Below are 56,705 nucleotides of genomic sequence, written 5' to 3'. Positions count from 1 at the left end.
GACAATCGCCCGGCGATTCTGCTTGCGCTGAACCTGCTCGCCGCCGAATCGAGCGACAGCGAAATGAATGAAGCGGCCGCGTAATAGCACGCGGCCGTGCGCCCGCGGCGCCTCGGCACCCTCTCACGACGTCCCGTACGCGGCACGGCCGGCCCGCGCGCCACATACGATGCGCCTTTTTTTGTGAGCGCGCACCGCCTAGGATAAAAAAGCTGTCGCCGCACGCCGTCTTGCTTCCGAAGTCCTGGTTGCCTTTCCCCGCATTCCATTCCAGACGAGGTGGTCGTGATGAACCGCTTATCGAGCGTCGTGACTGCAATCCAAGCGCATTACGACGTGGTTGTGGTGGGTTCCGGCTATGGCGGCGGAATCGCCGCAAGCCGTATGGCGCGCGCCGGGCGGCGCGTGTGCGTGCTCGAACGCGGGCGCGAGTTCATGGCCGGCGAATTTCCCCGCACGCCGTTTCAGGGCGCCGAAGAAGTGCAATACAACACGGCGCTGGCGCATATCGGCTCGCCGCTGGCGTTGCTCGAGGTGCATGTGAACGACGATGTGAACGCCGTAGTCGGTTGCGGTCTCGGCGGCACCTCGCTGATCAACGCGAACGTCGCGCTCGAAGCCGACCCGCGCCTGTGGGACGACCCGCGCTGGCCGGCCGCATTGCGCGCCGACAAGGCTGGACGCGACAAAGGGTACGCGTCCGCGCGAGCGATGCTGCAACCGTCGCCGGTGCCGCAGAGCTATCCGACGCTGCCGAAATTGCAGGCACTCGAAAGATCGGCGCAGGCGCTCGGCATGGAAGACCAGTTCTCGCGTCCGGAGATCACCGTCACCTTCGAGGACCGCACGAATGCCGCGGGCGTCGAGCAGAAGGCTTGCGTCGGCTGCGGCGACTGCAATTCCGGCTGCAATTACGACGCCAAGAATTCGACGCATATGAACTATCTGCCCGACGCCGTCGCGCACGGCGCGCAGATTTTCACGGGGACCGCCGTCCATTCGGTGTTGCGCGACGCGGCCACGGGGAAATGGATCGTGGGTTACCAGTTGGTGAGCCTCGGCCGCGAAAGCTTCGGCGCGCCGGATCTGTTCGTGAGCGCCGATATCGTCATCGTATCGGCCGGCACGGTCGGTTCGACCGCCTTGCTGCTGCGCTCGCGCAAGCAGGGCTTGAGCGTCTCCAACATGCTCGGCAAACACTTCACCGGCAATGGCGACGTGCTCGCCTTCGCCTACAACACCGAGCCGGTGATCAACGGCGTCGGCTGGGGCGCGCATGAAAAAGGCGAGATTCCTCCGGTCGGGCCGACGATTACCGGCCTCATCGATCATCGCAAGACTCCCAACGTCAGAGACGGCTACGTGATCGAAGAAGGCTCGCTCGCCGGTCCGGTGGGCGCGGCGCTGGTCGGCCTGCTCGGCGCCGCCGCGCCGCTTGAAGGCGTGGATGTCGCGCCACGTTCTTTCGAGGAACATTTTGCTTACGACGCCCGCGTGGTGACCAGTTTTCTGCGCGGCCCGTATCACGGCGCGCTGCATCACACGCAAAGCTACCTCGTCATGGCGCATGACGACGAAAGCGGCGAGATCGACGTGGACGGCAGGGGCCAGCCGCGCATCGTATGGGAGAACGCCGGCAAGCAGCCGATCTTCCAGGCGGTCGAAGAGGTCCTCAAGCAGGCGACCGTGCCGCTCGGCGGCAAATACATGCGCAATCCGATTTCCACCGATATTCTCGGCAACCGCACCGTCACCGTGCATCCGCTCGGCGGCTGCGGCATGGGCGAAGATGCGGAGCATGGCGTGGTCGATCACATGGGCCGTGTGTTCAGCGGCGCCACGGGCAACGCGGTACACGACGGCCTGTACGTGATGGACGGCGCCGTCATGCCGATGTCGCTCGGCGTCAATCCGCTGCTGACGATTTCCGCGCTGGCCGAACGCAATTGCGAGTTGCTGCTCGCCACGCATCCGCTAAACGCCGCGCCGGCGGAAAGCGCGGCCGCAACGCCGAACCTGCCGCCTCCGCCGACGCCGCAGGCCGCGTCCTCGTCGTTGACGCCTTCGTCGCCGCAGAAGATCGGCCTGCATTTCACCGAAACGATGGTCGGCACCTACACGCCGAACGTTGCAGGCGAAGCGGCCACGAGCCCGATGGAATTCACGCTGACCGTCGAATCGGAAGACCTCGCCGATATGATCAGCAATCCGCAGCATCTGGCGCAAACGGCCGGCACGCTGACCTGCCCCGCGCTCTCGGCGCAGCCGATGACGATCTCCAACGGCACCTTCAACCTGTTCGTGGTCAACGAGTCGGACGTGGACGAGCGCAACATGAATTACCGCATGACGCTCAACGCCACCGAAGGCAAAACGTACTTCCTGAGCGGCAAGAAGATCATCACGCGCACTTCGCCGATCAATCTGTGGGAGCAGACCAACACGCTGTATGCGGAAGTCCGCGAGTCGGCGCAAGCCGATGCGCCGCTGCTCGGCAAGGCGACGCTGATCATCACGCCGGAAAACTTCCTCAAGCAGCAGCGCACGCTCGAAGTGACCCACGCGCCCGATCTGAAGACGCGTCTCGAATGGACCCTGAAGTTCGGCAAGTTTTTCGCGGGCGTGCTGTTCACCGAATATGGCGGCGTGGCCGCACCCTTGCAATATTTCGATCCGAAAGCGGAGCCGCGCGTGAAGCGCGCGTTGCGCGCGCCGGCGCCGCAAATCGTCTTCTTCGATACGCCCGACGGCACGAGGCTCAGGCTCACGCGCTATCACGACCCCGCGCGCAAAGCGGCGCGTCCGGTGCTGCTGATTCACGGCTCGGGCGTATCGAGCCGCATCTACTCCACCGACCTGATCGCGACCAACATGGTCGAGTATCTGTTCGCCGCGGGCTACGACGTGTGGCTCGTGGATCTGCGCGTCAGCATCGAAATGCCGAGCGTGTTCGTGCCGACCAACGTCGACAAGGTGGCGCGCGAGGACATTCCGTCCGCGGTCGCCAGGATCCGCGAATTGACCGGCGTGCCGGAGATTCAGGCGCTCGGACACTGCATGGGCGGCGTGGCGCTGACCATGTCGCTGCTGTATGGACTCGAGGGCGTGCGCTCGGTGTTCATTTCACAGGTGTCGGCGCATCCGGTGCCGGGCACGCTGGAGAAGATCAAGGCCGGCCTGCATATTCCCGACTTCATGGAACATCTCGGCCTGCTGGACGTCACCGCCTATACGGAACACAAGTCGTGGCCGCAGAACCTGCTCGACGAAGCGCTGAAGTTCTACCCGCTCAATCACAAGGAAGGTTGCGGCAATCCGATCTGCCATCGCGCGACCTTCCTGTATGGCCTGCTGTATGAACACGAGCAGTTGAACCAGACGCTTCACTCGAACCTGCAGGAAATTCTCGGCGTGCACGACGTCGGCGTATTCAAGCATCTGGCCGCGATGGTGAGAGCAGGCAAAGTGGTCGATGCCGAAGGCAAAGATGTCTACCTGACCGGTGCGGACGGCATGAAAGGACTGGAAGGCATGCGCCGGCCGATCGGGTTCATCCACGGCGATAAAAACGAAACCTATCTGCCGATCAGCACGCAACTCACCTACGACATGCTGGTCAAGCACTTCCCCGAGCAGCCCTATGAGCGGACGATCATTCCCGGCTATGGACACATCGATTGCATCTTCGGGAAGAATGCCGCTGTTGATGTCTATCCGGTGATCGTGAAGTATCTGGACGCGCATTGACGTAGCGCGTCCGCGGCATCGGGAGGGCGCGCGCAAGCCGCGGTCAGATCGACCGGGCTGGATTCCGTCGCCGCGCATTGAAGCTCGTGGCGGCGTAGCGCGCTCAGAACAGCTTGCCCGGATTCAGAATGCCGTGCGGGTCCAACGCATGTTTGATCGCGGCCATCGCCGCCAACTCGGCCGATGAGCGCGAGATCGGCAAGAATTCGCGCTTGAGCAGACCAATGCCGTGTTCCGCCGACACCGAACCGTGCAGCGGTCCGAGCATGTCATAGACAAACGCGTACACCGCATGATGATCGACGCCGGGAATCGAATGGCCATCCACGGTGACATGCAGGTTCGAATCGCCGATATGCCCGAAGAAATACGACGCGTTGCCCGGCCAGCGCTGATCGAGCGCTGCACGGCAATGGTCCACGAAGATGCCTATCTCGCCGATCGGCAGGCTCACGTCGAAGTTGATCGCGTCGAGCCGCATCGGAAACTCCGCGGTGCATTCGCGAATCGCCCATAGCGCGCGCACGTCGGCCACCGACTGCGCGATCACGGCGTCGCGGATCGCGCCCGCGTCGAGCGCTTCGGTTAGCGCGGCGGAGAAACGCTCGCCGTCGTCGGCCGCGTCGAAGCTCGCGTGTTCGATCAGTGCATAGAGCGGATGCGCGTCGGCGAACGGCGAACGCGTGCAGGTCAACTTCACGCCGAAGTCGTAGAAGTCCGGCCACATGATTTCGAACGCGCCGATATCGTTGCCGAAGCGCGTCGTCAAACGGCGCAGCAGATTCACGGCGGCGTCGTAGCCGTCGAGCGCGACCAGCGCGGTATGACGCGCGGCGCGCTGCGGATGCAGCCGCAACACCGCGCGCGTGATCACGCCGAGCGTACCCTCCGAGCCGATGAACCAATGCTTCAGGTCATAGCCGGTATTGTTCTTGACCATCTTGCCGAGCGACGTGAGCACGTCGCCATTGGCCAGCACGACTTCGAGACCGAGCACCTGATCGCGCGCGGTGCCCGATTGGATCACACGGTTGCCGCCCGCATTGGTCGCGAGATTGCCGCCGATCTGGCAAGACCCGCGCGCGCCGAGATCGAGCGCGAGTTCGAAGCCGGCCTCAGCGGCGGCTTCCTGGGCGGATTGCAACGTGGTGCCCGCGCGCACGGTCAGCGTGGCCGATGCACTATCCACTTCCTCGATACCGGCTAGCCGTTCGAGCGACAACGCAATATCCGTGGCGCGCGCAATCGCGCCGCCCGCGAGGCCGGTCATGCCGCCTTGCGGCACCACCGGCTGATGCGCCGCGTGGCAGATAGCGAGCGCGCGCGAGACCTCTTCCGTGGTGCGCGGCAGCAGCAAGGCGGCGGGTCGCGTCGGTTCGTGACGCGTCCAGTCGGTCATGGCACGTTCGCCGATCTGCTCGCCCACGCGTACGCTGTCTTCACCGAGTGCGGCGCGCAATGCGTCGAGTGTCGCCGAAAGCGGTGCGACTTGATTCGCCGTGCTGTTGTCTGTCATGCAGTGGTTCCTTGCGCGCCTTCAGCGGCGCGTTTCTTCCGATAGCCCATCGAGTCGTTGATACGCCCGAGGATATAGTCGCCCGCGGCGACCGGCTGATACTTGAGATCGGCGTCACTCGTACCAAGATCACGCGGATCGACTAGCGCGCCGTAGGTAGGATCATAAAACGTCGCGATCGAATAGCGCTCGCGTCCCGACGCATTGATCACGCGATGCAAGGTGGAGCGGAAGCGGTCGTTGGTCCAGCGCGCGAGCAGATCGCCGACGTTGACCACGAAGCTGCCCTCCACCGGCGGCGCCTCCACCCACGTATCGTTGGCGATTTCGCGCACCTGCAGGCCGCCCACCTGATCCTGCCACAACAGCGTGATGCAGCCGTAGTCGGTATGCGGCGCGACGCCAAACTGATCGTCGTCCGATTGGGGCGGCTGCGGCGGATAGTAGACCATCTGCGTGCGCTGCATCCGCTTCGTGTAGCGCGGCGCGAAGAAGTGTTCGTCGACGCCGAGGCTCACCGCCACCGCGCGCAATAGATCGGCGCCGCATGCGGCCACCGCCTCGTAATAGCCATACAGCGCGGGACGCAACTCCGGCATGAAGTCCGGCCAGTTGTTCGGCCCGCGCAGCGCCTGGCCGGCGAGCACGTCGGGGTCGTCCTCTGGCAATTCGAGGCCGATGCTGAAGAACTCCTTGTAGTCGGGACGCTTGGCCTGATACATGGTCGCGTCGCCGAGCGCGTTGAAACCGCGATGCCGCTGATTGACCGCCGCGCGCCGCTTGGTCTCCACCGGAAACGCGAAGAAGCGTCGCGCGGCTTGCGCGGCGGCATCGATCGAATCTTGCGGCACGCCGTGATTGACGATGTAGAAGAAGCCGATCGTCGTGCACGCTTCGCGGATTTCCTGCGCCACGCGCTGCAACGCCTGCGGGTCGCCCGCGCGAACTCCGGCGAGATCGATGATCGGAATGCGGGTCACGGGCATTGAGCTGCTCCTGAAGATGCCGCTTGATCGGCCGAATCGGCTGATGAAAGCGGCGGTTCAATCGTCGGCGGGAAGAGGCATTCCCGCCTCGTGCATTGCAGTTGTATATACCGCCAAAAGCACACCCGCAAGTTGCTTCGCAGCGCTTCGCATAAGGGCTTTTCTCTACTCGCGTGTTTATTTATTTCGCGCGAAAACTGCGGTATATACTGCCTCGCATGACTCGCGCCGAGTTCGCACCGGACTCGTTTTCATGCACCACTTTCGCGCGACACCGCTTTGCCAACCGGAGAATCTCATGAGCATCCTTGCAGGCTGGAAGTGTCGTATGGTCATGCTGGCGTTGTGCGCGGCAAGCGTCACCGCCCACGCGGAAGACCAGCTCGCCAAAGTGAAGAAAGCCGGCGAACTGGTGGTCGGCACCGAGATGCAGTTCGCGCCCTTCGACTTCCTCGAAAACGGTCAGCAGGCCGGCTTCAACAAGGACCTGTTTGCCGAAGTCGGCAAGGAAATGGGCGTGAAGGTGCGCTTTATCGACTTGCCGTGGCCGAGCGTGCTGCCCGGTCTTGAAGCCGGCAAGTTCGACATGGTGGGCGGGCCGCTGACCGTCACCAAGGCGCGCATGGAGCGCTACACGTACACGCTGCCCGTCGCGGACGCCACCGACGCGCTGCTCAAACGCGCGAACGATTCGTCCGTCAAGCAATCGTCGGATATCGTGGGCAAGACGGTCGGCGCGGGCAAGGGCTCAGCGCAACTCGACCAGTTGAAGGCCTATGTGGCCACGCTGCCGAAGCCGCCTGAAATCCGCGAATACGTCGACAACAATCAGGCCTACGCCGACCTCGCTGCCGGCCGCATCGCGGCGGTCGCGAACTCCATGACCAACATAGCGTACGTGGCCAAGCAGCGCCCGGAAACCTTCGCCGTGGTGCAGCCGCCATTCGGCGCGAAGGTGTACTTCGCCTACTGCCTGCGTAAAGAAGCGGACAGCAAGCCGCTCGCCGATGCCTTTAACGCCGCGCTCGTGAAAATGCATAACGACGGACGTCTCGCCACGTTGCAGAAAAAATGGTTCGGCGTCGCGATGGACGCGCCGACCACCATGCCCACGCCGAACTATTGATCGGCGCTCCGATCTCGATGCACATGTCCTGATGCACGCGATGCGGCCATTGCAACGGCCCGCATCGCCTCCCCGTTCCAGCGAGTGCGACGCTTATGTTCAGCACGACCGTTTTCCTCCAGGGCTTGCCGCTGCTGCTGCATGCGGCGCTCGCTACCATCGGCATTTCGCTGGCGGGTCTCCTGATCGGCTTTTTCGTCGCGATCGGCGTGTGCGCGGCGCGGCTCTCGCCGAACCACGCGGCGCGCATGTTCGGCGGCGCCTATGTGTTCTTCTTTCGCGGCGTGCCGATGCTGGTGCAACTGCTGCTCGTGTATTACCTGTTGCCGTTCGCGGGCATCAACGTGTCGCCGATCGTGGCGGCGCTTAGTGCCGTGTCGCTGTGTTCAGCCTCATATATCGCCGAGATTCTGCGCGGCGGTTTTCTCAGCGTTCCGCCGGGGCATCTCGAAGCCGCGCGCATGCTCGGGCTTTCGCCGTTCGACATGCTGCGCCGCATTCTCGTGCCGCAAGCGTTCCGGTTGACACTGCCCTCGCTCGTCAATGAAATGGTGCTGCTCATCAAGGCTTCGTCGCTGATCTCGGTGGTGGGCGTGGCCGAGTTGACGCGCACCGCGCAGAACATTGCGGCCAGCACCTATCGGCCGCTCGAAGCGTACGTCGCGGCCGGGCTGATCTACTTCGTGATCTGCGGCGCGCTCGCGCTCGTCGCGCACGCCGCCGAATACCGCTTGCAGCACGCCTGAGTTCGACATCGACACCACGCCATGCAAAAGCTCGATCCCACCGTCATCACCCACAACCTGCAGCCGATCGCCGCGGGCCTCGCCACGACGCTCGGCACGTGGGCCGCGGGTGTCGCGATCGGCATCCTGATCGGCTTTCTGATTGCGGTGCTGCAACTCTTTTGCGGACGCTGGGTGCGCGGCGTGTTGCGCTTTTATATCGAACTGTTTCGCGGCACGCCGTTTCTCGTGCAACTCTTTCTGCTGTACTACGGCGGCCCGTCTTTCGGCCTCACGCTCGAACCGATGACCGCCGGCGTGCTCGGCCTGGGCCTTTATGGCAGCGCGTATTTCGCCGAAGCCTTTCGCTCCGGTTTTCAATCCGTGCCGCCGGGTCATCTCGAAGCGGCTTCGTGTCTCGGCCTCACGCGCTGGCAAGCGGTGTTGCGCATTCAGGTGCCGCAAATGCTCGTCCTGATCGTGCCCGCGCTGACCAATCTGATCATCGTATTGAGCAAGGAAACAGCTGTGTTGTCGATTGTCACCGTACCCGAGCTCACGTTCGTGCTGACTGGCATCGGCTCGGCCACTTTTGCTTTCGTCGAAACGCTGCTGGTACTGTGCGTGTGCTATCTGGCGCTGGTCGAACTGACTTCGCGCGCGGGCATGTGGGCCGAAACCCGCATCGCACGCTTCATGGCATGAACGGAAAGAGGACTCTCTTATGAACGCTATCGCCGACATGCCCTCCTCCGCGTCCTCCGCTACGGTCGGGTCATCCTCCGGCGCGCCGCTGGTCGAAGTGCGCGATCTGCGCAAACGCTTCGGCGAAGTCGAGGTGCTGCGCGGCGTCGATCTCGAGATCGCGCGCTCGGAAGTGGTGTGCATCATCGGGCCATCGGGCTCGGGCAAGAGCACGTTGCTGCGTTGCCTCGCCGCGCTCGAAACCTACGATCAGGGCGATGTGCGCATCGAAGGCGAACTGCTCGGCTACAGCGAGCGCAACGGCAAACGCGTGCGCGCGTCGCAAAGCGAAATCAACCGCGTGCGGCGCAACGTCGGCATGGTGTTTCAGCAGTTCAATCTATGGCCGCATATGACGGCGCTCGGCAACGTGATGGAATCGCTGCTGCGCGTGCGGCATCTGTCACGCGACGAAGCGCGCCGCCGCGCCAACGCGATGCTCGAAACCGTCGGCCTCGCGCACAAGGGCGACGCCTATCCGGCCAAGCTCTCGGGCGGCCAGCAGCAGCGCGTGGCGATTGCGCGAGCGCTCGCCATGGAACCGCACATCATGCTGTTCGACGAGCCGACTTCGGCGCTCGATCCTGAACTGGTCGGCGAAGTGCTGCAAGTGATGAAGCAGCTCGCGCGCGACGGCATGACGATGGCGGTCGTCACACACGAAATGGGCTTCGCCGCGCAGGTCGCGGACAAAGTCATGTTCATCGATCAAGGCCGGATCGCCGTGCAAGGCAAACCACGCGATGTCTTTCACGACGCGGGACAGCCACGCTTGCGGCAGTTCCTGCAAAACTACTTCGACCGCAACGCGTTCTGGACGCGCGGTCCCGACGACGCACAGCCGCTATGAGCACGCGCCGCCGGCTTCTTCCTGCCTCACGCGGACACTGACGCAAGGGCCGCCAATGTCCTCCACCGTCCGCAGCCGCGCTCACGACAAGCCGCTTTCCGCATCGGCGCTGAAAGCCGCGCGCGCCGTGGCCGACGCGCCGGCCGCGCGCTACGAACAGGTCAAGAGCCATATCCGGCAGATCATCGAATCGGGCGAACGCCGCGCGGGCGACCGTCTGCCGTCGGAACTCGATCTGGTCGCGACACTTGGCGTATCGCGCATGACGGTCAATCGCGCGCTGCGTGAACTGGCCGAAGAAGGACTCGTGACGCGCGTCTCGGGCGTCGGCACGTTCGTCGCGCAAAGCAAGCCGCAATCCACGCTGCTGATGATCGCCCATATCGGCGACGAGATCCGCTCACGGGGCCATGAATATCGCTGCGATACGGTTCTCTCGCAACGCGAAACGGCGTCGGTGATGGTGTCGAACGCGCTAGGACTCGCGCCGGGCGCTTCGGTGTTTCATGTGATTTGCGTGCATCGCGAGAACGGCTTGCCGGTGCAGCTCGAGGATCGCTATGTGAATCCGGCCATCGCGCCGGATTTTCTGCTGCAGGATTTTTCGGCGATGCGGCCGTCGGAATATCTGTTCGAGATCGTGCCGGCGCACGACGTCGAGCACGTGGTCGACGCCGGCCTGCCTACGCGCACCGAAGCGGAACTGCTTGAAATTCGCGCGGAGGAACCCTGCCTCACGCTGATGCGCCGCACGTGGACGAGCGGCGTGGCGGTCACGTTCGCGCGGTTCGTGCACCCTGGGTCGCGCTACCGGCTAGGTTGCCGCTTCTCACCGGAATCGTCGCAACGCCAGGGTTGAAAACGCGCGGGTGTTGAACCGCGCTACACGTTCCCCGCAAGATGGAAGCGCGACGCCGGATGCCACAACTGCACCGACGTCGCCACATCGTCGCCCACCCACGTGCGGCGCCAGAGTTGCAGGCACGGCTCGCCGATATCCATCAGCAGATGCCGGCGCACATAGGCGTCGGGCTTCTGCGCATAGATGCGAAACTCGGCGCGCTGAATCGGCGCGAGCCGCACCATGTAGTGATTCGGCGTTTCGATCGTGAAATCCTGGTTCAGATAATCGGGGAACACCTTCGGGTTGACGTAGCGGTCCTCGTACTGGATCGGCTCGCCCTCCTCGCTGTGCACGATGCACGAATGAAAGGCCGGGCCGCTGGCGATACCGAGCGCTTCGAGCGCCTGCGGGTCGTCGCTCGGCTCGAGCGTCAGCACGCGTGCCGAATGGCGATGGCCGCGCGCGGCGATTTCGTCGGCGATATTGCGGATTTCCAGCACCGTCGATTCATAACGCTGCGGCGCGACGAACGTGCCGGAACCTTGCACGCGCGTGAGCACGCGCTCGGTGGTCAATTCGCGCAGCGCACGCGACACGGTCATGCGCGCGACGCCGAATTCCTTGACCAGTTCCGTTTCGGACGGGATCAACCCGCCGGGCTTCCAGTCGCCTTCGGTGATGCGCCTGATCACGTAGCGTTTGATCTGCTCATACGCAGGCATGGCTTTCGCCGGTGTCTCCTGGCTGCGATCAGGGCGGTCCTGCATCTCCGCGGTTCGCGTGCTTGTAGTTGTGTTCACTCCGACCTCGTGGGTGATACGCCGGTTGTACCTGGTTGGTACACCTTGGCCGGCTTGCCGGCGGATAGCCCGCTCACCGGCGGCGTCTGCGTCATGCCATGTGCGCGGCAGCCTGCGCGTCGTTGACAGCGATGCCTGCGGCTGCGCGCACGTGGCCCGCGGCCGCCAGATTCGCGAGCGTGGCAGGCGCCGCCAGGGCCGCGCCGTCGGCGGACGTGAGCGGCCGAGGGCCAATCTTACCAGGGTTCGGCAACGGCGGCGGCGCCTCGTCGGCGATCATACGAAAGGCGATGCTCATGTCGTCCGCAAGTGGACGGTCGTCGCGATAGGTCGGCACGACGCGGCGCACGCGTTGCCACAGCGCGCCGGTGTGCGGCGCGCGTGGCGCGTCGATACTTTGCAGGTCGTAGGCTTGCGCCGCCGCCAGCAATTCGATCGCGACGATGCGTCCGGCGTTGTCGATGATTTCCAGCGCCTTCAGCGCGGCGGGCGTCGCGTGGCACAGGTGATCTTCCTGCAAGGCCGAGGTGATGCCGCCGTCGAGACTTGCGGGCAGCGCGAGCCGCCGGTTCTGCGCGACCAGCGAGGCCGCCGTGTACTGCGCGATCATGAAGCCGGAACAGGTACCGCCCGGCTCGGCGAGAAACGCCGGCAGGCCGCTCACCAGCGGATTGACGAGACGGTCGAGGCGCCGCTCGGCCATCGCGGCGACTTGCGCGATCGCGGTAGCGAGGCTGTCCATGGCCAGCGCGATCGAGGCGCCCACCGCGTGCGCCTGCGAATACACGCGCGGCTCTTCCGGCGTGCCGGCGACGATCGGGTTGTCGGTAATCGATGCGAGTTCGCGATTGACCACGTCGGCAGTCGCGGTGAGCACGTCGCGCGCGGCGCCGTGAACGTGCGGAATGGTCCGCATGCTCAGCGGGTCCTGCGTGCGTTGACCGACCACCGCAGCGAGAATGCCGCTGTCGGCCAGCGCGGCGCGCATGCGCCCGCCGACCAGATTCAGGCCCGGCGAGATACGCAAGGCCAGCGAATCTTCGTCGAAAGCCGCAAGCTGGCCGCGCAGATTCTCGAAGCTCATCGAGGCGACCATATCGGTCCAGTCGAGCAGGCGTTCGGCACGCGCGAGAGCCAACGCGGCAAGGCCTGTGACGCACGGCGTGCCGTTGACGAGACTCAGCCCTTCCTTGGCTTCGAGCACGAGCGGTTCGAGCCCGAGGCGTTGCAGCGCGTCGCGTCCTGTGAGCCGCTCGCCGCGCAAGCGCGCATAGCCTTCACCGATACAGACGAGCGCGATATGCGCCATATGACTCAGATAACCGACCGAACCGAACGCCGGCACTTCCGGCAGGCAATCCGCGTTGAGCAGCGCCACCAGCTGATCCGCGACTTCGAGGCGAATCCCCGAGTGTCCGTGCGCGAAGTTGTTGACGGCCGCGGCCATGACCGCGCGCGTTTCGGCGGCGCCGAGCGGCGCGCCGACGCCGACCGCGTGGCTCATCAGAATGTTGCGCGACAACGTGCGCTGCTCGCCCGGCGAGACGATGACGTCGCACAACGCGCCGACGCCAGTATTCACGCCATAGGCGCGAATCCCGCGCTCGACGATCTGTTCGACGAGTACACGCGCCGCGGCGATGCGCGCACGGGCGTCGGCGGAAAGCTCGAGCGGCTCACCGGCGGCAACCGCTGCCACCTGAGCCCAGTCGAGAGGAGGATTGGAACGGATCACGGCCATATGAACGCTCTGCTAGGTGAATTACCTGGTGATGCTGATTAGTTGGTGGTGCGATCCTGGTGGCTCGACACGAATTGCCGGAAACGGTCCGACTTGCATTCGACGAACACTTCGTCGGGCGTGCCGTCGGCTTCCACTTGCCCTTGATGCAGGAACATCACGCGATTCGATACATGGCGCGCGAAACCCATTTCGTGCGTGACCACCAGCATGGTGCGGCCCTCTTCGGCCAACGAGCGCATCACGCGCAGCACTTCGCCCACCAGTTCGGGATCGAGCGCCGAGGTCGGCTCGTCGAACAGCATCACTTTCGGATGCATGGCCAATGCGCGCGCAATCGCCACGCGTTGTTGCTGGCCACCCGACAGATGCGCCGGATAGTGGCCGCGCTTTTCCGCGAGACCGACTTTCGCCAGCAGCGCTTCCGCCTCTTCCAGCGATTCGGCGCGGCTGCGCTTTTGCACGCGCATCGGCCCTTCGATCAGATTTTCCAGCACCGTCATGTGCGACCAGAGATTGAAGTTCTGGAACACCATGCCGAGTTGCGAGCGCACCCGGTCCACCTGGCGGCGGTCGCTCGGTTGCAGTTTGCCGTCGCCGCGGCGCTTCATTTTCAGCTCTTCGCCGGCGAGCGAGACCGAGCCGTCATCAGGCGTTTCGAGCAGGTTCAGGCAGCGCAGGAACGTGCTCTTGCCCGAACCGCTCGCGCCGAGAATCGAGATCACGTCGCCTTGATGGGCGTCGAGCGAAATGCCTTTGAGCACATGGTGATCGCCGAACGATTTGTGAATGTTCTTGACCGACAGTGCAACGGGTGCCGTAGCGTTCATGGGATTCTCCAGATTCATCCAGGATGGGCGGCCGTTCAAGGCGCGGCGCGGCGTGCTTCGGTGGTGGTCGAAACCGGGCGGTTCGCCGCGGCCTGCGGACGCGCCGCGCGCAGATGGTGCGACAGACGCGTTTCGAGCATGCCGAGCAGCCGCACGATGACGAAATTCAGGAATAGATAGATCAGCGCGGCGCAGATGAAGACTTCCGTCGTGCGATAGGTTTGCTGAATGATCTGCTGCGCGACGCCGGTCACTTCCCACACGGTGACGAGACTCGCGAGCGCCGTCGATTTGACGAGCAGCACCGCTTCAGTCGAATACGCCGGCAAACACTGGCGCAAGGCGATCGGGCCGATCACGCGGCGCAGCAGCGCGAAACCCGACAGGCCGATCGAATAACCGGCTTCGATCTGACCGACCGGCACGGCCATCAAGCCGCCGCGAATGATCTCGGCGGTATAGCCGGCCGTGCACAGCGCGAGCGACAACACCGCGCACATGTAGGGCTCGCGCAGCACCGGCCACAGGAAGCTCTCGCGGATCACGCCGAACTGGCCCATGCCGTAGTACACGAGGAACATCTGGATCAGCAGCGGCGAGCCGCGGAACACGAGGATATAAGCGCGCGCGAAGCGATTCGGCAGCCAGTGCGGCGACACGCGCATCGTGACGATGACGAGCGAAAGCAGGCCGCCGAGAATCAGCGAGCAGAAGAACAGGCCGAGCGTGGTCGGCACGGCCGCGAGCAGTTGCTTGAGCGTGTCGAACAGAAAGTCGAAGTCGAAATGCATGATGGCCGCCCTCGTCAGTTACGCGCGAAGTTGCGCTTGAAGGACCGGCCCACGTGCGCTTCGGCACGGTTGAAGACGCGGTTCGAGATGCTGGTCATGAGCAGATAGAGCGCGCCGCCCACGACGAAGAACGTGAAGTACTGATGCGTGGAACCCGCCGCCACCTGGCTCGTGCGCAGCAATTCGGCGAGCCCCGTCACGGAGATCAGCGCCGAGTCCTTCAGGCTCAGTTGCCAGACGTTACCGATGCCGGGCAACGCGAAACGCAGCACTTGCGGAATCAGGATGCGGCGTGCCATGGTCAGCGTCGGCATGCCGATCGAGCGCGCGGCTTCGAGTTCGCCGCGCGACACCGCCAGCACCGCCGAGCGGTACACCTCGGCCTGGTAGGCGCCTGAAATCATGCCCACGGCCAGCGCGCCGACCACGAACGGCGGCACGCCGACGAAGCCTTCCGCGCCGAACAGCTGGCCGACGGTCGTAACCAGCGTCGAGCCGCCGAAATAGAACAGATAGATGACGAGCAGTTCAGGCACGCCGCGAAACACGGTGGTGTAGATATCGCCGATCACGCGCAGCGTACGAAAACGCGACAGCTTGGCGGCCGCCACCAGCGCGCCGAACACGGCGCCGACCGCGAGCGCCGCGAGCGTGAGCGCCACCGTCATCAACGCCGCGAGCAGCAATACGCCGCCCCAGCCTTCCGGCCCGAAGCCGAGCATCTGTATCAGAGCCATTTCCTACCTCTTATCCGTTACGGCGGATCGAACCGGCCGGCGCGTGCGGCTCTTTCGCCATGCGCACCTGCCGTTGCCTCTCGACGTGTTGACGAATCAAGGCGTGACGTCGGTCTTGAACCACTTGGCGGAGAGCTTCTTGACGGTGCCGTCGGCGAGCGCGGCGCTGATCGCGGTGTCGAACTTCGCTTTCAGGTCGGCGTCCTGCTTGCGGAACGCGAGGCCTTCGCCCGGGCCCCAGATCGGGCCGCCGATCTTCGGGCCGGCCATCACGATCGACGCGGTTTCTTTCTTGTCGATGTTGGCGGCGTAGTAGGTCACGTCGTCGAACGAGGCGTCGATGCGGCCGTTGGCCAGATCCAGATCGCGCTCGGGCGAGGTCTTGTAGACGCGGATCGTGGCGATGTCCTTGAAGCCGTCATTGATGAACTTGGTATAGACCGTGCCCGACTGGATGCCGATGGTCTTGCCCTTGAGCTGCTTGCGCAAAGCGTCGACGGTCGGCTGGTCGGCCTTCGGGTCGCCGGACAGCTTGACGACACCGGCGCCCGGCGCGGCCTTGGGCAGCACTTTCGCATCGGTCACGGCGAACGTGGCGGGCGTGGCGGCGTACGGCTTCGAGAAGGCGATGATCTTTTCACGCTCCGGCGTGATCGAGATCGCGTCCATCAGGACGTCGAACTTGCCTGCTTGCAAACCGGGAATCATGCCGTCCCAGTCTTGCGCCACGAGATTGCATTGCAGCTTGATGCGCTCGCACAGGTTGGCGACCAGTTCGGGTTCGAAGCCGCCCAGCTTGCCGCCCGGCAAGGTCAGATTCCACGGCGCGTAGCCGCCTTCGAGCGCGATCGTCACCGTCTTCCAGTCTTTGGCCTGCACCGGTGCCGCGAAAATCGCCGCAGCGCCGAGAACGGCGCCGATCAATGTTTTTGCTGCCGTCGTGCGCTTCACTTTCACGTCGAAACTCCTTTGATTGAGGACACCATCGAACCGGATGTTTAATCGCTGCTTAATTTGTATAGACAAGTCTGCATGAGTCAAAAAGCGGTCGCAAGAGAATTTGCGAGAAATTGGCGGAATCATCGGGTAAGCCCCTAGTCGATGCAGCGCAGCGCGGCTTTGCGGGGAGTTCTTAATGCGTGAAGGAGGCATGGAGCGCCTCGCAGCTCGGGCGAGCGCAATCTATTTTGTCTAGACAGGTTGATGCAAGCTGAGCAAAAGAGCCGCGGCGCGGATGCCGGGGTGATGCGCCTACCAGATGAACGGCACGAAGCGATAACGCACGCGCGCCATGTAGCACGAACGGCGACAGTCGCTCGGCGAGCAGGCCGGGATCGTGACGCGCCAGCCACAACCCGATCCACAGGCTCAGCACGCCCAGCTCGATCACATACCACGCGGCCGGCCATGCGAAAGTGCCCGCCGCGCCGAACAGCAGCGCGCTCATGCCCACCAGCCAGACCACCGTTTGGAAGATGAGGCGCGCGACCATGGCCGTTGATTGCTACGCGGTTCGAGCCGGCGTGCGCACGCGGTCGAATATCCCGGCGATGTCGAGCTCGCCGGTGTCGATGCCGAACTGATCGCGCAGACATGCCGCGAGTTCGCCGGCGCTTTTGAGTTGCCGTTCGCTGATGAGCCGGCCGTCGGCCGCGCGCTCGCTCAGTTGATCGTTGAGCAGCGCGAGCCGCGCATCGGGCAACACGCGGCACACGATCAGCGTGCTCGCAAAAATCGCTTCCGGCGAGGTCGACGTGTACCAGTTCGAGGTTTCGTAATCGATCCACTCGACCGGATGCAGATCGAAGCGATAGACCCGCGCCCAGCTTTCGTCGCGCGCCTGCACTTCGAGATAGAGCGCCTCGCGCGATGCGTCGGCGAGACGGAACGTGCCGAGTTCCGTGGGCTGCGCGAGACCCGCGGTCAGGCGCAGCGGCGCGGTCAGCGTCACGCTGCCGAAGCCGACGTCCGCGATCCAGGCTTCGTTGTCGATGTCGAGGCGCAACACCATGTGCGTGCGCGGCGGCGCAGGCGCGTCCGATTCCCGGCCCCACAGCACGCGCCCGAGCAGCGGCGTGACCGTGAAGCCCAACTGCGTCAGCACGTCGGCGAACAGCGCGTTCTGTTCGAAACAGTAGCCGCCGCGGTGTTCGGTGACGAGTTTGCGCTCGACCGATTCGAGGTCCAGTTTCACCGGACGCCGCGTGAGCGGGTTCAGGTTCTCGAACGGAATCGCGCGCGGGTGCAAGCGGTGAAGCGCCTGAAGCACTTCCAGCGTTGCCGCGCGCGGCCCGTCGTAGCCAATGCGGGCGAAGTAGTTATCCAGATTCACTGTGTGAGACATCGGCAGGGTTCCGGTATGGGTATCGGTTTGGGCGCTAGTCGCTTGTGGATGCGTGCGACCGTGCGGTTTTGGAAATCGATCATAGCCGCTTTTGCGGTCAGCTCGCAGCGGCGGCCTTGAACGGTTTTCGTAGTTGCCGTTCGACGCCGGTAGCCCACTGCGTTTCGTCACATCCCCTCTTTCTGAATTCGCGTTTTGGCTAACTCGCCGGTTCGATCAGACTACATACATACGTTTTCATTACATTCACATTCGCCGCAAATTACGTGCAAATGCCGTTTAGTAGCACTCCGTAAAGAACAAAGTTATATGTCAGTAATATTGATGCGAATCGTTCTCATTTGTGTTGACTCACCAAATTCGCATGCGTACGATCTCGCCATCTGCCGTATCGGCGTCGCGAACCGATATGGCAAATCGCGGGCAGGCGGCGACGCGCCGCGATGGTTTCAATCAGTCGATACAACACCAATAAGGATTTCGATGAAGTTCGCCCATTTCAACGGACCTCGCGCAGAAGCGCGTCCGTTTCGCGATTCCGCGCCGCGCGCCGATCTCACGCGCCGTTCGCGTTTGCCCTCGGTGCGGCGTGTCGCGCTCTGCACGGCGTTCGCCTGGGCGTCGCTGACAGCCGGCGCCGCCATGGCCGAAGCCAATCCCGACGCCGCGCCGGAAGCGCCCGAGGCCGACCTGAACATTCAGGCGACCCAGACGAACCAGTGGACCGGTTTCTGGAATCGACAGCAGATGCTCGGCGACATCGGCGGCCTGCGCCCCTGGCTCGGCAAATACGGTGTGACCTTCACGCTCACCGAGACCAGCGAAGTGCTCGCGAATCTGCGCGGCGGTCTCGCGAAAGGCGCCGACTACGACGGCCTGACGACCGCCACCGTGCAATTGGACACGCAAAAAGCGTTCGGCCTGCCGGGCGGCCTGTTCAACGTCAGCGCGTTGCAGATCCATGGCGCGAATCTCAGCGCCAACAAGCTCGGCACGCTGAACACGGCGAGCGGCATCGAAGCGGACGACACCACCCGTCTGTGGGAATTGTGGTACCAGCAGTCGTTCCTGAACAAACGCATCGACGTGAAGGTCGGTCAGCAAAGTATCGACCAGGAATTCATCACGAGCCAATACTCGGCGCTGTTCGTCAACACGATGTTCGGCTGGCCCGCACTGCCTTCGTACGACATGCCGTCAGGCGGTCCGGCGTATCCGCTGTCCGATCTCGGCGTGCGCGTGCGCGGCCAGATCACGCCTTCGTTGACCGCGTTGGCCGGCGTGTTCGACGGCGATCCGCTCGGCAACAACCCGGACAACAGGAGCGGCACCAACTTCAATCTGCACAACGGCACGCTGTTCATCGGCGAGTTGCAGTACGCGATCAACCAGCCGGCCGACGGCGAGATGGTCGGCGCGGGCGGCGGCGGTTTGCCCGGCACCTACAAGCTCGGCGTCTGGTACAACAACGGTAGCTTCGCGGATCAGCGCTACGACAACACCGGCTTGTCGCTCGCGAATCCGGCGACGAGCGGCACCGCCCAGAATCATCACGGCGACTACAGCATCTACGCCGTGGCCGACCAGATGATCTGGCGCCCCGACCCGGACGAGCCGCGCAGCATCGGTGTGTTCGCCCGCGTGATGGGCGCGCCCGGCGACCGCAACCTGGTGAGCCTCGCCGCCAACCTCGGCGTAGTGATGAAGGCGCCGTTCGCCGGCCGCGACAACGACAGCGTGGGCCTCGCGCTCACCTACATCAAGGTCGGCAATCATGTGAACGGCCTCGATGCGGATACCCGCGCATTCACCAACGGCCCGTACGGCGTGCGCACCAGTGAAACCGCGCTCGAAGCGACCTATCAGTACCAGGTCAATCCGTGGTGGCAACTGCAAGCCGACGCGCAATACACGTTCAACGCCGGCGCCGGCCAGAATCCGAACGATCCGACGCAGCCGCTGCGCAACACGTTCGTCATCGGCGTGCGGACCAACATCAACTTCTGATGCCTTTCGCGCCCAACTCACACGCTACCGACCAAATCGAATCCCATGCTTTCGATCATGACCGCAATTACCGCTTTGTGCGCAGGCACGGAGGCTCAATCGTGAACAATCCCTCGCGCAAGTTTTCGCCGCGCGCCGCGCGGGCCCTGATCGCCGCCGCTGTCAGCGCGGCGGCCTTCATGACGGCCGGCAGCGCGCTGGCCGAGCCGCAAGGTTTCCTCGAAACCGTCAAGCACCACACCACGCTGATCAACACCGTGCCGGGCAACGGCGACCAGAATCCTTACGCGGTGGTAGTCGCGCCGGTCACGGCGGGCACCGTCAAGCAAGGCGACGTGCTGGTCGGCAACTTCAATAACTCGACCAATCTGCAGGGCACCGGCAGCACGATCATCAACTATCACCCGGACACCAGGGAAATGACGCTGTTCGCGACGGTGCCGCGCGATCTGAAGGAATGCCCGGGCGGTATCGGCCTGTCGACGGCGATGACCATGCTCAAGTCGGGCTACGTGATCGTCGGCAGCACGCCGAGCAACGACGGCACCACCGGCACCAAGGGCGCCGGCTGCCTGATCGTGATCGATCCGCAAGGCAAGGTCGCCTCGACCATCAGCAGCCCGAACATCAACGATCCGTGGGGCAACATGGCGGTCGTCGACAACGGCACGAGCGCGACGCTGTTCGTCAGCATGGCCGGCTTCGGCGTGGGCGGCGCGGACGGCAATCCGCCGGTGTTCAAGCAGGCCACCGTGCTGCGTCTGGACCTCGACGTGCCGGCCGGCAAGCCGCCGGTCGTGAAGAAGGAAACGGTGGTGGGCAGCGGCTTCGGCGCGCAGGCGGACAAGGGCGTGTTCCTTGTCGGCCCGACCGGACTCGCGCTCTCGGCCGATCAGAAACTGCTGTACGTGTCCGACGCGATCGGCAACCGCATCACCGAAATCGACGAACCGATGACGCGCGACACGAGCGCGGGCGTCGGCCGTCAACTGACCGCCGACGGCCTGCTGCACCGGCCGCTCGCGATGGTGACCGCGCCCAACGGCCACCTGCTCGTGACCAACGCGCTGAACGGCCAGATCGTCGAAATCGATCCGGCCAGCGGCAAGCAGATCTACGCGCGCTGGATCGACACGGACAAGGCGCAATCGCCGCCGGGCAACGGCGATCTGTTCGGCCTCGCAATGACGCCTGAAGGCGACGGTTTCTACTACGTGCAGGACGACGTGAACACGCTGGTGCTCGCGAAATAAATTGAATGCTTCAAAGCCGAATGAAGGTGAAGTAACCATGGCAAACGATCAACCCCCGTGCCCCTCGCGGCGCGGGTTTCTCAAGGCGGGCGGCGCTGCCGTCGCGGCCGGCGCGAGCCTCGGCGCGAGTCTGGGAGCGTCCCAGAACGCGCTCGGCAAAACGCAGCCGCATGCCCTCGCCGATCCGCAGATGGCCGTCGAGCCGTTCTATGGCGTGCATCAGGGCGGCATCGTCACGCCGCAGCAAAGTCACACCTACGTCGCCGCGCTCGATCTCACCACCGAGAAGCGCGACGACGTGATCGCGCTGCTGCGCGCCTGGACCGACGCGGCCGCGCGACTCACGCAAGGCGGCACGGCCGCGCCGCTGCCGACCGGCGATGCGGACCAGAATAAAGCCGCGCCCGATTCCGGCGACGTACTCGGTCTCGGCCCCAACGGACTGACGATCACGTTCGGCTTCGGGCCCGGCCTTTTCACGCACGAAGGCAAGGATCGCTACGGTCTCGCCGCGCGCCGCCCCGCCGCGCTCGTCGATCTGCCGCGCTTTAACGGCGACCAGTTGATCAAGGAAAAGACCGGCGGCGACCTGTACATCCAGGCTTGCGCGAACGACGCACAAGTCGCTTTTCACGCGGTGCGTCAACTGTCGCGCATGGCGTACGGCACGGCGGCGATGCGCTGGGGCCAGGCCGGTTTCCTGTCGGGTCCGCGCGGTCAGACGCCGCGCAATCTGATGGGCTTCAAGGACGGCACCAACAATCCGTCCACCGCGAAACAGCCGTTGATGAACCAGTTCGTGTGGGCCGGCGCCAGCGCCGACGCGCCGTGGATGGAAGGCGGCACCTACACCGTCGTGCGGCGTATCCGCATCACGCTGGAACACTGGGACAACACCGAACTGGACTTCCAGGAACAGGTGTTCGGGCGCCACAAATACAGCGGCGCGCCGATCGGCAAGAAGAACGAGTTCGACGCCGTCGACCTGAAGGAAGAGGACAAGGACGGCAATCCGGTGATTCCGGAGAACTCGCACGTGCGTCTGTCGAATCAGGCGAGCAACAACGGCGCGCAGATTCTGCGCCGTTCGTACTCGTACAACGACGGCACCAACTTCTACATCGAGCGCTGGCCGCCATGGCGCCAGGAAACCGAGTACGACGCGGGACTCATCTTCATTGCGCATCAGAGCGACCCGCGTACCGGCTTCATTCCGATCAACGACAGGCTCGCGAAGTTCGACATGATGAACCAGTTCACGACGCACGTCGGCAGCGCGATTTTTGCCGTGCCGCCGGGCGCGAAGCCGGGTTCGTATATCGGCGCGGGATTGTTCGAGACGTAAAGCACACGCAGTCGACAACAACACAGATCAACTACAACATCACAACGGACTTCTGGATCATGGCTTACAACTCGTTTGGCACTCGTCTGCGGATTCTTGGCAGCGCGGCCGCGCTTACGCTGACCGCGTTCGCGACGGTGCCGTCCGCGGCCGAGGCCGCGTCGATCACGCTGTATAACGCGCAGCACGAGCAGGTCGTCAATCTGCTCGCCAAGGACTTCGAAAAGCAATCGGGCATCTCGGTGAAGATCCGCAACGGCGAAGGCCCGGCGATGGCCGCGCAGATCGTCGCCGAAGGCGCCGCCACGCCCGCCGACGTGTACTTCACAGAAAACTCGCCGGAGCTGATGCTGCTCGAAGAGAAAGGCCTGCTGAACAAGGTGGACGCCTCGACGCTCGCCACCGTGCCGGCCCGCTTCAGTTCGCCCACCGGCGCATGGGTCGCGGTGACTGCGCGTGAAAACGTGCTCGCCTACAACACCACCAAGGTCCAGGCATCGCAACTGCCGCAATCGCTGTTCGATCTCGCCAAACCGGAATGGAAAGGCAAGATCGGCATTGCCCCGAGCGACGGCGACTTCCTGCCGCTCGTCTCCGCGGTGCTCGCGCTGAAGGGCGAAGCGCAAACGGTGCAATGGCTCAAGGGCCTGAAAGCCAACGCGCAGATTTTCGACGACGACGAAGGCGTAGTCGCCGCCGTGAACCGCGGCGGTGTCGCGACCGGTCTGATCAACAACTACTACTGGGCGCGTCTACATGCCGAACTCGGCGACGGCAAAACCCGCAGCGCGATCTATCACTTCGGCAACGGCGACGCCGGCGCGGCCGTGAACGTGTCGGGCGCAGCGGTGCTGAAGTCCGCTCACAACACGGACGGCGCGCAGAAGTTTCTCGCGTACCTGGTCAGCGACCGCGCACAGGAATTGATGGCGAAGAGCCACGTGATGTTCGAGTATCCGCTGCATGCAGGCGTCGCACCGGACCCGATCCTCAAGCCGTTCGCCGAACTGAGCCCGCCGCCGCTGACGATCCAGCAACTCGGCGACGATAGCCAGGCCGGCAAGCTGCTGCGCCAGGCAGGCCTGCTGTAATGAGCGAAGCATTGTCAGCCGGGCCACCGGCTGTCTCCACGCTCCCGGCGCGCGCCCGTTCGCGCGCGCCGCGCGGGCTGTTCGCGGCAGCGGCACTCAGCGCATTGCTGGTGTTGCTGCCGATTGCGTTTACGTTCTGGCGCGCCGCGAGCTTCGGCGTCGGCGAGGCGGTCGATCTGATCTTCCGGCCGCTGGTCGGCGAACTGCTGATCAACACGTTGACGATCACTGTCTCGACCACGCTGGTCTCGGCCGTGATCGGCACGGCCGCCGCGTGGTTCGTCGAACGCACGCATTTGCCCGGACGCCGCGCGTGGGCCGTGTTGAGCGCAGCGCCGCTCGCCATGCCGGCTTTCATTTCAAGCTATGCTTGGGTCTCGCTAAGCCAGGATTTGCAGGACTTCAACGGCGCATTGCTCGTGCTGACCTGCGCGTATTTTCCGCTCGTCTATCTGCCGGTTGCCGCCGCGTTGCGCGGCATGGATCCGGCGCTCGAAGAAAGCGCGCGCGCACTCGGTTGCAACCGGTGGACCACGTTCATTCGCGTGGTGCTGCCGCAACTGCGCCCCGCGTTGCTCGGCGGCATGCTGCTAGTCGCGCTCGGTGTGCTATCCGAGTTCGGCGCATTTACGCTGCTGCGTTTTCACACGTTCACCACGCAGATTTACGCGGAATTCCGCACCAGTTTCGATGGCGGCGGCGCTTCGCTGCTCGCGTGCCTGCTGATCGTGATCTGCCTGATCGTGCTGGCATTCGAGTTTCGCGTGCGCGGCGCGGCGCGTTATGAACGCGTCGATCGCGGCACACGTCGCGCGGTCTTGCGCTACGACCTCGGCGTATGGCGCTGGATCGTCGTCGCCGGCTTTGCGTTGCTGTCGATCACCACGCTCGGTGTGCCGCTCGGCATGATCGGCTATTGGCTCACACAGCCTGGCGCTGCAGCCGTCACACCGGCCGATGTGTCGCCCGAACTGCTGTTCAATGCCACGATTTCGTCGCTCGGTTTCGGCCTTGCCGCGGCGCTGCTGACCACCTTGCTCGTGGTGCCGCTCGCGTTCCTGCTGGTGCGCTATCCGACCCGTTTCGCGACCTTGTTCGAACGCACGGTGTTTCTCGCGCAAGGCGTGCCGGGTCTGGTGATCGCACTGGCGATCGTGTCGCTCGCGGTGCACGCGCTGCAACCGCTCTATCAGAGCGCGACGCTGCTGGTGATCGCCTACTCCATGCTGTTCATGCCGCTTGCGCTGGTCAGTGTGCGCGCCGCCTTCATGCAGGCGCAGCCGCGCCTCGAAGAGACCGCGCGCGCGCTCGGCCTGAACTGGTCGCAGACGCTGTTGCGCGTGGTGTTGCCGCTCGCCGGGCCAGGGCTCGGCGCGGCCGCGGCGATGGTGTTCATCTCGGTCGTCACCGAACTGAACGCGACGCTGCTGCTCTCCCCGCTCGACACCCAAACGCTCGCCACCCAGGTCTGGGCAGACACCTCGACGATGGCGTTCGCCGCGGCGGCGCCCTACGCGGCGTTGCTCACCGGCATTTCGCTGTTCGCCTCGGGCCTTCTGTTCGCATTGCTCGGCAAATCGGCGCTACTCGGCGAACGCAGCTGACGCGCCGCGCTTTTATCATCGGATTTTCATGAGCGAACTTCGTATCCGCGGGCTGCAAAAATCATTCGACGGCACGCCCGTGCTGCACGGCATCGATCTGTCCGTCGAACGCGGCACGCTGCTGGCGCTGCTCGGCCCGTCGGGCAGCGGCAAGACCACCTTGCTGCGCTTGCTGTGCGGTTTCGAACGTGCGGACAGCGGCAGTGTGGAAATCGACGGCCGACGCGTGGCGGGCGACGGTCTGCATGTGCCCTCCGAACAGCGCCGCATCGGCTATGTGCCGCAGGAAGGCGCGCTGTTTCCGCATCTGTCGGTGGCGGACAACATCGTGTTCGGCTTGCCGCGCGCGCAGCGACGTGCGCGGCATCGCGTGGCCGAGTTGCTGGAGCTGGTCGGCCTGCCGGCGAACTTCGGCGAACGCGCGCCGCAGCAGTTGTCGGGCGGTCAGCAGCAGCGCGTCGCGCTGGCGCGCGCGCTTGCGCCGTCGCCAACGCTGGTGATGCTCGACGAACCCTTCTCGTCGCTCGACGCCGCCTTGCGGCTCGAAACGCGGCAAGCCGTGGCCAGTGCGCTGGCCGCGACCGGCGCGACGGCCGTGCTGGTCACGCACGATCAATCCGAGGCGTTGTCGCTTGGGCATGAAGTAGCCGTGTTGTGGAACGGCCGGCTGATCCAGACGGCGACGCCGGAGACGCTCTATCGCCGGCCCGTGACGCGCGAGCTGGCATCGTTCGTCGGCGAGGCGGTGTTGTTGCCGGGCACGGCCACGCGGGATCGCGTGAGCTGCGAACTCGGCGAGTTGTCGTTGTCCGGGCCGATCGGCCAGGGCGCTGTGGACGTGATGGTGCGGCCCGAGCAGATCCGTCTGTTGCGTGCCGAAGAAACGATGCCTAACGGCGCGGCAGCGTATGACGCCGTCGTCACGGAAGTGATCTTTCAGGGGCAGGACGCGGGCGTCGCGCTGCAATTGCGCTCCGGCTCGCAGACGTTGGTGCGCGCACGAGTGCCGGGTTATCTTTCGCCGCGTCCAGGCGACGAGGTGCGGCTGGCGGTGGATGGAGAAGTGACGGCTTATGCGCGTGCTTGAACGCAGCGCTTGAACATTCAAAGGTGCGAAGGCGAACTTGAACGCCGCCTTCGGCAACTCGACCCGCACAGTCGCCTCTTCCCACCGCTAAGCCGAAGCCCCACGCGCCTGAGGCCGCTGCGACAGATCCTGCATCATCTGCGCGGCCAGATAATCGCAGGTCGGACGATCCGATTTGGCGCTGCGCGCCACCACGATTTCCAGCGGCGCGATCTTCGGCAAGCCCTGTGCTTCACCGAGAATCGCGAGCCGCGGCGGCACGCTGCAACGCGTGAGCGCAATCACCGATAAGCCTGCATCCACGGTCGCCACCAACCCCATCAGGCTCGCGCTGCTGAACGCGGCACGATAACGAATCCGCGCGCCGTCGAGCGCGGCGAGCGTATGCTGGCGCGCCACGCAGCCCGGCTCATAGAGCCCCACCGGTAGCGGCGACGCCGCCAGAACCGGCGTATCCACCGACGCGCCCACCCACACCATCGGCTCGCTGCGCACGAATTCGCCGCGCAGCTTGCGGTCGCGCGTGACGAAGGCGAGATCGATCTTGTTGTCCGCGAGCATCGGTGCGAGCGACGTGCTCTGCGCGCAGACGATCTCGATTTCCACGTGCGGATACAGATTCGAAAAACGCCGCAAAACGGGCGACAGCAGTGACGACACGTAATCGTCCGGCGCGCCGAGCACCACTCTTCCTGTCACCTCCGGCCGCACGATCGCCGACCACGCCTCCTCATGCAACGCCAGCACACGCCGCGCGTATTCGAGCAACGTATTGCCCGGCCGCGTGAGCGACAGATTGCGCGTGTTGCGGGCGAACAGCGTCGTGCCGAGCATGGTTTCGAGCCGCTTGATCTGCATGCTGACCGCCGCCTGCGAACGATGCACGGTCGTCGACGCCTTCGTGAAGCTGCCCGTTTCCGCCACCGCGACGAAGGTGCGCAGCAGATCGACGTCGAATTCGGGGTGCATGATTTATCAATCCAGCTTATGGAATTGCTCAATTTAATTCGTTTGTCGGTGCCGTGCAAGCCGCGCAATACTCCGGACATCACCTCATCAGATCAATTCGCGGAGCCGTTGCGCATGTCCCTCACCCAACGTCAACAAGGCGCCATCACGCTGGCCAGCGGCGGGCTTCTGATGGGCACGCTAGGCATCTTCGTCGAGGAAGCGCGGCTCGGCGCGCTGACGCTCGTATTCTTTCGCTGCCTGTTCGGCTTTCTCTCGCTCGCCGCGTATTGCGCGTGCAAAGGCTTCTTCACGCGCGCGCATTTCACGCGACGCACCGTCACGCTGGCGCTGATTACGGGCGTGCTGATGGTCACGCAGTGGGTCGGTTTCTTCGATGCGATTCATCGCACCAGCATTGCGGTTGCAACCGTGGTGTTCCACGTGCAGCCGTTCTGGGTCGTGCTGATCGGCGCGGCGTTGTTCAACGAGCGGCTCGGCGCGGACCGGCTCGGCTGGATTGCGACCGCTTTCGTGGGACTCGTGCTCGCGTCGGGCGTCGCGGCCACGGAGAATCTACAGGGTCATACGAGCTATCTGATCGGCATCGGCGAGGCGCTGGTGGGGTCGGTGCTATACGCGAGCGTTACGTTGATCGCCAAAGGGCTCGGCAATTTGCGGCCGCATCTGCTGACGCTCGCGCAGTGCGCGGTCGGCGTGGTGTGCCTGCCGTTCATCGCGCCGCTCACTGCCGTGCATATCGGACCGATGCAGTGGTTCTGGCTGGTCGGCATGGGCGTACTGCATACGGGGCTTTCGTATGTGCTGATCTACGGCGCGTTGCCCAAGCTGAGCACGCCGATCATCGCCGTGCTGCTGTTCGTGTATCCGCTGACGGCGATCGTGGTCGATGCGCTCGTGTACGGACGGGCGTTGTCGATGCCGCAACTGGCGGGAATGGCGTTGATCGTGGTGGCGAGTCTCGGCGTGAATCTCGGATGGCCGTTGCTTTCGGTGCTGCGGCCGGGCGGACGGGTGCGGCGGCAGGTGGATTGAGGCGGGGCGCGCCGCACGTCCAAGGTGCCGGCGCGACCTTCTTCGCTTAAGCTGCCAACCTCACTGCGGCAACACCTCACCCCTCGTCTCCGGCGCGAACGGAATCACGAACAGTCCGACGATAAACGCGATCGCCGTCAACGCCACCGGCACCCCGAGCGTATGCATATGCAGCACCGCCGCGCCGAGTAGAAAGTTGACGCCCGCGCCGACGAACCGCCCGAACGACGTGCAGAACGCGAAGGCCGTCGCCCGCACGCGGGTTTCGAACTGCTCCGGCAGCCACAAGCTGAACAGCGCGAAATTGCCGCCGAAGAAACCCAGCACGAAGAGCCACGCAATAAACGGCGCGAGTCCATTCGGCAAATAAAACGCCCAGCCGAAACTGCCGACGATCGCCACCGCCATGCCGAGGAAGTAAATCGCCAGCGTCTTCTTGCGGCCGATGCGCTCAGCAAGCGGCGGCAGCGCGAGACAGCCGAGGATCGTCGCGATCGACAGCAACCCCGTGGCCAGCGAAGCGGTTCTGATCGCGTCGTTCTTCGCCATGCCGGCCTTGGTCGCCAACTGAATCACGGCGGACGGCTCGTACACCGCGCCCGCCCACAGCCCGATGATGGCGATCGTCAGCAGAATGCACGCGACCCACGTGCGGCGCCGATAAGCCGGTCCCATGATCTCGCGCAGCGGCCTGGTGCGCACGGTGCCCGCCTCGGCCTTCTCCCACTTCTCCGACTCCTTCACGCGCAAGAGGATCAGAATCGCGACCACCACCGGCACCGCGCCGGTCAGGAACATGGCGCGCCAGCCGTAATGCACGCCGACCGTGTAATTCAACGCCGCGGCGAGGAAGAACCCGGCGTAGTAGCCCGTTTGCAGGTAACCGGCGCCCATCTTGCGGCGATCCTCCGGCCACGCTTCGGCCACATAAGTCCCGGCCAGCGCCCACTCGCCGCCGATGCCGACGCCCGCAATGAAGCGATAGATACCGAGTTCCCACACGTTATGCGAGGTCGCCGCTAGTCCCGTGAAAATGGCGAACGTGAAGATCGTGCCGGCCAATACCTTGGTGCGGCCGTAGCGGTCGGCAAGCGGCCCCCAGATGAACGACAGCCCCCACCCGACCAGGAACAGCGCGAACAGGATCGAGCCGGCGAGGCCGACGTTCGCCGGCGTCGCCGCATAACCCGAGCGCGGCAGCAACTCGGTCAGCGCGGGCGTCAACACGAGCGCGTAGATGAACGAGTCCATCCCGTCGAGCGTCCAGCCTGCCCACGCTCCCCAAAAACCTGCGATCTGCGAACGATTGAGCGGCGTGCGGCGCCGCGTGACCGACGTGCGGTCGGTGAGTGAATTCATCATGCTCCTCCGGTCCAACAGTTGGCATACGTGACTGGAACGACGACATAGCGCATTTCTGACGAACGGCAGTCTCCTTGCACGGCCGCTCTGCGGGCTCCGCGCACAGAAGGCGAGAATTTTTCCGGGTTTGTCCGAGTTTAATTCTCGTCTTTTCATATATAATATTTGATATTATGAGTGACACAATAGATGGTTTTCCCCTGGACGCCCCGGCGCGCAGCCCGCTTTTACCCGCCGCGGCGCCGCGTGAAAGCACGTCCCGCGTGATCGCGGAGGCGCTGCGTGCGGCGATTGTCGACGGCACGCTGGCGCCCGGCGCGCCGCTGCGGCAGGACGCAATCGCGCGGCATTTTTCAGTCAGCGCAATTCCCGTGCGCGAAGCTTTGCGCCAGTTGGAAAGCGAAGGCTGGGCGAAGGCCGCCGTCCACAAAGGCGCGACGGTTGCGCCTTTGTCGGCGGAAGAAGCGCGCGAAATCTATGAGATCCGTTCCGCGCTGGAGAGTCTGGCCATCGGGCTCGCCATACCCAGGCACACGGCCGCCACGTTGCGCGAATCCGCGAGCCTGTGCCGCGCCGCCGAACTCGAGGCGAACCCATCGCTTTACGTCGCGCGCAATGTCGCGTTTCACATGAGCCTGTACGCGCCCGCTGCCCGTCCGCAACTCGAGGAGATGATCGGCACGCTGCACCGGCGTGGTGAACGATATCTGCGTCTGAAGTTCGGCTTGCCGTCGTACAAGGGCGCGTCGGACAATGAACACGCCGCGCTGCTCGACGCCGTGGAACGCCGCGACATTCCCGCCGCACAGAAACTGGTCGTCGAACATCTGCTGGGCACGGGCGACCTGCTTTATCGTTTCCTCACCGAACGCGCGCAGGCCGAAGCCGCGCTTGCGAATCAACCCAAGCCGCGCGGCAGACGCCCGCGCGCCACCACCGGGAGCTGACTAAGCCGATGAACCGACCCGCCCAAGCCGCTGCGTACGCAGCATCGACACCCACCGCCGCCCGTTCGTGGACCACCCGCCGCGACGAAAAGAACCGCCGCCTCGCCGCCATTGCACCTTGGCTCAAAGACGGCGTGCTGCCGCCGGAGCGCATCGTCGACGCGCTCGAAATGCTGATTCAGCCGGGCGATCGCGTCGCCCTCGAAGGCGACAACCAGAAGCAGGCTGATTTTCTCTCCCGCTCGTTCGCCAGGGTCGATCCGCAGAAAATTCACGATGTGCATCTGCTGATTTCGAGCATCGGCCGCCCTGAGCATCTGACGCTGTTCGAGCGTGGCATCGCGCATAAGGTCGACTTCTCGTTTGCCGGCCCGCAAAGCCTGCGGGTCGCGCAACTGCTCGAAGACGGCCAGCTGGAAATTGGTGCGATCTATACGTACGTGGAGTTGTACGCGCGCATGTTCGTGGATCTGACGCCGCACGTCGCGCTGCTGTGCGCTGAAAAGGCCGACCGGCACGGCAATCTGTACACCGGCGCGAATACCGAAGACACGCCCACCATCGCCGAGGCCGCGGCCTTCCGGCATGGCATCGTGATCGTGCAGGTCAACGAGATCGTCGACGAACTGCCGCGCGTCGACATTCCGGGTTCATGGGTCGACGTGGTCGTGCAGGCGGACCGGCCGTTCGCCGTCGAGCCGCTGTTCACGCGCGATCCGCGCCACATCGGCGATCTGCAGGTGCTGACCGCGATGATGGTGATCCGCGGCATCTACGAGCCCTACGGCGTGACGTCGCTGAATCACGGCATTGGCTTCGATACGGCCGCGATCGAATTGCTCTTGCCCACCTACGGCGAATCGCTCGGCCTGAAGGGCAAGATCTGCCGCAACTGGACGCTCAATCCGCATCCCACCATGATCCCCGCGATCGAATCGGGCTGGGTCGACAGCATCCATTGTTTCGGCAGCGAGGTCGGCATGGAGGCGTATATCGAGGCGCGTCCGGACGTGTTCTTCACCGGCAACGACGGCAGCCTGCGCTCGAACCGCGTGCTGTGCCAGCTGGCCGGGCAATACGGCGTCGATCTGTTCATCGGCTCGACCTTGCAGATCGATGCCGACGCCAATTCGTCGACGGTCACGCGCGGGCGTCTGGCCGGCTTCGGCGGGGCGCCGAACATGGGCCACGATCCGCGCGGCCGGCGTCATTCGAGCGAAGCGTGGCTCAAGCTGCTGCGCGATGAAGGTCCGGTGTCGCGTGGCCACAAGCTGGTCGTGCAGATGGCCGAGACCTACAAGAAAGGCGGCGAGCCGACCTTCGTCGATGAACTCGACGCCGTCGCGGTCGGCGCGAAAAGCGGCATGCCGATCGCGCCCGTGATGATCTACGGCGACGACGTCAGCCATGTGGTCACCGAGGAAGGCATCGCGCATCTGCATAAGGCCGAAGGCATCGACGAACGGCGCGCGGCGATCGCCGCCGTGGCCGGCGTGACGCCGATCGGGCTGCGCGCAAAGCCGGAGAAGACGGCGGAGTTGCGCCGGCGCGGCATCGTCGCGTATCCCGAGGATCTCGGCATCCGGCGTGGCGAGGCCAAGCGCTCGCTGCTGGCGGCACGCAGCATCGACGATCTGGTGACGTGGTCGGGCGGCCTGTACGAACCGCCGGCGCGCTTCAGGAGCTGGTGAGCATGACGCCCCCTGCCTTGCTCGCGCGAGAAGAAGCGCAGGCGCGCTGCGCTGACGCTGTGCGGCCGCTTTCGGACGCGCAACTCGCCCATTACGCCATCACCGCGCTGATCGACGAAGCCCAGCTCACGCCCAAGCCCGCGCTGGTCGACCGGCGCGGCAGCGGCGCGCATCGCGACCTCGATCTCGACACCATGCTGCGCTCGGCGCACGCGCTCGAGCCGACCTTCGCGGCGCTCGCCCGCGCGGCGCGCCGCCGCGTCGAACCGTCCGCGTTGCTGCGTACCGAACTCGCGCAGATCGGCCGCGCCGGCGAACTCGACATGCTGAACGCCACAGGCGGCAGCAACGCGCATCGCGGTGCGATCTGGATCGTCGGCCTGCTGGTCGCGGGGGCTGCGCTGCCCGCAGGCGCCATGCGTGCGAACGCAGCGCGGATCGGCACGCGCGCCGCGCAGATCGCCTGCTTCCCGGATCGCTTCGCCGCGCCTTCCGACAGTCACGGCGAACGCGCGCGCCAGCGCTACCAGGTCGGTGGCGCACGCCGCGAAGCGCAAGACGGCTTCCCGCATGTGATCGACGTGGGCCTGCCCGCGTTGCTCGCGGCGCGTCAGCGAGGCATCGACGAAAACGCCGCGCGCGTCGACGCCCTGCTCTCGATCATGGCCACGCTCGACGACACCTGCCTGCTGCATCGCGCGGGCTTGCCCGGTTTGCATGCCGGACAACACGGCGCGCAACGCGTGCTGGACGCGGGCGGCAGCTCGACGCCCGCGGGCCGCGCCGCGCTCGCCGCGCTCGAACACGACTTGCTGACGCTCAACGCATCGCCCGGCGGCGCAGCCGATCTGCTCGCCGCCACCCTCTTTCTCGACATGCTGGCGCATCACGACGCCGACAGGAGCCCCGACTCATGGAACATCTGACTTTCGACTATCCGGCCAAACGCGCCGTCAAGACCCGCGCGCATGTCGGCGTGGTGGGCTCGGGCGATCTGGAAGTGCTGCTCTCACCCGCCGATCCGGCTAGCGCGCTGTCGGCGCACGTAGTCGTGCGCACCAGCGTCGACGGCTACAGCCACATCTGGAAGAGCGTGTTCGACCGCTTTTTCACGCGCTACGACGGCGCCGCGCAAATCGAAATCAACGACTTCGGCGCGACGCCCGGTGTGGTGGCGTTGCGCCTCGCCGAAGCCGTCGAAGCCGCCGAACAGGGAGACGACGCATGAATACGCTTGCGACCGCTCAACCCGCGCCGATGTTGCGCGAGAGTTTCATCGAAATGCCGGCGCGCGAGCGCGCCCGCTCGCTGCTGGATGCGGGCACTTTCCGCGAACTGCTCGGCCCGTTCGACAAGATCGAATCGCCGTGGCTGCCGTTGCAAGGCGTGGTCTGCCAGGCGGATGACGGCTGCGTGATCGCGCGCGGCACCATCGACGGCGAGCCCGCCGTGGTCGCCGCGATCGAATCCGCGTTCCAGGGCGGCAGCATCGGCGAAGTGTCGGGCAGCAAGATCGCCGCGGCGCTCGAACTGGCCTTGCGCGACTGCGAACACGGCAAGATCGTGCGGCCGGTCGTGCTGTTCGAAACCGGCGGCGTGCGGCTTCAGGAAGCCAATCTCGGCCTCGCGGTGATCGCGGAGATTCAGGCGGCGATCGTCGCGTTGCGGCGGCATGTGCCGGTGGTCGGCGTGATCGCGGGCATGGTCGGCTGTTTTGGCGGCATGTCGCTGGCGGCCGCGTTGTGTTCGTACCTGGTCGTCACGAAGCAAGGGCGGCTCGGTATGAATGGACCCGAAGTGATCGAGCAGGAAGCCGGCATCGACGAACTCGACGCCAGCGACCGCCGCCGCGTGTGGCAGCTGATCGGCGGCGAACAGCGCGCGACGACGGCGCTCGCCGATCAACTGGTCGACGACGATGCCGACGCGGTGCGCGCCGCCGTGCGTTCCGCCTTCGAGCAAGGCGTGCCAGCCGCGCATCGCACCGAACAGGTCGACGTGTTCCTCGACCGGCTCGCGCGGATCGATCCCGCCAGCGTCACGCCCGAAAACATGCGTGACGTGTTCAACCGTCAAACGCAAAACGAATCGCGCAAGGAGCAAGCATGAGCGACGCACAACTTAGCCGCGGCGCGCGCTGGTTCCAGGCGCTGGCCGGTGGATCAATCACTCAGGCGCCTGTGTTGAGCGGCGACGCGCCGCTCGGCGGCGAGACCGCGCACTTCTTCTCGGTCGTGCCCGATCCCGCCAACCGCTTTCCGCGCGCGACCGGTAACGTGGTCGGCCTCGAACAGGGCTGGCGGCTCGCGCGCGCCGTGCGCGACGCCATTGCGCGTGACGAAGCGAGCGGCACGCGCCGCCCGATCGTCGCGATCGTCGACGTGAAAAGCCAGGCGTACGGCTATCGCGAGGAGATGCTCGGCATTCACCTCGCCTGCGCCGCGGCCGTCGACGCGTACGCCGCCGCGCGCGACGCGGGTCATCCGGTGATCGCGCTGATCGTCGGACCGGCCATGTCGGGCGCGTTCCTCGCGCACGGCTATCAAGGCAATCGCATCGTCGCGCTCGACGCGCCCGGCACGATGGTTCATGCGATGGGCAAAGAAGCCGCCGCGCGCGTGACGCGCCGCACGGTCGAAGCGCTCGATGCGCTCGGCGAAACCATCGTGCCGATGTCGTACTCGATGGCGTCGTTCGCCAAACTCGGCCTGCTCGATCAGTTGATCGATGGCGTCGATGCCGATGCGCCGGACGCCGCGCAGATCGAGCGCGTGCGCCAGGTGTTGAGCGAGCAGATTCGCAGCGTGCGCGACGATGGCCGCCGCAATCTCGCGCATCGGCTGGAATCGGCGACGGCGCAGAAGAATCGCGCGGCGTCGATCGAAGTGCGCCGGCGTCTCGCCGAACAATGGGACGCCGTGTGATGCAAGTGTGTGCCGCGCCGCCCTTTGCAATCGACCACGCGTCGTCGTGCGATGCGCGATGGCGGCCGCACGACTTGCTGCGTCTGCAACGCCTGCAAGCATTCGACAATGAACCGTCGTGGGTGCGCGAGGCTTTCGAACGCGCGCCGTATGCGGTCGTCCGGCGAGCGCTCGCGGCGGATGGGTTTGTCGCGATCGGTATGCGCGGTGTTGGGCGGTCGGAGCGTTACGGCACGTGGGCATCGTCGGCGGATGTGGTGAGCGCCGTGTCGCCGGAAGCTCTTTCACGCACACCGCTCGCCGGCCGTGATGCATTGCCCGCCTTTGCCGCACTCGCCGCATTGCAAAACGACGCGACCGGCCCGTTGAATGCATTGGTCTGGGGACCGACCGGCAGCGCTGGTTTCGAACTGGCGACATACGTGCCGACGGTCTCGGTATCGAGCGATCTCGATCTGCTCATCCGAGCGCACGACAAACCGCTCGCGCAAGACGTTGCGCGCGAATTGCTGAACTATCTGCAAGCGCTCGCGCAGTGCGTTGGCGTTCGCGTCGACGCGCAACTCGATACGCCAGCCGGCGGCGTGGCGCTGGCCGAATGGGCAGCGGGCAAACCGCGTGTGCTGGCCCGCCACGAGGGCGGCCCGCAACTGATCGCCGATCCGTGGGGCTCCGCGTCTCACGGCGACGACGCCTGATGCTAGCGCTGCTTTTCCCCGGCCAGGGCGCGCAGACCGATGGGTTCCTGCATCGTCTGCCGGAGCATCATGCGGTGCGCGACACGCTCGATGAAGCGTCCCAGGTGCTCGGCGTCGATGTGCTCACACTCGATACGCCGGACGCCTTGCGCTCGACCGTCGCCGTGCAAATCGGCTTGACGGTTGCGGGCGTGGCGCTTACGCGCGCGTTGGCCGGTGAACGGTTCATGCCGGAGATCAGCGCGGGCTTGTCGGTCGGCGCCTATCCAGCAGCCGTGAGTTGCGGCGCGATTCACTTCGAAGACGCACTGAAGATGGTGCGCCGCCGTGCCGAACTGATGGAGACCGCGTACCCGTCCGGCTACGGTCTTGCCGCAATCTCGGGTTTGACCGAGCATCAAGTGGAAACGCTCGCTGCGCGCCACGCCGATGAAGTCCATCAGCATGTCTATATCGGCAACGTGAACGCGCCGCGCCAGATTGTCGTAGCGGGTGCGAATGACGCACTGGACGCCTTCATCAAACGCGCGTTGGCCGCCGGCGCGCGCAAGGCCACTCGCCTCGCGGTGAGCGTGCCGTCGCATTGCGAATTGCTCGCGCAGGCCTCGGACGAACTGGTCGCCTACGCGCAGGACGTGCCCTTTCACACGCCGCAAAGCATCTATGTCGGCAATCGCGGCGGCCGTCCGTTGTATTCGGCGGACGCGATCCGCAATGACCTTGCCACCAATATCCGCTACACGGTGCGCTGGTTCGACGCGCTCACGGTCATGCAGGAAATGGGCGCGCACGTGCTGATCGAAGCGCCGCCGGGTCAGGTCTTGACCGACATTGCGCGCGAATACTTGCCGGAGACCGCCGCGCTCGCCGCCAGCACTTTCTCGTTCGATCGACTCGTGGCAACCGCGCGGCGGCGTCTCGACGCGCATTGAATGATATGCAGCATGCCTCAGCGTTTCTCGATCAACTGCCGCCCCATCGCCTTCGCATACTGATCGCACGCGTTACGCGCGACACGTGATGCCGCGAGCACGCCGACATCGGCATCGTCGCGGTAGTACATCGCGACGTCGATCGGCGGCGGCAGCGGACGCACCTGCAATTGCCCCAGTTCACCATTGCTCAGATAAGGCTCGACGAATAGCGCGGGCACCGCCGCGATTCCATAGCCGTCGCGCAGCAGTTTCACGATCACCGCGACCGACGGCATGCAAGTCACCTGAGTCTGCGCGAGCGGCACACCGGCGCGCTTGGCGAGCGCCTGCACGATCGCGTCGACGGCGACTTGCGGCGCGGTGCCACGGCCAAATGTCAACACGGGTTTGCTCAACACCGTCTGCACATGTTTCGCGCGGCTGGCCGGAATCAGATCGCTGCGCGCGATCCAGCGCACGGGATAGCTCGCCAATAAGGTCGACACGATCGACGCCTCATGCTCCGCGGTTTCTTCCACCTGAATCACCAGGTCCAGTTCGCCCGCCCGCAAACGCGGGCCGAGTATCGCGCTCGAATCGACCGTGAGGTCCACGACGATGCGGTTGTACTCGAGGTTCAGCATCCGGATGTAGTCCGGCAGCCAGCTGTGCACCACCGTCTCGATCACGCCGAGGCGCAAACGCGTCGCCACTTGCGTCTCGTCCTGCGCGGCCAGTTGCAGCGAACGCGTGGCCTGCACCACCGAGCGCGCATGCGCGAGCAGCCGCTCGCCATTCGCAGTGAGCTGAAATTCCGCGGCATCGCGCTCGATCAACTCGACGCCCAACTCCGCTTCGAGCGTCTTGATGCGCAGTGAAATCGCCGCGGGCGTCGCGTGCATGGCGGCGGCGGTCGCGCGAAAACTGCCCAGGCGGGCGAGCGTCAGAAACGTTTCGACAAAGCGGGTGTTCATGGCGGAGCTCTCTCAACATCGTCGGATGCACGCGATCATCGCCGTAAACGGGCCACGGCGCTGTTAAGTTTAATTTAACGAAACGCAATAAAAACTCGCTGGATGGATATTTTTGACGTTACTAATCTGGTTTGCATCGCTGAAGTGTTTCAGTCACGCGATCTACCTGGAGCCGAGCAGTCCATGTCCTACACGCCATCCGAGTTTCGTCAGCAGATACGAACCCGCCGTCTTTCCGGTCCCACTGCGGGCTATTGCGGCGACTATGCGCAAGCCAATCTCGCCATCCTGCCCAAACAGCACGCCGACGATTTCCTGCGCTTCTGCACGCTGAATCCGAAAGCGTGTCCGCTGCTGGGCATCGGTGAACCGGGCGACTGGCGCGTGCCCGCGCTCGGCGCAGATCTCGACATCCGCAACGACGTGCCTGCGTTTTACGTGTACCGGCATGGCGAGCGCGCCGAGGAAGTGCGCAGTCTCGACGAATTGTGGCGCGACGACCTGGTGGTGTTCGCGATCGGCTGCTCGTTTTCTTTCGAAGAGATGTTGCGGCGTGAAGGCATCGCACTGCGTCACATCGAACAGCAGGTCAACGTGCCGATGTATCGGACTCGCGAGCGCAACGTGGCGGCCGGCGTATTCGGCGGCAACCGCGTCGTGTCGATGCGGCCGATGAAAGCCGCCGACGCCATCCGCGCGATCCAGATCACCAGTCGCTTTCCCGCCGTGCACGGCGCGCCGGTTCATATCGGCGATCCGTCGCTGATCGGCATTCGCGATCTGGCGCGTCCCGATTTCGGCGACGCCGTCGAAGTACGCAGCGACGAGCTGCCTGTGTTCTGGGCTTGCGGCGTGACACCGCAAGCCGCCATTGAAAGTGCGCGTCTGCCGTTCGCGATCGCGCACAAGCCGGGGCACATGCTCGTCACCGATATTCCCAACACCACGCTAGCGGTGCTGTAGCCGCCGCGTTTGTGCCCTCACCCGCCGTGCGACGAGACGCGGCCAACGACGACCGGAGTACAAGCATGGAAACCGAAGCGCAGTTGACCGCCGACGCCGAGCATTATGGCGAGTCCGGTGCAGGACAAGGCCCGTTCGCGTGGTATCGGCAGATCTCCGCCAGCGAGAAGCGCGCCTTCTGGAGTTGCAAGATCGGCTACGTGCTCGACGCCATGGACACGCAGTTCCTGAGCTTCGTGATTCCGACGCTGATCGCGACGTGGGGCATCACGCGCGGCGACGCCGGTCTGATCGGCACCGTCACGCTGCTGAGTTCGGCGCTCGGCGGCTGGGCTGCCGGCGTGCTGTCGGATCGCATCGGCCGGGTGAAAACCTTGCAGATCACGATTCTCTGGTTCGCGGTCTTCACGCTGGCTTGCGCGCTGGCGCAGAATTTCTCGCAGTTGCTATGGGCGCGCGGGTTGATGGGTCTCGGCTTCGGCGGCGAGTGGACGGCGGGCGCGGTGCTGATCGGCGAAGTGATCCGCGCGCGCGATCGCGGCAAGGCGGTGGGACTCGTGCAGGCGGGCTGGGCGATCGGCTGGGGCATCTCGACGCTGCTCTTCATGGCCGTGTTCTCGCTGGTGCCCGCCGATTACGCGTGGCGCGTGCTGTTCGCGATCGGCATTGCGCCGGCGCCGTTCGTGATCTGGATCCGCCGCTTCGTCGACGAGCCCGAGGTGCATCGGCAGCAGAAAGCGGCGCAGGCCGCCACGCAAACGCGCGCTTCGCTGCTCGATATTTTTCGCGGCGAGATCGTCTGGACGACGTTGCGCGCGTCCGTGCTGGCAACCGGCGTGCAAGGCGGCTACTACGCAGTGACCACCTGGCTGCCGACGTATCTGAAAACCGAACGGCATCTGAGCGTGATCGGCACTGGCAGTTATCTTGGCGTGGTGATCGTCGGTTCGTATTGCGGCTATCTGACGGGCGCTTATGTCAGCGACAGAATCGGCCGCAAGCGCGCTTTCATCGCGTTCGCTCTGGCGTCGTGCGCGATTGCGCTGATCTACACGCAATTGCCGCTCGACAATCTCTCGATGCTCGTACTCGGTTTCCCGCTCGGCTTCTGCGCGTCCGGCATTTTCTCGGGCATGGGCGCGTTCCTCACCGAGCTGTTTCCCACGCGAATTCGCGGCTCCGGCCAAGGCTTCTGCTACAACTTCGGGCGAGCGGTCGGCGCGACGTTTCCGTTCCTGATCGGCTACGTGTCGCAAACCATGTCGCTCGGCCACGCGATCGGCGTGTTCGCTGCGGCGGCGTACGGCATAGTGATCCTCGCCGCACTAACGCTGCCGGAAACCAGAGGGCGGCAGCTCAGCGCGTGAGCCGCCGCAATGCGCATGTGTGTTCAAGCCTGCTCAGGCGCGCGTCCGATTACATGCGAGTCCGACGCCGCCGATCCGTCCGCGTGCCCGCGCTCGCGTCCCGCGGTCACGACCGCGCCGGTGCCGCCCGGACGGCCCACTGACTTCGCATGACGCTCGATCAGCCGTTGCAACAGACAGAACGCGCACAGCAAGGCGCCGATCACGATGCGGGTCCACCACGAACTGAGCGTGCCGTCGAACGTGATCAGCGCCTGGATCGTGCCGAGAATGCCGACGCCGAACAGCGAGCCGATCACATAGCCCACGCCGCCCGTCAGCAGCGTGCCGCCGATCACGGTCGCGGCGATCGCATCGAGCTCCATGCCCTGCCCTTGCAGGCCGTAGCCCGACAGCACATAGAACGTGAAGACCGCGCCGCCGAGCGCCGAACAGAAGCCGCTCAGCGCATACACGCCGATGCGCGTGTGCGCCACCGGCAAGCCCATCAGCAAAGCCGAGCGCGCGTTGCCGCCGATCGCGTAGACGTTGCGGCCGAAGCGCGTGAAATGCGCGACGTAGATCGCCGCCAGCAGCGCGACGAACGCGATCAGCACATTCGCCGTCACCGAGCCGACGCCGATGTCGAGACGGAACGCCGAGATCTTCTGGAAGGTCGGATCGGTGATGGTGATCGACTGCGTCGTGATCAGAAAGCACAGGCCACGCGCGAAGAACATGCCGGCCAGCGTAACGATAAAGGCCTGCAAGCGGAAGAAGTGAATCAACGCGCCCTGCACCGCGCCGAACACGGTGCCCATCAGCAGCACGGTCGGCAGGATCACCCAGACCGGCCAATGCAGATGTTCGGACAGCACCGCCTCGACGATGGTCGTCAGCGCGACGACCGACCCCACCGACAGGTCGATGCCGCCGGACACGATCACGAACGTCATGCCGATCGCCACGATCAGCAGGAACGCGTTGTCGACCAGCAGATCGAGCAGCACTTGCCACGAGAAGAAACCGGTGTACATCACCGAGCCGAATCCGAACAGCGCGCAGAACAGCAGGATGGTGACGGCGATCGGCAGCGTGCGCGGATCGACGATATGAGCCCAGGTTTCGAGGATGCGTCTCATCGCGCCACCCTCCGTTGCGTGACAAGCGACATACCGAGCGCGCGCGCCGACGGCGACTGGATCACACTCACCGCGAGCACGACGGCCGCCTTGACGACGAGCGTGGCTTCCGGCGGCACGCCGATCGAATAGGTGGTGTACGTGAGCGTCTGGATGATCAGCGCGCCCAGCACCGTGCCCGCGAGGCTGAAGCGGCCGCCGAGCAGAGACGTGCCGCCGAGCGTGACCGCGAGGATCGCATCGAGTTCGAGCAACAGGCCGGCGTTGTTGCCGTCGGCGCTGCGTACGTTCGAGCTGATGAGAATGCCCGCCATCGCCGCGGTCAGTCCCGAGAAGCCGTACACCGCGAAAACAAGCGCCTTGGAGCGCAAGCCGACCAGACGCGTGGCGACCGGATTGACGCCGATCGCGCGAATGAACAGCCCGAGCGCGGTGCCTTCGACGAGCGCGGCGGTCGCCAGCACCGCCACCGTGGCGATCCACACCGAACACGGCATGCCGAGCCAGTAGCCGCCGCCTACGAACAGATAGCCAGGCGCGCCGATCGGAATGATCTGCCCCGCCGTCAGCAATTGCGCGATGCCACGCCCGGCGACCATCAGGATCAAGGTGGCGATGATCGGCTGCATGCCGACGAAGGACACCAGCAAGCCGTTCCACATACCGCTCAACACGCCGACGATCAACGCCGCCAGCAGCGCCTGCGCAATCAGTCCGCTTGATGGTTCCGGCTGAGTCGCCAGGATCGTCGCCGCCGTGGCGCCCGCGATCGCCACCACCGCGCCGACCGAAATATCGATGCCGCGTGTCGCGATCACCAGCGTCATGCCGGTGGCGACGAGCACCAGCGGCGCGGCGCGATTCAGCACATCGATCGGCGCGCCGAACAGGTGGCCGTCGAGCATGCGCAGCGACAGGAAATGCGGATTGACCCACAGGTTCAGCCCGCACAACAACACCAGAGTGACGCACGGCCAGATCAACGGACGCTCGGCGCCGTCGCGCACGAACCAGTTCGATAGCTTCATTCGCCGCTCCCCGCGATGAGTCGATAGATATTGTCTTCGTTCGACGCTTTGCCCGCCACTTCGGCGATCTTGCGACGGTCGCGCAACACCGCCACGCGATGGCTGACGCGCAGCACCTCGCTAATCTCCGACGAAATGAACAGGATGCTCAACCCGCTCGCGCATAACGCCAGCAGCCGATCCATGATGTCGAACTTGGCCGCGACGTCGATGCCGCGCGTCGGTTCGTCGAGGATCAGCAGTTTGGGATCGGTGGCGAGCCAGCGCGCCAGCAGCGCTTTCTGCTGATTGCCGCCGGACAGCAGGCCGATCGGCTGGTCCGCATCCGCCGCCTTGATGCCGAGCCGCTCGATCCATAGATCGGCCAGTTCGCGCGCGCGTTGCCGGCTGATCTTGCGCCACCAGCCGCGGCGCGCCTGCAACGCCAGCAGGATGTTGTCGCGGATCGACAGTTCGGCGACGATGCCCTCTTTCTTGCGGTCTTCCGCGCAATAGCCGATGCCGTGGCGCACCGCGTCGCGCGGCGAACGCAGCCGCACTGGGCGCCCTTCAACCAGGATCGTGCCGCTGTCGGCACGGTCCGCGCCGAACAACAGGCGCGCGGTTTCCGTGCGGCCCGAACCGAGCAAACCGGCAAGGCCGAGGATCTGGCCTGGCTGCACGTCGAGGTCGATCGGCTGCATCGTGCCGCGCCGTCCGACGCCACGCAGTTCGACGAACGGCTGGACGGCCTGCGCGGCTTGCGGCCCTTCATGGGCTTCGTGCCCGTCATGCGCGGCTTCTCGCAAACGCGCGCTCATGCGCTCGTGGCCGACCATCTTCGACACGAGTTGATCGGCCGGCAGATCGCGCGCGAGATATTCGCCTTCGCGCTCGCCATTGCGCATTACCGTAATACGATCGGAAATCGCGTACGTCTGCTCGATGAAGTGCGTGACGAAGAGAATCGCAATGCCGGATTGCTTAAGATGCCGAAGTATTTTGAAAAGCTGGCTCACTTCGCCGTCATCGAGGCTCGAGGTCGGTTCATCGAGGATCAGGACGCGCGCGTCGACGGAAAGCGCTCGCGCGATGGCGACCATCTGCTGCACGGCGATCGGATAGGCGTCGAGCGAACGGGTGACGTCGAGTGTCACGTCGAGGCGCGCCAGCGCGGCCTGGGCGCGCCGCTTGATGTCGGGCCAGTCGATCGCGCCGAAGCGTCGCGGTTGCCGGCCCGCGAAAATGTTCTCTGCCACGGAGAGGTTCGGGCACAGGTTCACTTCCTGATACAGCGTGCGCACACCGGCCGCTTCGGCTTCCTGCGGCGAGGCGAACGCCACCACCTCGCCAGCGAGGCGGATCGTGCCGGCATCCGGCGCCAACACACCGGTGAGCACATTGATCAAAGTGGATTTGCCCGCGCCGTTCTGCCCCATCAGCGTATGAATCTCGCCGGGAAAGAGGCGGAAATCGACCCGCTGCAGCGCCTTCACGCCGGGGAATGTCTTGCTCACGCCGGCGGTGGCGAGAATGGGTTCGACGCTGTTCGTGGTGCCGTCGGCATGCATTGCAGCGGCGCCGGTGATGCCGATGGTTTGGACGTTGCCGGTGCCGCCAGTTGACGGATTCGGTTCGGAAGCGGGATGCGTCATAGGCCTCGCTCGATCGGCGGTGCGTGGTTCGGCGGCCTCCAGCGGCCTCAAAGCGGCCTCAAGCCGGCAGTGCGCGGAAAAGAGGCCGCCCGCTGCCCAAGCAGTCGGACGGCCAGGCACCACTGGAGAAACCTTTTTTCGTGTGTCGGTACTGCGCTTCCCGGATGCGCTTTCTTCCGCGCTATGTTCGCGAGTTCATCTCAACTCAGGACAGTCAGGAAGCCTCATCAATTGGCGTCAGTACTTGCGCGTCGGCAGTGTCTGCGCGGCGACGCTCATCGGGAAGACCGTCTCTTCCGTCAGGATGCGCTTGGGCAGCGACTTGCCGGCCACCACATCTTTCACCGCCGACATCAATTGCGGACCGAGCAGCGGACTGCACTCCACATCGACGTTCATCTTGCCCGCAGCCATGGCCTGGAAGCCGCCCTTGGTCGCATCGAACGAAACGACGGTGATGTCCTTGCCCGGATGCATGCCGGCCTCTTCCATCGCCTGAATGGCGCCGAGCGCCATATCGTCGTTATGCGCATAAACTACATTTATTTTATTTCCGTATGTCTTTATAAACGCTTCCATGACCTGCTTGCCGCCGGCAAGCGTGAAGTCGCCGCTTTGCGAAGCAATGATCTTGAACTTGGGATCGCTCTTGATCACTTCGATGAGACCCGAGTGCCGGTCGTTGGCAGGCGCCGATCCGACCGTTCCCTGAAGTTCAGCGATGTTGACCGGGCCTTGATCGTTTTTAAAGTGATCTGCGAGCCAATGACCACCACGCCGACCTTCTTCCATGAAGTCCGAGCCGATCATCGTCACGTAGAGCGAGGTGTCTTTTGTATCGATGTTGCGGTCGGTGAGGATCACCGGAATCTTCGCGGCTTTAGCCTCGCGCAGTACCGGTTCCCAGCCCGACTCGACGACCGGCGAAAACGCGATCACGTCGACTTTCTGCGCGATGTATGAGCGGATCGCCTTGATCTGGTTTTCCTGCTTCTGCTGGGCGTCGGAGAATTTGAGCTTGATCTTCGCGTCAGCCGCCGCGGACTTGATCGACTCAGTGTTAGCGGTTCGCCATGCGCTTTCCGCGCCGACCTGCGCAAAACCCAGCGTAATCTGTTTGTCCTGCGCGTAAGCGCCCGGCGTGGCCAGCGTCAGCGCACCGAAGCCCGCGCAGAGTGCGAGCGCGCCCAACGCACGACATGCGGCGCGTCGTGTATTCGCCATGACTGTCTCCTGATCGTTGTTGTGTAGGCGACCCATCGAATCCGCCCAGCCGTTGCGGCTCTCACGGTGCGTGGATCGTGATGTAGCGTAGTGTGTGGGGCGTTAACCGTCCAATCATATGATTCGCGTCGGCGATATCAATTTTGGTATAGCGGGCGGCGGCGGTTGTTGGCTGGACGTGGGGCGTGATTTTGGTGCGGCTGGGGCGCGTTGCCTGGCGTTAGGATGTGTTTTGCGCTTTTTTATGCGCTTACGTGTTCTGTGGGTTGGTGACTTGGTTGGCTTGGTAGGCTAGACGCCGCCGCCAGGAGCGCGCTCCATCAGCGGACACCGACGCGCGGGGTCACCCATCGAAACGTCAGATTGATGCGCTCGCCCGCCACGCGCGGCTCCTTCGGCACCCGATGCCGCCAATCCGCCTGCGTGTTGCCCTTCATCACCAGCAAGCTGCCACCCTTGAGCGAAAAAGACTGCACGACGCCGGTCTTGTTATGCCGCAGATCAAACGTGCGTGCGACGCCCAGGCTCACCGAGGCGATCACCGGTTGCGCGCCGAGTTCGGGCTCACGATCCGCATGCCAGCCCATGCTGTCCGTGCCGCTGCGGTAGCGGTTGATCAGCACGCTATTAAAATGCGCGTTGCAAATCGACTCGACGCCGGACTTCAGTTCGGCGACGGTCGGCGTCCACGCTTGTGGGACGTTGCGAATACCCGAGTAGACATAAACGGCGTCAGGCTCGCCTTGCCACGCGGTCAGCCGTGGCAGCGGCACACGCCCGGCAGGCGTGCCCATCATGTCCTGACGCCATTCGACTTCGTCGATGAGTTGCGTCAACGCCCGTGCCGCCATTTCAGGCGGCAGCCAATCCGGATACCAGTCGACATCGGGCGCCGGCAGAGCATCGGAAAAATCCGCAAAAAGATCCGTCATGAGAATGCCTGAGTACAATCGCGCGCGCGAGGCGCGACCGGATTAGAACCTTGGCTATTATGGCGGCAACGACGACGCTCCTATGCGTGGCTTGCGGTTTGATCCGGCGCCGTCCTTTTCATTTCACACACGTCACCTTCAAGGAACAATCAAATGATTCTTTCCGACCAGGCGCTAGATCAGCTTTTCCGCGAAGCGCGCACACATAACGGCTGGCAGCAAAAACCGGTCGACGACGCCGTGCTCAAGCAACTCGTCGAGCTCGTACTGCTCGGCCCGACCTCGGCCAATTCGAGTCCGGGCCGCTTCGTCTTCGTCAGAACGCCGGAGGGCAAGGAGAAGCTGCGCCCGGCTTTGTCGCCAGGCAATCTCGAGAAGACGATGGCAGCGCCGGTCACGGCGATCGTCGGCATGGACATGGCGTTTTACGAGCACCTTCCGAAGCTGTTTCCGCATGCCGATGCGCGCAGCTGGTTTGCCGGTAACGACAAGGCGATTGCCGACACGGCATTTCGCAATTCGACGCTGCAGGGCGGTTATCTGATTCTTGCCGCGCGCGCGCTCGGCCTGGACACGGGCCCAATGTCGGGGTTCGATGCCGCCAAGGTCGACGAAGCGTTCTTTGCCGGCACGACCGTGAGGTCGAACTTCCTGATCAATCTGGGCTACGGCGACCCGTCGAAACTGTTCCCGCGCAGCCCGCGCTTCGCTTTCAACGAGGCCGCGCGGATCGTCTGACGCACGGCGCCTGACACGCCGTTGCGTGCGGTCAAGTCAAGATCGCCACGTAGAAGACCACGGCGCCGATCAACGCGCCGATGAAGCAGAAGCCCTCTTCGGCGTCGTCGCCGTTGGACCTCACCCACGCCCCAACGACGCCGAACAATCCCGCGATACCAAGAGCGACACTAAGCATCACGACATAGAACAGCGCGCTTTTGCCCAACTCAGAAAAATCGATGTTGCGCACGCCGAAGTACAAGGCAATCGCCATCACCGAAATGACCACGAGTGGCAGCATGACGTGGCTGCCCTCGTGTCCGACGTGATGCGCGTGCCGGAACTGGTTGCCTGATCTGAGCAGCTTCATATGTGCCTCCTGCTTTGCCCTCTGCCGGCGACAGTACGAACCGCTAGCGCACTGCGACGGCCCTCACTGCGGCCCTTGCCCTGACTGTGATACAAGCCGGTTCTATTTGAGAATAGTCCACGCTCGAACACAATTCAAAGCCCATTTAATTCGACCATATCGGTAGCCTGGACGGCTTACCTGCAGCCACGTGGGTTGCTGCGATGCAATACCCTGCGAGTGCCTTTTTTAGCATTGAACGGGTCGACACAGCGGCGTCAATTTGGCGCGGCAGGCAGGCAGTTGCACATCTCGGTAGAATGGATCGGCTCGTTCGCTGTGGCAATCCGCGGTAGGCGAGCCGCCGCCGCTCCTCTGTCTGTGCCGGCCCCTTCCCGCCCTGATCCTCTCTATGCGCCGCTCATCGTTTCTTGTTCGCTTCATCCTGATTGGCATTCTCCTGCATATCTACGTGGGCTTGCGTCTGATTCCAGACATGCCGATCGATATGACCGGCCGCTGGCTGTGTGCGTTGTGGCTCGTGCTGTCGATCTTTCTGATTCCGCTCGGCATGCTGGCGCGCACGATCAAACAACAACCGCTCGGCGACCGGCTTGCATGGGTCGGCCTGCTGGCGATGGGCTTCTTCTCGTCGCTGCTGGTCCTGACTTTCGCGCGCGACCTCGTGCTCGCTTCGCTTCTTACCGTCGATGCAATCTGGCCGAACAGCATTGCCATCCCGCACTGGCGAACCGGCTCCGCCGCGGCCGTGCCTCTGCTCGCGCTGCTTTCCACGCTCGTCGGCCTGTTCAACGCTCGCCGCCGCGCCAAGGTGGTGACGATCGAAGTGCCGATCGACGATTTGCCCGCCGCGCTCGACGGCTTCACGATCGTGCAGATCAGCGATATTCACGTCGGTCCGACCATCAAACGACGCTATGTCGATGCAATCGTCGACGCGGTGAATCGCCTCAAGCCGGATCTGATCGCTGTCACCGGCGATGTCGTGGACGGCAGCGTGCCGCAACTGACCAGCCATACGCAGCCGCTGTCACGGTTGAGCGCGCGCCATGGCGCTTTTCTCGTTACCGGCAATCACGAGTATTACGCCGGCGCCAACGCCTGGATCGACGAATTCCGGCGCCTGGGACTGAACGTCCTGATGAACGAGCACGTGATCGTCGATCACGACGGCGCACGCGCTGTGATCGCCGGCGTGACCGATTATTCAGCGGGCCATCACGACCCGGCGCACCGCAGCGATCCAGTCGCGGCGCTGGCCGGCGCACCTGGCGACGTACTGATCAAGGTGCTGCTCGCCCACCAGCCGCGCTCAGCCGAAGCCGCCGCCGCAGCGGGCTTCACGCTGCAGCTATCCGGCCACACGCATGGCGGCCAGTTCTTCCCGTGGAATTTCTTCGTGCGCCTTCAGCAGCCGTTCACCGCCGGCCTCGCGCGGCTGAACGGACTCTGGGTGTACACGAGCCGCGGCACAGGCTACTGGGGGCCACCGAAACGCCTGGGCGCACCGTCCGAAATCACGCGCTTGCGCCTTGTACCCGGCGAGCCCGATTAGGGCCCGATTAAGGCCCGATTAAGGCCCAATGAAGGCCCAATGAAGGCCCGATGAAGCCGCCCGTTACTGCACGGGCGCCACGGCCACGCTGACTTGCGGTGCGAACGCCACCACCACTTGCATGCCCGGTGTCAGCCCGGTGATCTTGGCGGGATCGCGGCCCTGGATATGAAACACGGACCCATTCGCGCCTTTGAGCGCCATGATGCCGGAAACATGGTCAACGGATTCGACCAGGGCGCTCACGCTCTGCCCCGTGTTCGACTGGGCAATCTGAGCCGCTGCCGCTTGCCCGTTCGCACCCTGCGTGACGCTGATCACGGCATTGCGCATCATGCGGACGTGAACCTTGCCGCCTTGCTTGATCTGCGAGAGATTGCGCGTGTCGGTAATGGTGAACGATGCCTCACCGCCTCGTGCGTCGAGCACAGTGACCGAATGGTTGGCCTGATCGACCGACTTCACGACACCGTCTGCCTGCAGCGTGCTGCTGCCTTCAAACGGCGCGGGTAGACTTGCGGCAGACGACACGAGCGGAGCAGCAGCGATCAATGCGCCTACGATGACGCCAAGAACTTTAACTTTCATAAATTCCTCAATTCGGATGTGCGGCGGAAACGACGACGTCGCACGCATCGCGGCGCAACGCCGCTGAACAATGCAAGAGCGAAAACCCCGACAAATAAAACCGCGCATTTGAGCGCCAAGGCCGCGCGACGTGTTTTTGACGATGCAACCAGTGTGTTTTCCGGGATGAACTCCGTCAATATTCGGAGTCCGTATTTATGTGGGAATAGCCCCTCCATGCGCGCGGAAACTTCCCCAAAGATGGCGTGCAATTCATTCGTCGCCTTGCCTGATCCGACTTGACTTAACTTTGCAGAGTTGCCTAAAATCCGCCCAGTTCATTTACCCGGAATCACGATCTTGGACAGTAGCAGTAGTACACGTCGAGCTTCGATTCGCCCGATCGCCTGAACGGCAAGATTTCCGCGCCAGCCCTGGTCTGTCGCCGTCTTGCCTTCGGGCCGGCGGTGCACGTCGTTGATACCCACTTTTTTACCAGCGAAATCAGCAGTGAAACTGCAGTGAAGCGCCGCATGGCTCCATGCCCTGCCGACCTTGCTCGCCTGTCGGCCTCGTGAACCTTTCGTTCACGGTGCGCCACGCCCGAACGCGCCCGCGTTCCATCGAGACGGACCTGCCGCTGTCACGCGTACTGCTCACACTGTGCGAATTCGCGCCTCAACCTTGCTTAACGATGACCATTGAATTCGTCTGGCGGCTTCTCGCCGCCTTCGCCTGCGGCGTCGCGATCGGCCTCGAACGGCAGATCCGTCAGCGCAATGCGGGCCTGCGCACCATCACGCTGGTCGCGAGCGGAGCGTGCCTGTTCGTCACGCTCGGCGTACTGACCGGCAACGGCACCGCGGGCATCACCCAGATCGCCGCGTATGTGGTCTCCGGCGTCGGCTTTCTCGGCGGCGGCGTGATCATGCGCGACAAGGGTTCCATTCAGGGGATCAACACGGCGGCGACCTTGTGGTGCTCGGCCGCGGTGGGCGTGTTGTGCGGCGCGGGCCATTACGGGCCGGCGCTCGCCGGCACCCTGGTCGTGCTACTGACCAACACCGTGCTGCGCGAAGTCAGCCGTACGATCAACGCGACGCCGGTATCGAACGCCGACCTGGTCCGTGAATACGTATTGACAATCGTCTGCCGGGAAGCTGACGAGATTCACATTCGTACCGCCGTCTCCAACTCCATGTATTCGACGCCGCTGTCGTTTCAGAGCCTGACGAGCGAGGACGTCGAAAACGAGCCAGGACGCATTCGTGTTACGGCAACGTTGAAGATGCACCCCAAGGATCAGTCGAAGCTCGAACAGATGGCCAGCCGCATCAGCATGGAAAAGAGTGTCTCCAGCGTCAGTTGGACGGCCAGAGAAGCGGAGCCGACGCCGGAGTAAGCGTGACGTGTAAGTTCCCTATCTGCGCGCGCATCGTCTACACTTGATCTGCAATAGATTTAGACAATGTTAATTCCGCGTCCTGAATATGGACTGTCCCATAACCATCGACTAAGCTCTGTCACCGTGAATTTTTCACACTCAACAAGGGAGTCTCGATTATGGAACACGGCATCATTGCATGGCTCATCATCGGCGCGATCGCTGGCTGGCTGGCAGGCGTGCTCGTCAAGGGCGGCGGCTTCGGCCTGATCGTCGACATCATCGTCGGGATTGTCGGCGCGTTCATCGGCGGCTGGCTCGCCGGCGTGCTGCACATTTCGCTGGGCGGAGGCTGGATCGGCTCGATCATCACGGCGGTGATCGGCGCGGTCATTCTATTGTTTCTTATCCGCCTCATCCGACGAGGCACCTGAGCGTAGCACCTGATGTCTTACGGCGTCAGGGGCGAACGCCACCTGACGCCGGCTTGAACTGACAGCCCCCGCGTTTAAAGCGTTGTCTCCACCGCCGGCAACATCGAGCCGGTGTCCCGCAGCCGCGTATGCCAGGCGAAGGCCTGATCCAACTGATGCGGCGTTTGCCCGCCTCCCTTCAACGCTTCCCTATAGTAGTCGCGCAAAAGATCGCGATACAGCGGATGCACGCAATTGTCGATGATCAGCGTGGCACGTTCCCGCGGCGCGAGACCGCGCAAGTCGGCGAGTCCCTGCTCCGTCACGACCACGTCCACGTCGTGTTCGTTGTGATCGCAATGCGGCACCATCGGCACGATGCTCGAAATGCGGCCGCCTTTTGCCATCGACTTGGTCGCGAAGATCGCGCACGATGCGTTGCGCGCGAAGTCGCCTGAACCGCCGATGCCGTTCATCATGTGCGTGCCGCCCACGTGCGTCGAATTCACGTTGCCGTAGATGTCGAATTCGAGCGCGGTATTCAACGCGATCAGTCCGAGCCGGCGAATCACCTCAGGATGGTTGCTGACTTCTTGCGGACGCAGCACGAGTCGATCGCGATAGCGTTCGAGTTCGCCGAACACCTGCGCCTGGCGCGCTGCCGACAGCGTGATCGACGCGCCGGAGGCGAACGTCACCTTGCCGGCATCCATCAGGTCGAAGGTCGAATCCTGCAGCACTTCTGAATAGATTTCAAACGCGTCGAACGGCGAATCGACGAACCCGGCCAGCACGGCATTGGCAATTGTGCCGATGCCGGCCTGCAACGGCGGCAAGCGCTTCGGCATACGCCCGCGTGATACTTCGTGCTTGAAAAACTCGATCAGATGACCCGCGATCGATTCGGTCTCGGCATCCGCGGGCAGCACCGTGGACGAACTGTCCGCCATATCGGTGATGACGATCGCCGCGATTTTCTCGAGCGGAATTTCGATAGCCGGCGTGCCGACCCGGTCTTGCGGACGCACGATCGGCAGCGGCTCGCGGTTCGGCCTGCGGCCCGGAATCCAGATGTCGTGCAGACCCTCGAGCGCGAGCGGCTGCGCAAGATTGATTTCGACGATGACCTTCTCGGCGAGAATCGCAAAGCTCGCCGAGTTGCCCACCGACGTGGTCGGCACGATGCCGCCCGTCTCGGTGATTGCGGTGGCCTCGATAATGGCGACGTCGAGTTTGCCGAGTTGGTTCGCGCGCAGCATCTCGACCGTTTCGGACAAATGCTGATCGACGAACATGACTTCGCCGCGATTGATCGCGTCGCGCAGCGTCTTGTCCACCTGAAACGGCAAGCGGCGAGCCAGCACATGCGCCTCGGTGAGCGCGCGGTCCACGTCGTGACCCAGCGACGCACCGGTCATCAACGTGATGCGCAGCGGCTTGCCTTCCTGACGCGCGCGCTCGGCAAGCGCAACGGGGACTGCTTTGGCGTCGCCCGCGCGCGTGAAGCCGCTGGCGCCGACGCACATGCCGTCCTGAATCAGAAGCGCCGCTTCGGCGGCTGAAGTGATTTTTGCGCGCAGCTCAGCGCAGCGAATCCGGTCGTGGTACATGAAACTGAGTCTCTCCATAGTCACCAGTCCAGACTACCGGTGCGCACGTCTGCGGTGCTTCGCTCAGTAGCCGGATTGTCGCACCCGCCGCGGCGTCACGATGGAACGGCGCCGCGGCCGGGTGATTCGTCGCGCGTCGAACGTTCGCGACAGGTCTTGCACGTACTTCAGATATAACGAGTGGTGCTGCTTAGCTGCCGAAGTAGATGTTGCAGAAGCTCACAGGACCGACGCACTCTTCAGCTTTGACTGCCGGTGTGATCGTGCGGCTTTGCGGTTCGGCACTCTTAGCGCGCGGCGCATTCCCTTGGGCGACCGGTTGTTCCGGGGCGGCCGGCGCCGTTTGTGCGTGAGCGACGACAGCGGACAAACAGCAGGCAATCAGGGCAATCTTCAACACATTCATTTCGTTCTCCAGGACTTACGGTGCTGCCCCGTAGCGAACCCTTTTGGGGCACCGCGTGGCAGTGATCAAACTATATGGCCGCCCGCCCCGCGGATAAATGGGGCGGGCCGGAAGTGATCCTTCCATCTTGCAGAAGGATCGATGCACAGAGTCCGTCGTCGCGCGCATGGGTCAATGCGGATTGAACGGCGCGTCCTTGTCGAGCAACGCCGTGCGGATGAAGTGCAGGCAACTCAGGATGCGCTGCAGGTCGTGACGCTTGTCGCGATCGGCATGAACAGTTTGCAGCACGTCCTGCGCAAGCCACGTGGCCGCGCGCACGGATAGCAGCGCCTGCTCGAGACCACGCGCATCGGGCCGCTCGAAGAGCCGCGCGAGGTCGTCGCGCGCATGCTCGACGGTGCTGGTCCAGCGCGGATGGAGCGCGTGCGCGTAGTCGGCGCGCGCCGTTTCGTTGCGCAGGTCGATCACGGCGTGGCCCACTTCGAGCGTCGCGAGTGTCCAGCGCAGCGCGTCTCGGCGGCGTCGGGAACGTCGCGTCAACAGCATGCGCAACTGTGAAGTCAGGTCGTGCGTGCTCGACTGAAAGCGCTGATTGAGACCTGGCAGTTCGTCCTTACACGCGGATACGACTTGCGCACGTAAATCGCCCATGATTTTCCCGATGAGCCAAGGCATGTCGGTCGGGAAGACCACCGCGAAAACGAGCGCCGCCAACAGCATCGACGCGGTGAGCGCCATGCCGTTGTTGATCAGCAGATCCGGCGCGTAAGTGACGACGTTGTCGGGTCCGGCGAGCAGGCAGAAGAACACTGAGAATCCGATCCCATATCCCGCCGCCAGCTTGCGCGTGGCGATGAATGCGCCGAGCGCGAGCACAGGCGCCAGCGTCGTGCACAGCAGCGGAAAGCCGTCGATGTTCGGATACACGTAGCACGTGAACAGGTAGCCGGTCATGGTGGCCAGCACGGCGCCGACAGCCATCTGCACGGCCATCTTCGACGGGTTCGGCGCAGTCGACGTCAGCGCGCACGCCAGCGCTGCGCCGATCACCGCGAGGCCGCCGCTCGGCCAGTCGGTCATGATCCAGGACCAGCCCGCGATCGCCATGACCACAGCCGAGCGGATAAACGTCAGCGCAACGACAAAAGTGTTGGTTTTGCTGACGTAGCGGCTTTTCGTCCGCGGATGGCTGTCGTCACGCTTGCGCTGCATCACGGATGCGTAGGTCAGCGAGTAGCGGATCCATTCGTCGACGAACCGGTACAGCAGTTCCGCCGCCGTATCGAAGTCAGCCAGCGATTCGGCGGGCATGGCTTCTATCGGCCGTCTCGTCTCGCGCACACGCCGTGGCAAGCTCGCCTGGAAATGTTGCAAACGGGCGGCCGTGCGCGATGCATCCACCGGGGCCTCGGACTGTGGCGCCATTAGCGCGGCCAGTTCGTCGAAATACGGTTTGATGGCCGCGACGATCGGCGCCGAGCCGTTCACGCGCAGTCGCTTGAGCAGTTGATGCAGCGCATGCAGCCGCGCACAGGCATCCATGAACTCGCCGTTCAGACGACCGAGATGCTGATTGCGTGAACGCATGGCCGGGTCTTCGAAGACGGCGAAAGTGCGCGTCGCCTCGAAACCGACGATCTCGTCGACGAGATCCGCGAAGCGCCGCTCGAATTGGCCCCGCTTGATGCCGCGAGCCAAGACGTCGGCAGCGAACGCAGTAAAATTTCCGTACCGAATTTGTAGCGCGCGCCGCAGTGCGAGGCTGGAGCGCTGCGGCACGATCAGCGCGCTCACCGCGCTCGAAGATACGATGCCGACCGCCACTTCCGCCGCGCGCGTGAGCGCCGCGAGAAACAGGTCGTGAGGCGCCGTCACATTCGGGATGCCGATCAGCGCAGCGGTATAACCCGCGAGCACAAAGCCGTACCATCTGAAATGCCGATACCGGACCGCTGCCGCAATGCAGGCGCTCACCCAGCCGATCATGCCGAGCATGTACAACTCGGGCTGCTGGACGAACAGCGCACCGAGCACCAGCGCGGCGACCGTGCCCACCGCGGTCCCGAGAATCCGATAGAAACTTTTTGCCAGCACCATGCCGCTGAACGGCTGCATCAGTACGAACACCGTAGTCATCGCGATGCGCGGCTGCGGCAGATCCAGCAGCATCGCAATGCTCAGCGCCAGCAAGCCCGCCGTGACTGTTTTCAGCAGATGCAGCCAGATCAGACCCTCGCTGGTCGTCCAGTCCCGGACGGCCGGGCTCAGCGTTCGCAAGATGACGTCCCACCGCCGGCGGGAATCTGCCGTCGGTTCGATCGCATGTTCGCGTTTCATCTGAAAACTGGGCGCCCCGGTTGGTAGCTAAGGAAGCACCGGCGAAGAAGACTGCTGACACCGGCACGCAAGCTGCCGATTTTAGGAGCATGCTATGCGTGCATTAACAGGACAGGCGCGGAACGTCCCTTCCAGAACGAACAACAATGCGGACGCGGGACAGGCGGACAATACGGCTTCAGCCGTGAAATAGAAGGATCGATGGATACGTTACAAAATATGCGAGTGTTCGTGCGCGTGGTCGAAGCCGGTAGTTTTACGGCCGCCGCGCAGTCGCTCAATTCAACGACCGGCGCAATGTCCCGCGCGGTCTCGGAACTCGAAGCTCATTTGCGCACGCGTTTGCTCAATCGCTCCACGCGACGACTTGCGCTCACCACCGCGGGCGAGCGTTATCTGAAACGATGCCAGCAGATACTGATAGATGTGGACACGGCGGAAGAAGAAGCCAGTTGTGCGCACGAACGCCCGAGCGGCGCGTTGCGGATGCACAGCTTTGCCAGCATCGGCCAGCACTATGTTTTGCCGGCCATTTCGCGTTATCGCGCGCTGTATCCGGAGGTGACGGTCGAGCTGACATTGTCGCAGCGCATGCCGGATCTTTTCGAAGGTAGCGCGGATGTCGCGGTGATCGGCGCTTCCACCTTGCCTGATTCGGAACTCGTGTCGTTTCCACTGGGGACGACCTTTAGCATCATGTGCGCATCGCCGGCTTACGTGCGTGCACACGGCGCGCCGCAGCAGCCGGCCGATCTGGCGCACCACGAATGTCTGATCCTGCACACGCCGGCGTTTCCGCCGCACGACTGGGTGCTCGATGGGCCGAATGGCAGCGAAACGATGGAGGTGAATGGGCCGGTGCACGTGAACATCGCCGAATCGCTGATTGTCGCGATTCGCGAAGGAATGGGCATTGGCATGCTGCCGCTGTACGCGGCCATTTCCGGATTGCGTGACGGCACGCTAGTGCGCGTGTTGCCGGAATATACCGCACAGAAAATGAATGTTTACGCGCTGTATCCATCGCGTAAGTTCATCGATGCGAAGACGCGGACTTGGGTCGAGTTCCTGCGCACCCATCTGCCAAAAGTCATTGCACGCGATGTGGCGTTGCTTGCGGAAGTCAGCGAAGCGCAGACTGGCGATGGCGAGGTGCCGGTGAGCGCGAGCAGCGGTGGGGATGTAGCGATGCGGTGAGTTACAGCTGGAGTGTTGGGTGCCGCCGGCTGCGCTTGGGTGTGGCTGCGGCTGCGGCTGCGGCTGTGCTGTGCGGGTGTCTGCACAATGCAAATGGCCGTTTGATGGAGTGTTGCAGCGATTGCGGCGGCGGATAGCAAGCCGAAGCTTTTTTCCGCCAGTTAGTTTATCACGCGGGATTTTTACGCGTGT

51 protein-coding genes and 1 pseudogene (1 of these 52 running past the window's edge) are annotated in these 56,705 nt (G+C 64.1%); 29 read left to right on the top strand and 23 right to left on the bottom strand.

The features are described from left to right. Both PQR54_RS35755 and PQR54_RS35750 read left to right on the top strand, forming a co-directional pair. A protein-coding gene (locus tag PQR54_RS35755; RefSeq protein ID WP_408254148.1) for a hypothetical protein crosses the window boundary here: on the top strand, positions 1-84 show its final stretch. 708 nt of this gene lie to the left of the window's left edge; the window shows 84 of its 792 coding nt (coding positions 709-792); its start codon lies off the left edge, out of view; the stop codon is at positions 82-84. Positions 85-288: 204 nt separating this feature from the next. Beyond that, positions 289-3,747, top strand: a complete 3,459-nt coding sequence (locus PQR54_RS35750; RefSeq protein WP_408254146.1) for an alpha/beta fold hydrolase — start codon at positions 289-291, stop codon at positions 3,745-3,747. 103 nt (positions 3,748-3,850) lie between these two features. Here PQR54_RS35750 and PQR54_RS35745 read toward each other — a convergent pair whose 3' ends face one another. Continuing rightward, positions 3,851-5,263 carry an FAD-binding oxidoreductase gene (locus PQR54_RS35745; RefSeq protein WP_408254143.1) on the bottom strand — a complete coding sequence of 471 codons (1,413 nt, stop codon included), beginning with the start codon at positions 5,261-5,263 and terminating at the stop codon, positions 3,851-3,853. Beyond that, positions 5,260-6,249 (bottom strand): isopenicillin N synthase family dioxygenase, encoded by a 990-nt coding sequence (locus PQR54_RS35740; protein ID WP_408254141.1) that lies wholly within the window; start codon positions 6,247-6,249, stop codon positions 5,260-5,262. Before PQR54_RS35740 ends, PQR54_RS35745 begins: the two co-directional genes overlap by 4 nt. A 298-nt stretch (positions 6,250-6,547) precedes the next feature. On the opposite strand from PQR54_RS35740, the gene PQR54_RS35735 reads away from it, so the two are divergent. The 5 genes from PQR54_RS35735 (at position 6,548) to hutC (PQR54_RS35715) (ending at position 10,553) form a co-directional block, all read left to right on the top strand. Then, the gene (locus PQR54_RS35735; protein WP_408254138.1) at positions 6,548-7,375 is read left to right on the top strand and encodes a transporter substrate-binding domain-containing protein; all 828 of its coding nucleotides are present in this window, start codon (positions 6,548-6,550) and stop codon (positions 7,373-7,375) included. Positions 7,376-7,470: 95 nt separating this feature from the next. Then, positions 7,471-8,121: an amino acid ABC transporter permease gene (locus PQR54_RS35730; RefSeq protein WP_408254135.1), complete on the top strand. Its 651-nt coding sequence runs from the start codon at positions 7,471-7,473 to the stop codon at positions 8,119-8,121. Positions 8,122-8,142: 21 nt separating this feature from the next. After that, positions 8,143-8,805 (top strand): amino acid ABC transporter permease, encoded by a 663-nt coding sequence (locus PQR54_RS35725; RefSeq protein ID WP_054040254.1) that lies wholly within the window; start codon positions 8,143-8,145, stop codon positions 8,803-8,805. A 19-nt stretch (positions 8,806-8,824) separates the two neighbouring features. Next, positions 8,825-9,694, top strand: coding sequence for an amino acid ABC transporter ATP-binding protein (locus PQR54_RS35720; RefSeq protein WP_408254132.1), 870 nt, complete (start codon positions 8,825-8,827; stop codon positions 9,692-9,694). Between the two features lie 55 nt (positions 9,695-9,749). Further along, entirely contained in the window at positions 9,750-10,553 is an 804-nt protein-coding gene (hutC, locus tag PQR54_RS35715) for a histidine utilization transcriptional repressor HutC (protein WP_408254129.1), read from the top strand. A gap of 23 nt (positions 10,554-10,576) precedes the next feature. On the opposite strand, the gene hutC (PQR54_RS35710) is transcribed toward hutC (PQR54_RS35715), so the two are convergent. The 8 genes and pseudogenes from hutC (PQR54_RS35710) to PQR54_RS35675 form a co-directional block, all read right to left on the bottom strand. Further along, entirely contained in the window at positions 10,577-11,305 is a 729-nt protein-coding gene (hutC, locus tag PQR54_RS35710) for a histidine utilization transcriptional repressor HutC (protein ID WP_408254259.1), read from the bottom strand. Between the two features lie 124 nt (positions 11,306-11,429). Further along, entirely contained in the window at positions 11,430-13,079 is a 1,650-nt protein-coding gene (locus PQR54_RS35705; RefSeq protein ID WP_408254126.1) for an HAL/PAL/TAL family ammonia-lyase, read from the bottom strand. Positions 13,080-13,117: 38 nt separating this feature from the next. Next, entirely contained in the window at positions 13,118-13,909 is a 792-nt protein-coding gene (locus PQR54_RS35700) for an ABC transporter ATP-binding protein (RefSeq protein WP_408254123.1), read from the bottom strand. Positions 13,910-13,944: 35 nt separating this feature from the next. After that, positions 13,945-14,700, bottom strand: a complete 756-nt coding sequence (locus PQR54_RS35695) for an ABC transporter permease (protein WP_408254120.1) — start codon at positions 14,698-14,700, stop codon at positions 13,945-13,947. 14 nt (positions 14,701-14,714) lie between these two features. Continuing rightward, positions 14,715-15,437, bottom strand: coding sequence for an ABC transporter permease (locus tag PQR54_RS35690; protein WP_106311831.1), 723 nt, complete (start codon positions 15,435-15,437; stop codon positions 14,715-14,717). Positions 15,438-15,533: 96 nt separating this feature from the next. After that, positions 15,534-16,394, bottom strand: coding sequence for a transporter substrate-binding domain-containing protein (locus PQR54_RS35685; protein ID WP_408254117.1), 861 nt, complete (start codon positions 16,392-16,394; stop codon positions 15,534-15,536). A gap of 340 nt (positions 16,395-16,734) precedes the next feature. After that, positions 16,735-16,929: pseudogene (locus PQR54_RS35680) on the bottom strand (isoprenylcysteine carboxylmethyltransferase family protein); the annotation flags it as partial. A 12-nt stretch (positions 16,930-16,941) separates the two neighbouring features. Next, positions 16,942-17,781 carry an arylamine N-acetyltransferase family protein gene (locus PQR54_RS35675; RefSeq protein ID WP_408254114.1) on the bottom strand — a complete coding sequence of 280 codons (840 nt, stop codon included), beginning with the start codon at positions 17,779-17,781 and terminating at the stop codon, positions 16,942-16,944. A gap of 483 nt (positions 17,782-18,264) precedes the next feature. Between PQR54_RS35675 and PQR54_RS35670 the strand changes: the two genes are divergently transcribed. The 6 genes from PQR54_RS35670 to PQR54_RS35645 all read left to right on the top strand — a co-directional run bounded on the left by PQR54_RS35670 (position 18,265) and on the right by PQR54_RS35645 (position 26,168). Then, complete coding sequence (locus PQR54_RS35670; RefSeq protein WP_408254111.1) at positions 18,265-19,788, top strand: carbohydrate porin; 1,524 nt, start codon at positions 18,265-18,267, stop codon at positions 19,786-19,788. 101 nt (positions 19,789-19,889) lie between these two features. Next, positions 19,890-21,041 (top strand): NHL repeat-containing protein, encoded by a 1,152-nt coding sequence (locus tag PQR54_RS35665; protein ID WP_408254108.1) that lies wholly within the window; start codon positions 19,890-19,892, stop codon positions 21,039-21,041. A gap of 37 nt (positions 21,042-21,078) precedes the next feature. After that, positions 21,079-22,386 (top strand): iron uptake transporter deferrochelatase/peroxidase subunit, encoded by a 1,308-nt coding sequence (gene efeB / locus PQR54_RS35660; RefSeq protein ID WP_408254105.1) that lies wholly within the window; start codon positions 21,079-21,081, stop codon positions 22,384-22,386. 59 nt (positions 22,387-22,445) lie between these two features. After that, on the top strand, positions 22,446-23,477 hold the full coding sequence (locus tag PQR54_RS35655; RefSeq protein ID WP_408254102.1) for an iron ABC transporter substrate-binding protein: 1,032 nt from the start codon (positions 22,446-22,448) through the stop codon (positions 23,475-23,477). Then, positions 23,477-25,081, top strand: coding sequence for an ABC transporter permease (locus tag PQR54_RS35650; RefSeq protein ID WP_408254099.1), 1,605 nt, complete (start codon positions 23,477-23,479; stop codon positions 25,079-25,081). The genes PQR54_RS35655 and PQR54_RS35650 overlap by 1 nt, the downstream gene beginning before the upstream one ends. A 28-nt stretch (positions 25,082-25,109) precedes the next feature. Beyond that, on the top strand, positions 25,110-26,168 hold the full coding sequence (locus tag PQR54_RS35645) for an ABC transporter ATP-binding protein (protein ID WP_408254096.1): 1,059 nt from the start codon (positions 25,110-25,112) through the stop codon (positions 26,166-26,168). A gap of 87 nt (positions 26,169-26,255) precedes the next feature. Here PQR54_RS35645 and PQR54_RS35640 read toward each other — a convergent pair whose 3' ends face one another. Next, complete coding sequence (locus tag PQR54_RS35640; protein WP_408254093.1) at positions 26,256-27,137, bottom strand: LysR substrate-binding domain-containing protein; 882 nt, start codon at positions 27,135-27,137, stop codon at positions 26,256-26,258. A 114-nt stretch (positions 27,138-27,251) separates the two neighbouring features. Between PQR54_RS35640 and PQR54_RS35635 the strand changes: the two genes are divergently transcribed. Further along, on the top strand, positions 27,252-28,172 hold the full coding sequence (locus tag PQR54_RS35635; RefSeq protein ID WP_408254090.1) for a DMT family transporter: 921 nt from the start codon (positions 27,252-27,254) through the stop codon (positions 28,170-28,172). A 60-nt stretch (positions 28,173-28,232) separates the two neighbouring features. Here the strand turns inward: PQR54_RS35635 and PQR54_RS35630 are convergent, their stop codons facing one another. Beyond that, entirely contained in the window at positions 28,233-29,531 is a 1,299-nt protein-coding gene (locus tag PQR54_RS35630; RefSeq protein ID WP_408254257.1) for an MFS transporter, read from the bottom strand. A 176-nt stretch (positions 29,532-29,707) separates the two neighbouring features. On the opposite strand from PQR54_RS35630, the gene PQR54_RS35625 reads away from it, so the two are divergent. The 8 genes from PQR54_RS35625 to mdcH are packed head-to-tail and all read left to right on the top strand — an operon-like array spanning position 29,708 to position 36,726. Beyond that, the gene (locus PQR54_RS35625; protein WP_408254254.1) at positions 29,708-30,481 is read left to right on the top strand and encodes a GntR family transcriptional regulator; all 774 of its coding nucleotides are present in this window, start codon (positions 29,708-29,710) and stop codon (positions 30,479-30,481) included. 8 nt (positions 30,482-30,489) lie between these two features. Further along, positions 30,490-32,172 carry a malonate decarboxylase subunit alpha gene (gene mdcA, locus PQR54_RS35620; protein WP_408254087.1) on the top strand — a complete coding sequence of 561 codons (1,683 nt, stop codon included), beginning with the start codon at positions 30,490-30,492 and terminating at the stop codon, positions 32,170-32,172. A gap of 2 nt (positions 32,173-32,174) precedes the next feature. Then, positions 32,175-33,098: a triphosphoribosyl-dephospho-CoA synthase gene (locus PQR54_RS35615; RefSeq protein WP_408254084.1), complete on the top strand. Its 924-nt coding sequence runs from the start codon at positions 32,175-32,177 to the stop codon at positions 33,096-33,098. Further along, positions 33,086-33,400, top strand: a complete 315-nt coding sequence (locus tag PQR54_RS35610; RefSeq protein ID WP_408254081.1) for a malonate decarboxylase subunit delta — start codon at positions 33,086-33,088, stop codon at positions 33,398-33,400. Before PQR54_RS35615 ends, PQR54_RS35610 begins: the two co-directional genes overlap by 13 nt. Further along, positions 33,397-34,281 carry a biotin-independent malonate decarboxylase subunit beta gene (locus PQR54_RS35605; RefSeq protein ID WP_408254078.1) on the top strand — a complete coding sequence of 295 codons (885 nt, stop codon included), beginning with the start codon at positions 33,397-33,399 and terminating at the stop codon, positions 34,279-34,281. The genes PQR54_RS35610 and PQR54_RS35605 overlap by 4 nt, the downstream gene beginning before the upstream one ends. Beyond that, complete coding sequence (mdcE, locus tag PQR54_RS35600) at positions 34,278-35,096, top strand: biotin-independent malonate decarboxylase subunit gamma (RefSeq protein WP_408254075.1); 819 nt, start codon at positions 34,278-34,280, stop codon at positions 35,094-35,096. The genes PQR54_RS35605 and mdcE overlap by 4 nt, the downstream gene beginning before the upstream one ends. Then, positions 35,096-35,794 carry a malonate decarboxylase holo-ACP synthase gene (locus tag PQR54_RS35595; protein ID WP_408254072.1) on the top strand — a complete coding sequence of 233 codons (699 nt, stop codon included), beginning with the start codon at positions 35,096-35,098 and terminating at the stop codon, positions 35,792-35,794. The genes mdcE and PQR54_RS35595 overlap by 1 nt, the downstream gene beginning before the upstream one ends. Further along, positions 35,794-36,726 carry a malonate decarboxylase subunit epsilon gene (gene mdcH, locus PQR54_RS35590; RefSeq protein WP_408254069.1) on the top strand — a complete coding sequence of 311 codons (933 nt, stop codon included), beginning with the start codon at positions 35,794-35,796 and terminating at the stop codon, positions 36,724-36,726. Before PQR54_RS35595 ends, mdcH begins: the two co-directional genes overlap by 1 nt. 17 nt (positions 36,727-36,743) lie before the next feature. Here mdcH and PQR54_RS35585 read toward each other — a convergent pair whose 3' ends face one another. After that, on the bottom strand, positions 36,744-37,682 hold the full coding sequence (locus PQR54_RS35585) for a LysR family transcriptional regulator (RefSeq protein WP_408254067.1): 939 nt from the start codon (positions 37,680-37,682) through the stop codon (positions 36,744-36,746). 183 nt (positions 37,683-37,865) lie between these two features. Here PQR54_RS35585 and PQR54_RS35580 point away from each other — a divergent pair, with 183 nt between their 5' ends. Beyond that, complete coding sequence (locus tag PQR54_RS35580; RefSeq protein ID WP_408254065.1) at positions 37,866-38,645, top strand: putative hydro-lyase; 780 nt, start codon at positions 37,866-37,868, stop codon at positions 38,643-38,645. Positions 38,646-38,710: 65 nt separating this feature from the next. Beyond that, positions 38,711-40,012: an MFS transporter gene (locus tag PQR54_RS35575; protein ID WP_408254062.1), complete on the top strand. Its 1,302-nt coding sequence runs from the start codon at positions 38,711-38,713 to the stop codon at positions 40,010-40,012. A 23-nt stretch (positions 40,013-40,035) separates the two neighbouring features. Here PQR54_RS35575 and yjfF read toward each other — a convergent pair whose 3' ends face one another. The 5 genes from yjfF to PQR54_RS35550 form a co-directional block, all read right to left on the bottom strand. Next, on the bottom strand, positions 40,036-41,133 hold the full coding sequence (yjfF, locus tag PQR54_RS35570; RefSeq protein ID WP_408254059.1) for a galactofuranose ABC transporter, permease protein YjfF: 1,098 nt from the start codon (positions 41,131-41,133) through the stop codon (positions 40,036-40,038). After that, positions 41,130-42,161 carry an ABC transporter permease gene (locus tag PQR54_RS35565; protein WP_408254056.1) on the bottom strand — a complete coding sequence of 344 codons (1,032 nt, stop codon included), beginning with the start codon at positions 42,159-42,161 and terminating at the stop codon, positions 41,130-41,132. Before PQR54_RS35565 ends, yjfF begins: the two co-directional genes overlap by 4 nt. After that, positions 42,158-43,795, bottom strand: coding sequence for a sugar ABC transporter ATP-binding protein (locus tag PQR54_RS35560; protein ID WP_408254053.1), 1,638 nt, complete (start codon positions 43,793-43,795; stop codon positions 42,158-42,160). Before PQR54_RS35560 ends, PQR54_RS35565 begins: the two co-directional genes overlap by 4 nt. A gap of 237 nt (positions 43,796-44,032) precedes the next feature. Then, positions 44,033-45,019 (bottom strand): ABC transporter substrate-binding protein, encoded by a 987-nt coding sequence (locus PQR54_RS35555; RefSeq protein ID WP_106311893.1) that lies wholly within the window; start codon positions 45,017-45,019, stop codon positions 44,033-44,035. A gap of 320 nt (positions 45,020-45,339) precedes the next feature. Continuing rightward, positions 45,340-45,951, bottom strand: coding sequence for an alpha-ketoglutarate-dependent dioxygenase AlkB family protein (locus tag PQR54_RS35550; RefSeq protein WP_408254050.1), 612 nt, complete (start codon positions 45,949-45,951; stop codon positions 45,340-45,342). Positions 45,952-46,104: 153 nt separating this feature from the next. On the opposite strand from PQR54_RS35550, the gene PQR54_RS35545 reads away from it, so the two are divergent. Beyond that, entirely contained in the window at positions 46,105-46,689 is a 585-nt protein-coding gene (locus PQR54_RS35545) for a malonic semialdehyde reductase (protein WP_408254047.1), read from the top strand. Between the two features lie 31 nt (positions 46,690-46,720). Here the strand turns inward: PQR54_RS35545 and PQR54_RS35540 are convergent, their stop codons facing one another. Continuing rightward, positions 46,721-47,041 (bottom strand): hypothetical protein, encoded by a 321-nt coding sequence (locus PQR54_RS35540; protein WP_408254044.1) that lies wholly within the window; start codon positions 47,039-47,041, stop codon positions 46,721-46,723. A 391-nt stretch (positions 47,042-47,432) separates the two neighbouring features. Between PQR54_RS35540 and PQR54_RS35535 the strand changes: the two genes are divergently transcribed. Next, on the top strand, positions 47,433-48,596 hold the full coding sequence (locus PQR54_RS35535; RefSeq protein ID WP_408254041.1) for a metallophosphoesterase: 1,164 nt from the start codon (positions 47,433-47,435) through the stop codon (positions 48,594-48,596). 63 nt (positions 48,597-48,659) lie between these two features. Here the strand turns inward: PQR54_RS35535 and PQR54_RS35530 are convergent, their stop codons facing one another. Next, positions 48,660-49,184 (bottom strand): hypothetical protein, encoded by a 525-nt coding sequence (locus PQR54_RS35530; protein WP_408254038.1) that lies wholly within the window; start codon positions 49,182-49,184, stop codon positions 48,660-48,662. A 673-nt stretch (positions 49,185-49,857) separates the two neighbouring features. On the opposite strand from PQR54_RS35530, the gene PQR54_RS35525 reads away from it, so the two are divergent. Both PQR54_RS35525 and PQR54_RS35520 read left to right on the top strand, forming a co-directional pair. Continuing rightward, entirely contained in the window at positions 49,858-50,565 is a 708-nt protein-coding gene (locus PQR54_RS35525) for an MgtC/SapB family protein (protein ID WP_408254036.1), read from the top strand. A gap of 161 nt (positions 50,566-50,726) precedes the next feature. Further along, complete coding sequence (locus tag PQR54_RS35520; protein WP_007176844.1) at positions 50,727-50,981, top strand: GlsB/YeaQ/YmgE family stress response membrane protein; 255 nt, start codon at positions 50,727-50,729, stop codon at positions 50,979-50,981. A 74-nt stretch (positions 50,982-51,055) separates the two neighbouring features. Here PQR54_RS35520 and scpC read toward each other — a convergent pair whose 3' ends face one another. From scpC to PQR54_RS35505, 3 genes are all read right to left on the bottom strand, one after another. Further along, on the bottom strand, positions 51,056-52,570 hold the full coding sequence (gene scpC / locus PQR54_RS35515) for a succinyl-CoA:acetate CoA-transferase ScpC (RefSeq protein WP_408254251.1): 1,515 nt from the start codon (positions 52,568-52,570) through the stop codon (positions 51,056-51,058). Between the two features lie 190 nt (positions 52,571-52,760). Next, positions 52,761-52,976, bottom strand: coding sequence for a hypothetical protein (locus tag PQR54_RS35510; RefSeq protein ID WP_408254034.1), 216 nt, complete (start codon positions 52,974-52,976; stop codon positions 52,761-52,763). 171 nt (positions 52,977-53,147) lie between these two features. Continuing rightward, positions 53,148-55,316, bottom strand: a complete 2,169-nt coding sequence (locus PQR54_RS35505; protein ID WP_408254031.1) for an FUSC family protein — start codon at positions 55,314-55,316, stop codon at positions 53,148-53,150. A gap of 201 nt (positions 55,317-55,517) precedes the next feature. Between PQR54_RS35505 and PQR54_RS35500 the strand changes: the two genes are divergently transcribed. Beyond that, positions 55,518-56,513: a LysR family transcriptional regulator gene (locus PQR54_RS35500; RefSeq protein WP_408254029.1), complete on the top strand. Its 996-nt coding sequence runs from the start codon at positions 55,518-55,520 to the stop codon at positions 56,511-56,513. Positions 56,514-56,705 lie beyond the last annotated feature (192 nt).

This window comes from Paraburkholderia phytofirmans (assembly GCF_046028095.1).
GTDB lineage: Bacteria > Pseudomonadota > Gammaproteobacteria > Burkholderiales > Burkholderiaceae > Paraburkholderia > Paraburkholderia phytofirmans_A.
The sequence above is the reverse complement of the archived record's forward strand: the minus strand, read 5'-3'. Positions and strand labels throughout refer to the sequence as shown.

What these genes read in the sequence shown, in the direction of transcription:
- PQR54_RS35750 (WP_408254146.1), top strand. Translation starts at nt 289, where the DNA reads ATGAACCGCTTATCGAGCGTCGTGACTGCAATCCAAGCGCATTACGAC.
- PQR54_RS35745 (WP_408254143.1), bottom strand. Translation starts at nt 5,263, where the DNA reads ATGACAGACAACAGCACGGCGAATCAAGTCGCACCGCTTTCGGCGACA.
- PQR54_RS35740 (WP_408254141.1), bottom strand. Translation starts at nt 6,249, where the DNA reads ATGCCCGTGACCCGCATTCCGATCATCGATCTCGCCGGAGTTCGCGCG.
- PQR54_RS35735 (WP_408254138.1), top strand. Translation starts at nt 6,548, where the DNA reads ATGAGCATCCTTGCAGGCTGGAAGTGTCGTATGGTCATGCTGGCGTTG.
- PQR54_RS35730 (WP_408254135.1), top strand. Translation starts at nt 7,471, where the DNA reads ATGTTCAGCACGACCGTTTTCCTCCAGGGCTTGCCGCTGCTGCTGCAT.
- PQR54_RS35725 (WP_054040254.1), top strand. Translation starts at nt 8,143, where the DNA reads ATGCAAAAGCTCGATCCCACCGTCATCACCCACAACCTGCAGCCGATC.
- PQR54_RS35720 (WP_408254132.1), top strand. Translation starts at nt 8,825, where the DNA reads ATGAACGCTATCGCCGACATGCCCTCCTCCGCGTCCTCCGCTACGGTC.
- hutC (WP_408254129.1), top strand. Translation starts at nt 9,750, where the DNA reads ATGTCCTCCACCGTCCGCAGCCGCGCTCACGACAAGCCGCTTTCCGCA.
- hutC (WP_408254259.1), bottom strand. Translation starts at nt 11,305, where the DNA reads ATGCAGGACCGCCCTGATCGCAGCCAGGAGACACCGGCGAAAGCCATG.
- PQR54_RS35705 (WP_408254126.1), bottom strand. Translation starts at nt 13,079, where the DNA reads ATGGCCGTGATCCGTTCCAATCCTCCTCTCGACTGGGCTCAGGTGGCA.
- PQR54_RS35700 (WP_408254123.1), bottom strand. Translation starts at nt 13,909, where the DNA reads ATGAACGCTACGGCACCCGTTGCACTGTCGGTCAAGAACATTCACAAA.
- PQR54_RS35695 (WP_408254120.1), bottom strand. Translation starts at nt 14,700, where the DNA reads ATGCATTTCGACTTCGACTTTCTGTTCGACACGCTCAAGCAACTGCTC.
- PQR54_RS35690 (WP_106311831.1), bottom strand. Translation starts at nt 15,437, where the DNA reads ATGGCTCTGATACAGATGCTCGGCTTCGGGCCGGAAGGCTGGGGCGGC.
- PQR54_RS35675 (WP_408254114.1), bottom strand. Translation starts at nt 17,781, where the DNA reads ATGTCTCACACAGTGAATCTGGATAACTACTTCGCCCGCATTGGCTAC.
- PQR54_RS35670 (WP_408254111.1), top strand. Translation starts at nt 18,265, where the DNA reads ATGAAGTTCGCCCATTTCAACGGACCTCGCGCAGAAGCGCGTCCGTTT.
- efeB (WP_408254105.1), top strand. Translation starts at nt 21,079, where the DNA reads ATGGCAAACGATCAACCCCCGTGCCCCTCGCGGCGCGGGTTTCTCAAG.
- PQR54_RS35655 (WP_408254102.1), top strand. Translation starts at nt 22,446, where the DNA reads ATGGCTTACAACTCGTTTGGCACTCGTCTGCGGATTCTTGGCAGCGCG.
- PQR54_RS35650 (WP_408254099.1), top strand. Translation starts at nt 23,477, where the DNA reads ATGAGCGAAGCATTGTCAGCCGGGCCACCGGCTGTCTCCACGCTCCCG.
- PQR54_RS35645 (WP_408254096.1), top strand. Translation starts at nt 25,110, where the DNA reads ATGAGCGAACTTCGTATCCGCGGGCTGCAAAAATCATTCGACGGCACG.
- PQR54_RS35640 (WP_408254093.1), bottom strand. Translation starts at nt 27,137, where the DNA reads ATGCACCCCGAATTCGACGTCGATCTGCTGCGCACCTTCGTCGCGGTG.
- PQR54_RS35635 (WP_408254090.1), top strand. Translation starts at nt 27,252, where the DNA reads ATGTCCCTCACCCAACGTCAACAAGGCGCCATCACGCTGGCCAGCGGC.
- PQR54_RS35630 (WP_408254257.1), bottom strand. Translation starts at nt 29,531, where the DNA reads ATGAATTCACTCACCGACCGCACGTCGGTCACGCGGCGCCGCACGCCG.
- PQR54_RS35625 (WP_408254254.1), top strand. Translation starts at nt 29,708, where the DNA reads ATGAGTGACACAATAGATGGTTTTCCCCTGGACGCCCCGGCGCGCAGC.
- mdcA (WP_408254087.1), top strand. Translation starts at nt 30,490, where the DNA reads ATGAACCGACCCGCCCAAGCCGCTGCGTACGCAGCATCGACACCCACC.
- PQR54_RS35615 (WP_408254084.1), top strand. Translation starts at nt 32,175, where the DNA reads ATGACGCCCCCTGCCTTGCTCGCGCGAGAAGAAGCGCAGGCGCGCTGC.
- PQR54_RS35610 (WP_408254081.1), top strand. Translation starts at nt 33,086, where the DNA reads ATGGAACATCTGACTTTCGACTATCCGGCCAAACGCGCCGTCAAGACC.
- PQR54_RS35605 (WP_408254078.1), top strand. Translation starts at nt 33,397, where the DNA reads ATGAATACGCTTGCGACCGCTCAACCCGCGCCGATGTTGCGCGAGAGT.
- mdcE (WP_408254075.1), top strand. Translation starts at nt 34,278, where the DNA reads ATGAGCGACGCACAACTTAGCCGCGGCGCGCGCTGGTTCCAGGCGCTG.
- PQR54_RS35595 (WP_408254072.1), top strand. Translation starts at nt 35,096, where the DNA reads ATGCAAGTGTGTGCCGCGCCGCCCTTTGCAATCGACCACGCGTCGTCG.
- mdcH (WP_408254069.1), top strand. Translation starts at nt 35,794, where the DNA reads ATGCTAGCGCTGCTTTTCCCCGGCCAGGGCGCGCAGACCGATGGGTTC.
- PQR54_RS35585 (WP_408254067.1), bottom strand. Translation starts at nt 37,682, where the DNA reads ATGAACACCCGCTTTGTCGAAACGTTTCTGACGCTCGCCCGCCTGGGC.
- PQR54_RS35580 (WP_408254065.1), top strand. Translation starts at nt 37,866, where the DNA reads ATGTCCTACACGCCATCCGAGTTTCGTCAGCAGATACGAACCCGCCGT.
- PQR54_RS35575 (WP_408254062.1), top strand. Translation starts at nt 38,711, where the DNA reads ATGGAAACCGAAGCGCAGTTGACCGCCGACGCCGAGCATTATGGCGAG.
- yjfF (WP_408254059.1), bottom strand. Translation starts at nt 41,133, where the DNA reads ATGAGACGCATCCTCGAAACCTGGGCTCATATCGTCGATCCGCGCACG.
- PQR54_RS35565 (WP_408254056.1), bottom strand. Translation starts at nt 42,161, where the DNA reads ATGAAGCTATCGAACTGGTTCGTGCGCGACGGCGCCGAGCGTCCGTTG.
- PQR54_RS35560 (WP_408254053.1), bottom strand. Translation starts at nt 43,795, where the DNA reads ATGACGCATCCCGCTTCCGAACCGAATCCGTCAACTGGCGGCACCGGC.
- PQR54_RS35555 (WP_106311893.1), bottom strand. Translation starts at nt 45,019, where the DNA reads ATGGCGAATACACGACGCGCCGCATGTCGTGCGTTGGGCGCGCTCGCA.
- PQR54_RS35550 (WP_408254050.1), bottom strand. Translation starts at nt 45,951, where the DNA reads ATGACGGATCTTTTTGCGGATTTTTCCGATGCTCTGCCGGCGCCCGAT.
- PQR54_RS35545 (WP_408254047.1), top strand. Translation starts at nt 46,105, where the DNA reads ATGATTCTTTCCGACCAGGCGCTAGATCAGCTTTTCCGCGAAGCGCGC.
- PQR54_RS35540 (WP_408254044.1), bottom strand. Translation starts at nt 47,041, where the DNA reads ATGAAGCTGCTCAGATCAGGCAACCAGTTCCGGCACGCGCATCACGTC.
- PQR54_RS35535 (WP_408254041.1), top strand. Translation starts at nt 47,433, where the DNA reads ATGCGCCGCTCATCGTTTCTTGTTCGCTTCATCCTGATTGGCATTCTC.
- PQR54_RS35530 (WP_408254038.1), bottom strand. Translation starts at nt 49,184, where the DNA reads ATGAAAGTTAAAGTTCTTGGCGTCATCGTAGGCGCATTGATCGCTGCT.
- PQR54_RS35525 (WP_408254036.1), top strand. Translation starts at nt 49,858, where the DNA reads ATGACCATTGAATTCGTCTGGCGGCTTCTCGCCGCCTTCGCCTGCGGC.
- PQR54_RS35520 (WP_007176844.1), top strand. Translation starts at nt 50,727, where the DNA reads ATGGAACACGGCATCATTGCATGGCTCATCATCGGCGCGATCGCTGGC.
- scpC (WP_408254251.1), bottom strand. Translation starts at nt 52,570, where the DNA reads ATGTACCACGACCGGATTCGCTGCGCTGAGCTGCGCGCAAAAATCACT.
- PQR54_RS35510 (WP_408254034.1), bottom strand. Translation starts at nt 52,976, where the DNA reads ATGAATGTGTTGAAGATTGCCCTGATTGCCTGCTGTTTGTCCGCTGTC.
- PQR54_RS35505 (WP_408254031.1), bottom strand. Translation starts at nt 55,316, where the DNA reads ATGAAACGCGAACATGCGATCGAACCGACGGCAGATTCCCGCCGGCGG.
- PQR54_RS35500 (WP_408254029.1), top strand. Translation starts at nt 55,518, where the DNA reads ATGGATACGTTACAAAATATGCGAGTGTTCGTGCGCGTGGTCGAAGCC.